Raw genomic sequence first — 57,671 nt, 5'->3', positions numbered from 1 at the left:
TTTGAGCGTTTTTTTTTATATTTTGATAAATATTAAAAATCGCATTGAATAACATATAAAATCTATTTTAGGTAAACAAAAAAATTAAGATGAATAAACATTGATTGCTATTTCTTTATCTCGTTCTTCCATCTCTTTTCATACATGCGAATAATGATCAAGTGTTGTTTGAATATCAGATTGTCCAATACGTTTTGAAACAGCATAAATATTAGCACCTTTGTAAATCAAAACACTGGCATGAGTATGGCGTAAACCATGAATATAAATATGTTCGATCTCCAATGCATCTAGTGTTTTTCGTAATAATTTATTGCCACCTTCATTTGTTACAGCTAATATTAATTTCTTGAATTCATTCATACCTTTCTTATTATAGAAATTTTTTCTCTGATTGTTCATTTGACTGGCCACAAAAATGAACGATATACGTGATTTTGTGAACGCTAAAGACGTTATAGCTAACATTATCCGTGAGATTGCGAACGGTACAGTAACAATTACTAGTACATTACGAGCTGTATTTGTAGGGGCATATCGTAAAGCTGTAGAGCAATTAAGGACTAGGTCTAGTAAATCATCATATGATAGAAGAAACACCAAAAAGAGAACGATCAGTACCGTTTTATAACTGGCTTTATGAACGTAATGATTGTACACAAATAAATAGCAGACCGAACTTAGAAAATTCACTTTGGTAAAGTATCTAATACTAAGAATCAGTATTTATGAAGTAAGGTTTTGGGTTTGTGATATAGTTAATTCCTGCTAAAGAAATTTATCTAAAAGGTGAAAAATGGCTCTGCTCAATGATGTTCCGTTGAAGCAGTCAATCAAATTGTCATGGCTTCGTTAAGCGTAACATGACTGGGGACTTCTGACAGGACAGATAAAAAAAGATAGAGCAGGTCACTCTATCTTTTTTATTTTAATAATATGGTAAATCTTGAATCCTAATCTTGTATTGTTACCAATATTCCATCTTCAAAATACAAATATTTCCCGTAATCTGAATACACCCATTGCTCTGATTGATGACTAGCAGTAATTGTTCGGTTAATGTCGTCGGGTTCTCCCCAATTGGTATCGAGAACTTGCTCTTTTGTCATTCCTATGTAAATACGATTTTTAGCTTCCTCAATTCTCCTAGCTTCTTCTTGCGCTTCCCGTTCTGCTTTATCGTTTGCATATCTTTCAAGATTTTCAGCTTTTTCTTTTTTTATAGATGCTTCAAGTTCTTCTATATCTGTTGAAAATTTTTGATATATAAATGATTTAACATTTTCACTTAAATCTCCATTATCTAAAGTTAAAATTTCGTAACCAAAGGTACCGAACGTTTCCATTTTTTCATAATACCTTTGAACGGCAAGATTATAAAGTTCAATCGTTTTATCTGTTGGTCTGATTTCTAAATCAGGACTTTGAATAAACGACTCTTTATAATAGGAAATTACATCTAAGTAACTTTCTTCATCTATAAGCTTGATCATATTTTTTTCAATATTTTTAGCTTTTTCTTGACGCTTTTGATCTTCAACTGATATTTCTTCTGTTTGCTTTGTTTCAATTGATTCTTCTTTTTCTTCTAACTTTTTTGTAGTTTCTTGATTAGTACAACCAACAAGAGTGAATAAGCATAAAATTAATATTATGAACTTATTGTATTGATTATTTACTTTCACAACATCGACTTGGTTTTCCTGCAATTTTGATTCCTCCAAAAACTAATACTTTGGTCTACTAATTTAGTTTACTACATTTACTACTATGTTAGTATGAAAATTTCAATTTTAATCCATTTTGTAAACCGTAATGTCTTATCACCCACCATACTATTGTAATTAATTTAAAAAGAGATTTATACTTTGAATGAATTTGAAAATATTACAATTGATGCAGCATTAAAACGAGTTCGTAAATATCTAAAACTATTACAAGAAGAATTAGCGCATAGAAGCAGTTTGGATAGAGCATATATCAGTATGCTAGAAAGAAAGAATCTTAATTTGGCAGTACCAGCTTTATTGGAATCTTATATAACATGAAGTCAATATGAATCTATTGACTTCATTGAGGAATCAGAACATATTAGCGAGGAAAATAAATCTATATTACTTAAAATAATGGCGAGAGTTGAGACGGAGGAAACGAAACAATATTTGGATATAATGGAAAAGCTGGTGAAAAAAGGGAGGTATGGAGCGGCGATAAGTTTGTATAAAGAAAAAGAACTGATACAACATAGTGAGGACGGTAATTCTTTATACTATTATGCATTATTAAAACAGAATAATTATGGTTATGAATCATTTGAAGCGAAAGAAGAATTGGCGCAAAATGTAAACCCGAATTATACAGGGAGAATGAGTGCTGAAATAAATGAAGAATTTGAATATAAAGAAGGAGTTGTTGGAATTTCCCACAATATGTGGGGGTATTATTATGAAGAAAATCAAAAAAGTGATATTTATATTGGGATGAGAAAGGAAGAAGTTTTGGAATCTAAATGGGGTAAACCAAAGGATGTTAACCGTACTACAACATCTAATAGTATTAATGAACAATGGGTTTATGATAATTATAAATATTTGTATTTTGAAGATGGAATTTTAACTACGATTCAAGAGTAATGTATAGGCACATCATTAATTTGGTGTGCTTTTTTGTGTTGGTGAAAACTATTAATTAGAAACCTAAAGCTCAAAGCAGAATACATGAATCGTTCAAAGGTACTAGGCAGAGTAAGTGGTTTGTTATTATTGCATAAAACTGAGCTTGCTACAATGAGACAGGTAGCTAAGCAATCATTCAAAAGGTTGCAGAACTAAATCAGGATAGCAGAACATGCGTATAAGTACTGCTATGGTAGCACAGAAGTTTTATGTGGCAGGTCGCGACTGACTACTGTAGGGAGGGTTAAGTTAAGGTTAGCTTTAATATATCATACCTCCTATAATTGAAAAACCTTATAGTATAAAATTGTATAATATACAAATCTTATCACATAGTATAATGATACATCCATTAACCTCCAACTTTAGTTGAATAGTAAAAACCTATTTCAAAACGGTTTTGGCGGAACAGCCGTACAACATATCAATTATCTTTCTAAATAAAGCTGACAGAAGTTTAATATCGTTAGGCTACGTTATCTGATCATGGACAGCGTTTCGTCGCTAAATGAACAGAATTGCACGTGTAATTCAATGAAGGAATTATTCACATATAATTAGAGATGTTCTCACTAAACCATTTGTTACTATCATTCTTCCTTCAGAAAGATTCTTTTGTAAATTAGAATAATTTATATAAAAAACGGAAAGAAATAGGGTAAAAATGTTGGAGTTGATAGGTATGGAATTTGATAAAGAGAATGAAGTTTACTGCTACAGCTGTCGTAAAAAAACTTTATTTACACGTAAAGATACGCATAATAAAAGTGGGGTAGACAGTCATTGTAGTGAATGTTCGGGTATTTGGTTTGAATGGCAAAATCGAGCTGTGGAGAGAGAAATGGAAAAGTGGGTTGAATATAATAAAGGGCTCGCAAATTAGAATAAGGCGTAGTTTTCTTCGTTCAAATAGGTAAAGAATAAATAAAAATATTGCTAATCATATTACTAATAGTTTATATATATTTTAGATAGATAGTAAAGAAGCAAAAGAGTCAGCTTGAAATTGAAAGTACTTCTTGTGAAAACAGCTCATGCCTAAGAAGCATGAGCTGTTTTTTAGTCTTTATTTCTTTGTTGAAATCGTAAAAATGACAAATTTAACTTGAACACTTTATGAACGTTTTGTTAAAATTCATAGCACTTTCAAATAGAATATAACAAAATGATAAGATATTTATTATATTTAGCACTATTTATCTACGTATTTCAAGAAAAAACATACTAACATAATACACCCTTTATCATGTTTATGCATAGTTTGCTTATTAATAAATTCATAGCTATCATACCAGTAGTAACACAATTTTAAAAGTAAGGAGATTAGTAATATGAACATTAAATTCACAAAACTAAGTAAGAGTACAAAGGGGATAAGTGCTGCCATTTTAGCAGCTGGAATCATGGGGGTTACAATGGCACCAAATGCATCGGCCCATGGGTTTGTTGAGAAACCAGCTAGCCGCTCCGCTTTATGTAGCCAAAATTATGGCGCGCTTAACTTGAGTTGTGGAAGCATTATGTATGAGCCACAAAGTCTAGAGGCACCAAAAGGATTCCCACAAGGTGGACCAATTGATGGACAAATTGCATCTGCAGGTGGTAAGTTTGGTGGCATCCTCGATCAGCAAACTGCAAATCGCTGGTTTAAAAATACGATTACTGGTGGACCGAATACCTTTACATGGAAGTACACTGCAGCACATTTAACAAGCAAATGGCACTATTATATTACGAAAAAGGGCTGGGATTCTAATAAGCCATTAACTCGCGCTGATCTTGAGCCAATTGGAACTGTTGAACATAATGGTTCTGCTGCATCAAATAATTTAACGCATACAATTAACGTACCAACGGACCGTAGTGGCTACCACGTTATTTTAGCTGTTTGGGATGTAGCTGATACTACAAATGCTTTCTACAATGTCATTGATGTTAATTTGGTTAATAATGTGGATATAGATAAGGAAGCTCCATCTCAACCAAATGGATTACAAGCAACGAAAGTTACTTCTAACAGCGCTGAACTAAAATGGAATCCTTCTACAGACAATGTAGGTGTAAAAGAATATCAAGTATTCCGTGATGGTAAAGTAGTTGGAAATGTAGCGGGAACTACATTCACAGATAAAAATTTAAAAGCGGAAACAAAATATACATATACAATAAAGGCAGTGGATGCCGCTGGAAATGTTTCTAAAGAAAGTGAATCTACATTTGTAGAGACAATGAAAGCAACTCCAGATACGGAAGCACCAACGCAACCAACTACACTACATACGATGGCAGTAACATCATCAAGTGTAGACTTAATGTGGAGTGCATCAGAGGATAATGTAGCAGTTGACCATTATGTTATCTACCGAGAAACACCAGTAGGGCAAATGACTGCAGTTGGAACATCTAAAACTACATCTTTTATGGACATGAATCTACAAGCTAATACAACTTATAAGTATGCAGTCACTGCTGTTGATGCAGCTGGAAATGAATCTATTAAAAGTTCCGTTTTAACTGTGACTACAAAAGAGCAAGGGGCGTCTTATGAGCAATGGAGTTCATATAAGGCATATACAAAAGGTGATAAAGTAGAGCACCAAGGTAAAGTATATGAAGCGGTTCAAAGCTATCAAGGATATGGAGATCCAAATTGGATTTTTGCATTGTCTTTATGGAAAGAAGTTAAATAAAAAGTAAAGTCCTAATAAAAAGCCTTGCTTATGCAAGGCTTTTTTCAAATTTAGTTAATGACTTTATCAATCCAAATGTCTAAGAAACGAGAGAAGAGAAAACTTATAAAAAGAGGTATAATATAATAGGAAGAAACTCAAGATAGAAAGATGGATTTTAAAATGAATGAACAATTAGTAGATTGGATTACACGTTTTCAAAAGGAAAAAGATATAGAGGCTCTCGCAAACTTAAAAGACTATTGCTACTATATGATTGAACCTTTAATTGAGGAGTTTACAGAGAAATACGGTGAAGATGCTGGGGAATTATTAAGATTAAAATGGGATAAGCGTTTTTATTTTATTTTTACTAAGTATCAATTAAATGTTGGACTGCCTTTAGATTCTTTCGTTAAAAATACGTACCGTTTTTATTTTATGCAAGTTTTAAAGAAGGCTGGCTATTGAACCAAATAGTAGGGAGTGTTTCAAAGTTGAACATGGCTCCATTAAAAAATCCTTGTCTCGTGTTAAAAGCGAGACAAGGATTTTTAGGTTTTATCATGCCCTTAGGCGGAAGATTAACTGCCTGTAAAAGCCTGATTAGTTTAGGCTAATCATCAGTAGGGGATGTAGAAAACGCCTACTGCTGAAAAAGTCCACTTTATTGATACATTAAATCTTCTGCAAGGTGGGTAAATACTTCACCGATGATGGAGTCTTCGTCGTAAACAGAAGAGCCTGTATTTTCCTCAGGTTGCGCAAATGGAACTTGAGCGATGATACTTGTTTGAAGTTCATCTGCCAATTTTTCGGCGCCACCTTGACCGAATAGATAGTTCTTTTCACCATTCGAATTTTCAAAGTAAGCCATGTTTTCAACAACACCAAGAATCGAGTGTTTCGTATGTTGAGCCATCAAACCTGCACGAGAAGCAACATGGGAAGCTGCAAGGTGCGGTGTTGTGACAATAATTTCTTGTGCTTGTGGAATCATTGCCGCCATATCAATGGCAACATCTCCTGTACCAGGTGGTAAATCTATGAGGAGATAGTCTAATTCATCCCAATGTGTATTAACAAGGAAATTGCGAATCCATTTGTTAAGCATTGGACCACGCCACATGACAGGTTGGTTTTCGTTTGTGAAAAAACCCATCGACATGATTTTTACACCATGACTTATTACTGGAATAGCTGTTTGGTCAAGCATCGTTGGTTTTTGATGAATCTTCATCATAGCTGGAATACTAAATCCATATATGTCGGCATCTAAAATACCTACACGTTTACCAAGACGGGCAAGGGCCACTGCTAAGTTAATCGTCACAGTAGACTTACCGACGCCCCCTTTACCACTAGTAATTGCAATAAATTTGACACCAGAATCGGGTAGAAGCATTGTAGGCATACCTTTATCCGTAACTTTTTCTGATTTTAAAGAAGCTGTTAAACTACGACGTTCGTCATCTGTCATAGAACCAAATGTAATGGAGACATTTGTTGCGCCGATCGCTTTCAACGCTTCTTCAACATCTTGTTGGATTTTGGCTTTCAAAGGACATCCTTGAATAGTTAAGATAATATCAAGTGAGATATGCGTACCATTGACTTGAATATTACGTACCATATTCAAGTCAACGATGCTTTTATGAAGCTCTGGGTCATCAACTTTCTGCAAAGTTTTTAAAATGTGCTCGTTCGTTAGCATATAACCATCCTCCTATTTTAGGCCTTTGCCAAGCCCTTTTAAGAAGTGAGCGCCAAAATTTACAGCACGATTAACATCAGGATCGTTTAGCATTTTGAACAGCTTAAAGGCACTAACTTTTTCATCAGATTCAACAGCTTTGTTCGCTTCATCTAAGCCAGAATTTAAGCCTTCAATTAGCTTTGTTGTTGTTTCTGGGTTCAGCTCGGTTAATGCTCCCGCAACACCCATTAAGTTGTTGATGATATTCGTAACAGGCTTACGAGTTAATTGTCCAAGAGCAATATGGGTAACCTCTTCTTTTGCTTCTAGTAGTTTCGTAGCTGCTTCTAGTGCTCCAATATCATTTAGTTCTGCCATGATCGTAAAGACCTGGTTAACCATTTCTTCATTTTCAGAAAGAAGTTGCTTTAAATTGTCTAGCTTTTCTTCCTTTAATTGTTCTTCTGTTTTTTGCGCTTTTTGAATTGTCGTAATTGGTGCTGCCATGAACTCACTCCCTTTCGTTAGTTGTTAAGTGAACGTAGCCAGGACGCTTCCATTTGCGTTCTACCTCAACACCATTTTGTGGATGACGTTTTTTATAGCGCGGGTTTGTTCTAGGAAGTGGAGATTTTCCTTTTTGTTTCAATACTTCTACACGTACTTTTGTTTGTTTGTATGCAGGTGTCGATGTATTGATGTCTCCAGCTGGCCCTGTTAAGAAATTAATCGCCGAATCTTTGCTAACAGAGTTCATAGGTAAGAAAAGTTCATTTCCTTGTACGCGATCTGTTACTAGGGCATTTAATTTTAATGCGCCTTGAGGAGACACTAAACGAAGAAGAGCTCCATCTTCAATGCCACGTTCTTTTGCTAATTCTGGTGAAACTTCAACAAAAATTTCAGGTACTTTCGATTGAATACCTTTTGATTTATTTGTCATATTACCTTCATGGAAGTGTTCAAGCATACGGCCATTGTTAATATGGCAATCATATTGCGCTTCATATTCAACCGGTCTGATCCAATCATTTAAAGCAAAACGAGCTTTTTTGTCAGGGAAGTTAAAACCATCTTCATATAGTAATGGTGTGTCTTTACCATCATGGCTACCCCAACAGAAGCTACCCCAATTTTCTAATACATCATAGTTCGCTTGCGAGAAGAATGGAGCAAGACTAGCCATTTCAGCAAAGATTTCACTTGGGTGACTGTAATTCCAGTCAGCACCTAGGCGACGTGCTACTAATTGAAGGATTTCCCAATCGGCTTTTGATTCACCAAGTGTTGGTAATACTTGATATAGTCGTTGTACACGACGCTCTGTATTAGTAAAAGTACCTTCTTTTTCAAGAGAAGGTGCTGCTGGTAAAATAACATCCGCATATTGTGCTGTACGTGAAAGGAAGCAATCTTGTACAACAAAGAAGTCTAATTGTGAAAGTACTTTATCTACATGGTTAGCATCGCAATCTACAAGTGCCATATCTTCCCCAACTAAATACATTGCTTTCATTTTACCTTCCATGATAGCATCTAACATTGCCATATTCGTACGACCTGGTTCAGGTTTGATATTCACACCATATGCTTCTTCAAATTTCTTACGTGCTTCGTCGTCTACTACTTTTTGATTACCTGGTAATAGATTTGGTAGTGTACCCATATCACAAGCACCTTGAACATTGTTGTGACCACGAAGAGGGTAGGCACCTGCACCTGGACGACGATAGTTACCAGTAGCTAGAAGTAGGTTAGAAATTGCAGCTGATGTATATGAGCCACCTGTATTTTGTGTGACACCCATACCCCAAAGTACACATGTACCGTCAGCATCACGAATCATTTCAGCAACATTTATCAACGTTTCTTTTGAAATGCCCGTTTCTTTTTCTGCATATTCTAATGTGTATGTTTCAAGTACATCTTTAAAATCATCAAAGAAGTGCACGTTCTCTTTAATGAAGGCTTCATCATGCCAACCTTGATCGATCATATATTTTGTAACGGCCATTAACCATACTTGGTCTGTTCCTTGTTTTGGGCGCATGAAAATATCAGAACGCTCAGCCATTTCATGTTTACGAACGTCGGCAACAATTAATTTTTGACCGTGTAACTTATGTGCACGTTTTACACGAGTAGCTAAAACAGGGTGACCTTCTGCAGGGTTAGCCCCAACAATAATAACAAGGCCGGCTTTTGCGATATCTTTGATCGTTCCAGCGTCGCCACCTATACCAACTGTGCGTAGTAGGCCATCTGTAGCTGGAGATTGACAATAGCGTGAGCAGTTATCAACGTCGTTTGTTTCAAATAATTGACGTGCCATTTTTTGAATTAAGTAGTTTTCTTCATTTGTAATTTTTGAAGAAGAAATAAAGCCGACAGAACCAGAACCGTGTTCTTTTTGAATGCCACCTAGTTTAGTAGCAATTAAGTCAAGAGCTTCATCCCATGAAGATTCAACAAATGCATCATTTTTACGAATTAATGGTTTTGTAATTCGTTCTTCAGAGTTGATGAAGTCCCAACCGAATTTTCCTTTTACACAAGTAGAAATTGCATTTACAGGACCGTCAGAAGGTTGCACTTTTAAAATTTTGCGGTCTTTTGTCCAAACTTCGAACGAACAACCTACGCCACAGAAAGTACAAACTGTTTTTGTTTTCTTCGTCCGTTTACTACGCATAGCAGCCTCGACTTCAGAAACAGCGAAGATACCGCTATAACCAGGCTCAACTTCCTTAATTAAATTAATCATCGGATCTAATGTATCTTGCTTAAGCCCAGTCATAAAACCAGCTTCACCAAGCATTGATTTTTCCATTAATGCGTTACATGGACAAACGGTAACACATTGCCCACAGCCTACACATGAAGAATCGTTAATGGCAACGCCTTCATCCCATACTACTTTTGGTCTTTCGGCTTCCCAGTCAAGAGATAATGTTTCGTTAACTTGTAAGTTTTGACAAACCTCTACACATTGTCCACATGCGATACATTGGTTTGGATCGTATCGATAAAATGGGTGCGACATGTCTACTTCGTGAGGTTCAACTTTTGGTTGATAAGGATATTTTTGATGTTCGATTTCCATTAATTCTGCTGTGTTATGTAATGTACAATTACCGTTGTTATTATCACAAACTGTACAATACAGCAGGTGGTTTTCTAATAGACGATCCATCGCTTCCGTTTGTGCAGCTTTCGCTTTATCAGAAGTAAGTTGGATATCCATGCCGTCTATAGCTTTTGTTGAACAAGAGCGAACTAACTGTCCGTTTACTTCAACGATACATGTATCACAAGTTTTGATAGGGTCAACAGATGGTACATGACAAATTTGTGGGTGGGCGATGCCATTTTGATTAATGGTATCAAGTATTGTAGCTCCCTCTGCTACATTATACGATTGGCCATTAATGTTAATTTTAGTCAAGGTGATTTCCTCCTTTTGTTCTTAGAGACTTTTTTGGCAACAGGTTAATACTGGGGATAAACCGAGAATAGGACTGCGAGTTTTTTATGTTGAATGTCTTGTTCATTTAAAAAATGGTCTTGTTATAATGTCATTTCCCGATGTATCCAATTTCTACACTAAGATAGATGAAGAAACATGTATCACGAGTTGTTATTGCTGATATTGCTGAAAAATAAAAAAATCCACCATGAAAAGGCACGTTTAAAACATGCTGATTCGTCATGGTGGATAAAATTCTTAACAGGCCTTGCTAAAAATTCAATCTACTTTTATTTTTTATTCAATATAACTATAGAATATAAATATTAAAACCACCATGCCACAAGTTCAAACCTATTTGTATAAAACCATGACATAAGAATCAAAATACTTTCATTCCATACATAATATCACTTATTATAGCCTTTTCAGCTAAAATGGACAATAATTATAATAAAAATTATTGATTGAGAATAATTATCATTGAATATTTTCTCTTTAATTTTTATTTAAGTTGCTATATTATTAACAAACTATAAGGGTGACCCCCATGAACATAGGATAAAAAGATTAATTACGTTGGGAGAATCGTTAAAATGTCAAAAAAAGTGCATGAATTCAACGACATTATTCGAAAACTACGAAAAGATATATTTGGAAAAGGACCGGAGCGTATTCATACGGTTTTCATCGAGAACATGGCTGTGTCAACTTTATATGGGAATATCACACCGACAGAAAAATTTATTGCGAGTACACCTGAAGGGTTAAAAATGGTCCATGCTGCACGTACTAGGATGATTCAAGATTTGTATACTAAATCACCTCCAGAAGGAATGGAAGAACTGATGGGCACTAAGTTACTCCATTTATTTTCAGATATTAAAATTGAAGAAGATTTTGCTATTTCCGTATTTGTTTTTGAAAATAATATTAGTGAATAAAGGGGATGCCATATGGAGCGAGCGGTAGCTAGAGACATAATACGTGTTGAAGGTAATCAAATCAAAGAAATAAAAGATACTGTTGTTACAGAATATGCTGTGACAGTGAAGATTAATGAGCAAGAATTTGTGACGATGGTTTGCACACCAGAGTATGTAGAAGATATGGTTATTGGCTATTTGGCTTCTGAACGAATTATTCGTAATTACGATGATATTGAAGAAATTTGGCATCAAGAAAAAGAAGGCTTTGTACATGTTAAAACAAAGCGTGTGAATCCTTACTTTCAACAAATTCAAAATAAACGTTACATAACTTCTTGTTGTGGCATGAGCCGTCAAGGTTTTGTTTTTGCTAATGATGCATTAGTAGCAAAAACAATGGAAGGCATTCATGTGCGTATTACAACAGATGATTGTTTTCGTTTAATGCGCGATATGCAAGATTTGGCTGAAATCTTCAAACAAACTGGTGGTGTTCATAATGCAGCACTATGTGATACGAATGGAGTTTTATTAAGCCGAATGGATATTGGGCGCCATAATGCCTTAGATAAAATTTATGGTTATTGCCTAAAAAACAATATTAGCATTCAGGACAAAATTATCGTGTTTAGCGGAAGGATTTCATCAGAAATTTTACTTAAAGTATCGAAAATTGGCTGTGAAATTGTTTTGTCCAAATCTGCTCCTACAGAATTGGCATTGCAATTGGCAGAGCAACTCGGTATTACGACGGTAGGCTTTATTCGCCAAAGTACACTTAATATTTATACACATAAGGAACGTATTCATTTACCTACAAATGAGTTAGAGCCCCCGGACGCAATTACGCCAAGGTGAAATTGATCAAAATGAAAGGAAGAGATTAAAATTACTAATCTACGAGACCAACTACAAAGACCATTAAGAGATTTGAGGATATCAGTAACAGACCGTTGTAATTTTCGTTGTCAATATTGCATGCCTGCAGAAGTATTTGGTCCTGATTATGCTTTTTTACCGTCCGATAAAATATTGAGTTTTGAAGAAATCGAACGATTAGTAAAGATTTTCGTTTCATTAGGTGTGAAAAAAGTGCGCATTACTGGCGGTGAGCCTTTACTACGTCGTGATTTGCCAAAATTAATTGAACGTATACATCGCATAGTTGGAGTAGAGGATATTGCTTTAACGACCAATGGCACATTGTTGAAAAAATATGCAAATGAATTGGCGCGAGCTGGTTTATCACGAGTAGCTATTAGCCTAGATTCTCTAAACGAGGAACGCTTTTTCGAGATGAACGGTCATCGAGGAAAAGTGAAAGCGGTATTAGAAGGTATAGAAAAAGCAGCAGAAGCAGGTTTACAAGTTAAGATCAATATGGTCGTTCAAAAAGGAAAAAATGACCAAGATATCGTTGCGATGGCAGAATATTTTAAAGAGAAACAGCATATTCTTCGCTTTATTGAATATATGGATGTCGGTAATTCAAATGGATGGCGGCTAGATGACGTTCTCTCGAAGAAAGAAATCGTTGACCAAGTCCATCAATTTTCTCCACTGCATCCTGTCGACCCTAATTATAAAGGGGAAGTAGCTACTCGTTATCAATATGAGGATGCCAAAGGTGAAATTGGCGTGATATCATCTGTAACAGATTCTTTCTGCTCAACGTGCTCGCGTGCCCGTATTTCGGCAGAAGGAACATTATATACGTGTTTATTTGCAACAGAGGGAACGAGTTTACGAGAATTATTAAGGTCTGGGGAAGATGATGAAACTATTACCCAATGCATTTCGAATGTGTGGGAAAATAGAAAAGATCGCTATTCCGATGAACGAAATGAACAGACGATGGAAAAACGAAGAAACTCAAAAATTGAAATGTCACACATCGGTGGTTAGACAAAATAGAGTGATATTAGTTGGTACTAGCTTGTTAGTATTAGTGACTTATAGTTAAAGAGCAGAAAAAAAACGGCACAATAATGCCGGGTTTTTATCTTCATTCAGCAGAAAACTACTACCTAGAAGGTGGTGATATGGATGCGTATGAGGTTTTTTTCAGTGGGTGTCCAAGTACCTGCTGAGTGAAGATAAAGCCTCCGGCGGATGTCACGGATTTTCAAAGGAATGAATATAAGGATGTTAGCCTAAAACCTTCGCATCCTGCGAAAACGGCTAACTGACCTGCATCCTGCAGGCCTTAGCACAATTCAAAATCCGGACGCAATTACGCCAAGGCAAAATTGATTTGATGTTTATTTATGCACAAAGTCGCCACTTTTTCCGCCTGTTTTTTGAACAAGGTAAGTTTCTTTAATGACCATAGACTTGTCGACTGCTTTACACATATCATAAAAAGTCAGTGCAGCAATGGATACAGCAGTTAGTGCTTCCATTTCGACACCTGTTTTACCACTACATTTCACTGTAGCTTGAATGTGTAGTTCGTAACCAACCTCTGCTTTTGTATAGTCAAATTGAAGGTCGGTTCCTTGTAACATAATCGGATGGCACATTGGGATAATATCAGCCGTTTTTTTAGCACCTATAATCCCAGCAATTTGTGCCACATGAGTTGGGTCGCCTTTTTTTATGCCTCCTTGTTGGATGGCTTCATAGACCTCATCAGATAACGTGATTGTACTGCGAGCGATCGCTGTACGGTTTGTGCTTGTTTTTTCTGAAATGTCGACCATTTTAGGACGACCTTCTTCGTTCCAGTGTGTAAAATTACTCATTATTAGATTTCCTTTCAAATGTTTGTAGCCAATCTTGTTGTGAATTGATATTGATGAATGTTGAGCTGTCGTCTTCAAAGGGAACATAACACACTTGAAGTTGCTCTAACAAGACTTTCATACTTCGCTTGTTTTGTTGGACTAGTTGATGTGCTTTTGGTAAAGCACTGCGTCGATATAAAGCAGCAAGAGGTTGTAATCTTGAAGCTTGTTTAGGAACAATAGCCTCATAACGGTCATCGATAAATGTTAGCATAGTTTGGACAAATTCTGCATTAATAAAAGGCATATCGCTTGCTATTACGAAAAACCACTCTACTTCTGGGAAGTTTGTCATGATATGATGCAAGGCAAATAGAGGTCCTTGATGAGGCTGTTTTTCAATGCTCCATTGGACATCATCTTCTACAAACTTCGATTGCAAGCTAGCATTTGTAGCAATAATTAAAGGATGTAGTTGATTTTTTTGTAAGGCTATGAGACTTTGCTTATATAAAGGCAGACCAGCAAATAATTCAAACATTTTCGGTTGACCATACCGAGAAGATTGACCGCCAGCTAAGACAACACCAGCTATTTTCATATGCGATTCAACTCACCGACAAAATGTTGCACAGTAGGAAGAATCAGTTTTGTCATGGCAAGTGTTACGGCATTCGTGGAACCCGGTAGCACATAGATAGCCGTTTTATTGCGACTACCTGCTGTTGCACGACTAAACATAGCTTTTGGGCCGATTTCTTCATAGCTTAATGTTCGAAATAACTCACCAAATCCCATCATTTCTTTTTCGAAAAGAGGGAGAATCGTATCATAAGTTTGGTCTCTAGGTGTAAACCCTGTTCCACCTGTTACGATAATGGTATTAATGGTAGAATCAGCGCACCATTTTTGTACATGGTTTGAGATTTCAAGTGGTTCATCTTTTGATATTTGATAGTCTACTAATTCAAATGAAGCTTCTTGAAGCAATGATTGAATACGCTGACCACCATGATCATCCGCCTTCGTGCGTGTGTCACTTACTGTTAAAATGGCAGCTCGTATAGAAAGTTGACTATGTGTAGGATGCAAGATAAAAGGCCTCCTTTTAAAGAGTTGATATTGTTTTTGCTGAAAAACATTGCTTTTATTATAAAGCTATAAATGAAAAGGTCAAACTAAAATTCATAGAAAGAAAGGCAAAAACGTTTATGCATAATAGATATTCTAGACAACAATTATTCAGCCCAATCGGAGAACAAGGGCAGCTATTACTAAAACAAAAGCATGTCTTAATGATAGGGGTTGGTGCTTTAGGCAGTGCTAGCGCAGAGGCTCTAGTAAGGGCCGGTATCGGAAAATTGACGATTATTGATCGTGACTATGTAGAGTGGAGTAATCTACAAAGACAACAACTATATACTGAGCAAGATGCACAAGAAAAAGTCCCTAAAGTCATCGCTGCAAAACAACGACTACAAAGCATTAACTCTGAGGTAGAAATCAACGAATATATAGTTGATGCGTGTACAGAGCAATTAGTTTCACTGCTTGAAGATGTAGATATGATGGTAGATGCAACGGATAATTTTGATATTCGCTTTATGATGAACGATCTTGCACAAAAATATCAAATTCCTTGGGTTTATGGTTCTTGTATTGGCAGTTATGGCGCTACTTATACGATTGTGCCAGGTACAACACCTTGTTTACATTGTTTGCTAGCAGCGATACCCAATACGGGGATGACATGCGATACAGTAGGAATAATCAGTCCGACTGTTCAAATCGTAGCAGCCTATCAAGTAGCTGAGGTTTTAAAGTATTTAGTAGGTAATGAAGAAGCATTACGAAAAAGTTATTTAACTTTTGATGTTTGGCAAAATCAACACTATGAAATAAACGTTGAAAAAATTCGTAATCATGATTGTCCATCCTGTGGAAAAAATCCGACGTATCCGTATTTGTCATATGAAAATCAAACAAAATTAAATGTATTATGTGGTCGGGATGCTATTCAAATACGTCCACCTAAACCGATTCACTATAATTTGGATCAGCTCGCTGTCCAACTTCGTCCTTATGGTGATATTCAACAAAATCCCTATTTATTATCTTGCCAAGCAGAAGATTATCGACTAGTGATTTTTCAAGATGGACGAGTTGTTATTCACGGTGTAAAAGATATACAAAAGGCTAAAACCATTTATTATCGTTTATTCGGATAAAGGAGTGTTCTAAAATGTTAGAAAAAAGAAAACCAATTGCTGTTGCGGAAGCTGTTCAACGGGTCATGCAGTTTGCATTCCTAGAAAAAGTAGAAACCGTATCACTACAGCAAGCACATGGACGTTTTTTAGCAGAAGATATTGCAGCTGACCAAGATGTACCATCATTTGATCGCTCACCATATGATGGTTATGCTATTCGCTCGGTCGATAGTCAGGAAGCATGTTCAGAAAATCCAGTAACCTTCAAAGTAGTAGGGGAAATTGGGGCGGGCTATGTATTTGAGGGAGCAGTGGGTGATCGAGAAGCGGTGCGCATTATGACAGGAGCTCCTATCCCACGCGGTTGCGATGCAGTCGTTATGCTAGAATTAACACGCACCTTTGAAGAAGACGGTCAACGTTATATGTCAATTAAACGCTCTTATGAAGCAGGAACAAATATTTCCTATAAAGGTGAGGACGTTCAAAAAGGCGCAATTCTTATTGAAAAAGGACAATACATCAATCCGGGTGTTGTCGCATTACTTGCTACTTTTGGTTATGATCAAGTACCCGTTTTTCAAAAACCAATTGTAGGCGTTATTGCAACAGGAAGTGAATTACTAGAACCAAGTGATGCTTTACAGCCAGGGAAAATTCGTAATAGTAATGCCTATATGATAATGGCTCAAATTGAACGTGCTGGGGCAACCGTCAAATATTTTGGTAAATTGAGCGATGAGTTAAATTTATGTATACAAGCTGTAGAAAAAGCTCTTCAGGAAGTAGATATATTGATTACAACAGGAGGAGTATCAGTAGGCGATTACGATTACTTACCTGCCATTTATGAAGCCATTGACGCACAGGTACTGTTTAATAAAGTGGCAATGCGACCAGGTAGTGTAACAACTGTTGCGGCTCGAAATGGTCAATTATTATTTGGACTTTCAGGTAATCCATCAGCTTGCTATGTTGGGTTTGAACTATTTACCCGACCTATTATTCGAACAGCATTCGGTAATAAGCAACCACATCTACGTAGAGAGCAGGCTGTTTTAGGTGCGGACTTTAAAAAACCGAATCCGTTTACTCGTTTTGTACGTGCTAATGCCTCGTACGAAAACGGTCAATTAATTGCAGTTCCTTCTGGTTTTGATAAATCTAGTGCGGTTTCTTCTTTAGCGGAAGCTAATGCCTTTATTGTATTACCAGGTGGATCACGTGGATACGAAAAAGGAATGCAAGTTGTTGTCTTAATGTTAGAAGATTTGCAGGGAAGTGAGTGGCCATGGGACAACATCGAAAAATCCTACAAATCATAGGCTATCAAAATAGTGGCAAGACGACGTTAATGGAACAGCTCATTACACAAGCTACCATAGATGGTTTTCGGGTAGGAACAATCAAGCACCATGGACATGGTGGTATCCCTATGATCGAAAGTTCAAAAGATAGTGTTCGTCATGAGAAAGCGGGTGCAAGTGTCACAGCAGTTGAGGGAGAAGGTACTTTGCGCATGAGTATTCACCAAAGTAACTGGCAGCTTGCTGATATACTAGCTATTTATGAAACATTTAAGATGGATATCATTTTTATTGAAGGCTATAAAAATGAAGACTTTCCGAAGGTTGTTCTTTTGCGCCAGGCGGAAGATGAATCTTTGCTACAAAAAGTAAGTAATATCATCTGTGTTCTTTATTGGCCAACCTATCCACTAAATAAACCACTAGATTACCCAACTTTTTCAATTCATGAGAAGGAACAATATATAAAATTTTTAATGCAAGAAATGAGGCAGAAATCATGACTACATCGTTGTTTGAAATTATTGATAAACCAATTGATATTGAAGAAGTTAGACAAAAAGTATCAGATCGAAATGCTGGTGCGATCACTGTTTTCATCGGAACAGTACGTGAAATGACAAAAGGAAAGAAAACACTACATTTGGAATATCAAGCTTATCCAGCTATGGCTATTAAAATGTTTGAACAAATATCTAAAGAAATACAAGAGCGATGGTCAGAAGCAAAAGTAGCCATTACACATCGTGTTGGTCATTTAGAAATCTCGGATATTGCCGTAGTAATCGCGGTTTCATCACCACATCGTAAAATAGCCTATGAAGCAAATGAATATGCTATTGATCGTATAAAACAAATTGTGCCTATTTGGAAAAAAGAGTATTGGGAAGATGGGACCGAATGGATTGGTGATCAATTAGAAAATGTCCCTTATCCAAAAGGAAATCCATCAATCAGTGAGGAGGAATCTTGTGATTAACATATTATTATTTGCTCACTTACAAGAAAGTATAGGCGAGTCAAAATTATGTGTAGACCTGTCAGATAGAACAATTGGACAAATTAAAGAATGGATGGAAATACAATATCCACAGGTTTCTTTACAACATGTTATGACAGCGGTAAATGAGGAATTTGCAACAGATGCAACGGTCGTAAAAAAAGGGGATACAGTCGCGTTCATTCCACCCATTAGTGGAGGGTAAAAAGAAAAGATGTAGTTGGTCCAGTTTAGTGAACCGACTACATCTTTTATTATTTTGATCCAGAAAAAGCTCGTCGTAGGGGAAGATACTCTACTGGTTAAAGTTTTACTTTATGCCTTTATGAGATGAACGCTCAGAAGCATAAGGAAGGAAATACCTATCATACAAATCACCCATGACCAAGCGAGTGACATGTTACCTGAACCAATAGCCATGTAAATAGCAAGTGGCGTCGTTTGCGTTTTGCCTGGGAGGTTACCAGCAAACATTAAGGTTGCACCGAATTCACCTAAAGCTCGTGTAAAACTTAAAATTCCACCAGAGACAATTGATTTTAATGCAAGAGGAATAGAAATAAAGAAAAAGACTTGCCATTCTTTTGCACCATCAACACGTGCAGCGTTCTCGATGTCCTCATCAACAGATTCAAAGCCGGTTTTTGCTGATTGATACATTAAAGGAAATGCAACGACAGTAGAGGCTATGACTGCCGCCCACCATGTGAACATAACGGGTTGGTTAAAAAGCCATGTAATAAAGTTACCTAGTACACTTTTCTTACCAAAAATAATAATTAGAAGAAACCCTATTACAGTAGGGGGCAATACTAGTGGTAAAAGTAACACTGTTTCTAGAAATAATTTTCCTTTGAACTTACGTTTTGCCATCCATTTACCAAATAGAATACCAGTTACTATCACAATTATTCCTGACACAAGAGCTATTTCGATAGAAAGTTTTAGAGGTGACCAGAAATCAGTACTCATCTATTAATGAGTCCCTTGAAACCCATATTTTTTAAATACTTTCATCGCTTCATCACTTTGTAAATAGTGATAAAAATCTTCCGCTTCTTTTGCATGCTTACTATCTTTGATAACACCTACAGGATAAATAATAGGTGTATGCATATCTTCTTTGGCTGTAGCAACGACATCGACTTTTTCTGATACAAGAGCATCTGTTTTATAAACTAGGCCTGCATCGACATTTTCAGTTTCTGTATATGTAAGAACTTGTCGTACGTCTTTTGTATACACTACTTTTGATTCTACATGTTCCAAAAGCTTCATGTTTTTCAATATTTCTATACCGTACTTGCCAGCAGGAACCGTTTCAGGTGTACCAATGGCAATCTTATCAGCTTTCGTTACGTCTTCAAATGATTGAATCTGTTTTTCATTTTTCTTAGGAACAATCAATACTAATTCGTTCGCTAAAAGATCTGTTCCTTGTTTTTTATCGATTAAATCTTCTTGAACTAGCTCATCAAACTTATCTTCTGCTGCTGAAAAGAAAAGATCAACAGGAGCACCTTCTGAAATTTGTTGTTGTAATGCACCAGAGCCACCAAAGTTAAATGTGATTTTAATAGTATCGTGTTCATTTTCATATGCTTTTTGAAGCTCTTCTAATGATTCTTGTAAACTAGCTGCTGCGGAAATCGTTAACTCAACGGGCTCTTTTGTTTTGTTGCTGCTTTCTTGGCTACTGCAGCCTGCTAAAATGCTGACTAGTAGTAACAATGAAGCTATCAAACTATAATACTTTTTCACTTTGATTATACTCCTTTTATAACTCGTTATAACAAGACATAACTAATTATAATTAGTTATGTCTAAAAAAGAAATACCAAATCGTTAGAAACATTCAAGATGTTAAATATATTATAATTACGTTACTATTGTAATCAATAGAAGCATAAGGGGAGATTTTTTACATGCCACATGAACATTCCTATACGATTGAAGAGGTTGCTCAATTATTAAAGGTTTCAAAATTAACGATCTACGATTTAGTGAAAAAGGGAGATTTACCTGTTTTTCGTGTAGGTCGACAAATGCGCGTAGATAGAACCGATTTACAATTATATATACAAAAGAGCAAGTCAGGAGCAACTACTACCGCATCTACTACCTCGACTATTCCTTCTACAAACAAAAAAGTTATTATTAGCGGACAAGACTTAGCTTTAGACTTATTAGGAAAATATATAGAGAAAAAACAATCGAATAAAGTATTGCGCTCTCATGAAGGTAGCTTTAATGGTGTTATGGGGCTGTATAATGGGGAAAGTGATATTGCTAGTTTACATTTGTACGATGGTGATACAGGGGATTATAACACACCGTATTTGAAAAAGATTTTTGTAAGCCACTCTTATATTCTTATCAATCTGATTTCACGCCAAGCAGGCTTTTATGTGAAAAAAGGAAATCCAATGCAAATTCAATCAATGGATGATTTTAAGACTAAAACACTAAAATTGATGAATCGTGAAAAAGGTTCAGGTGCTCGTACTTTCCTAGATGAGCAATTACGCATTCATCACATATCTCCATCCTCAATTGAAGGGTATAATGAAGAAGAAATGAGCCATATAGATGTAGCTTCTGCTGTCGCAAATGGAAATGCAGACATTGGAATAGGCATTGAAAAAATATCAAAACTTATAGATGTTGACTTTATACCACTTGTTAGAGAACGATATGATATTGTCCTATTAAAAACTCCCGAAAATCAACTGCTGCTTGAAACGGTAAAAGAGATTTTAAATTCACCAGATTTCCAAGCGGAAGTAGTCGCATTAGGAGATTATGACGTCAGTCAAATGGGACAAGTTATATATGAAACACTTTAATAATGCATGGTGTGAAAAAAACTTACCAAAAAGGCAAGTTTTTTTACATTAATCGGGGAAATTATAATAATACTTCAGTTTCAACATCAAAAAATAGTAGGTGTTGAGGCTGGAGAGAAAGAATTTCTCCGATGTTAAAGCTATGTTGGCCACTCCATTTAATTGTCCATGTTTGATCTGCCAATCGTACAATGATATGCGTTTCATGTCCTAGCTGTTCAATATTTACTATAGGAAGATGCAAAACGTCTCCTTTTTGGAGATGCTCTGGCCGAACGCAGACTGATAATGGTGTATGTTGAGGTAAACGTGCATAAACATTGCTTGGAAGCTTCATTTTAAATTGATTTTCAATAATGAGCGTAGAATCTTCTAGAACTGCACTTGCCATGTTTATAGCTGGAGAGCCTATAAAGCTTGCGACAAATAAATTTTTTGGTTGATTATACAATTCTAGAGGTGTGCCAATTTGCTGAATACATCCATTATGTAAAACCATTATTCGATCCCCCATGGTCATCGCTTCTGTCTGATCGTGGGTTACATAAATAGTTGTTAAGTCCAATTTTTTTTGTAGTTGTTTGATTTCTGTCCGCATTTGTGTTCGTAATTGTGCATCTAAATTGGATAAAGGCTCATCCATCAGGCACAGCGGGGATTGGCTTACGATAGCACGTGCAAGAGCAACACGTTGACGTTGACCTCCGGATAAAGCTTTTGGTTTTCGATGTAAATAATCTGTCAGCTTTAGCAATTCAACACTTTCTTGCAAACGTTTCTGCTGCTCTTGTTTATGAACGCCTTTTCTTTTCAAACCAAATAAAATATTTTGTTCCACTGTTAGATGTGGGTATAGTGCGTAATTTTGGAAAACCATTGATAGATTTCGTTCTTGAGGGGAAGCCATATCTAATGTGTCCCCATTTATTTGTATTGTGCCACTCGTCATTTTATCTAAGCCAGCAATAAGGCGCAGAAGTGTACTTTTACCTGAACCAGATGGACCTACTAATACAAAGAATTCACCTTTTTCAATCGTAATATTAATATCTTTTAATACAGGTGGTTGGGCATTATATGCTTTTTCGACATGCGTTAGCTTAATAAAACTCATTTGTTAAACCTCATTTCAAATGATAACTAAAACAAAAGTCATTGTAACATATTCTTGTGGCACACATTATGATAGAGAAATTAACGCAGGACAAAATCTTAAAAAAGAAGCTGAGTAGTTCAAAGAGGATTCAGCATTCATTAATCTAAGTGATTCAACGCTTGCGCTGAACATCTTTAAAGGTATTGAGTGGTTATTTCGATTTCAATTAACGAGGTTTGTTGATCTAAAATCGTTACTGTACCTCGTTAGTTGAACTGATTTTAGTAATGGAGTAAGTTGGTTTGTGAATAGATTTTAAAAAAATTTAGCTTTTGCACTAGACAAATATGATTTTTTTATATATAGTATAATTAATAAAATCGTTTTCAAGAGAACAATAAATTCACATATTACAAAGAGTAATCGTGTTTTATTTGATGCTTTTTGTAATATGTGAATTTTCTTTTGGTAATATGATTTTAATTAATACAATTAATGGAGGTCATTCAAATGACACAAGGTACAGTAAAATGGTTTAACTCAGAAAAAGGTTTCGGTTTCATCGAAGTAGAAGGTGGAAATGACGTATTCGCTCACTTCTCAGCTATCCAAGGTGACGGCTTCAAAACTCTTGAAGAAGGTCAAAAAGTTGAATTTTCAGTAGAAGAAGGTCAACGTGGACCTCAAGCTACAAACATCGTAAAACTTTAATTTTAATGATGTAACCATAAAAAGGCATCCTTTCAATAGGATGCCTTTTTTTTATGCATAAAAGGAAGTGATAGAAAGTGGAAAAAAGTGGGTTAGCACTACCTGTTTTTATTCCATCTCAAAATTCAACTCATCAAACATTAATTTAATTTCTTTCCCATTAACAGAAAAAAGAAAGCGAAAAAATAGTAATGAAATTTAACTTAAAATGGAACTTAATTCCTGTTTAATCGTATACAAAGTAATAGGATGTATAAAATTTAGGGGGGAGAGTTTATATGCGTAGTAAAAATTTAATTATTATGATAGTGGCATTTATTGTAGAAGTTTTAATTACGTATTTTATTGCTTCATTTTTCTCCGTAAGGTTTATTGAGATAATGTTTTTCACTGGTATAGCCTTTGCTGGTAGCACTTTTTACTTTTCGAGTAGTGGTGGAGCTATGACTAGGTTATTTGCATCTCAAGTTAGTGGGCAAACAGGCATAATTCAGAAAAGGGAACAGTTTACTTATCAACTAGGTCCGATATTTATTACGTCAGTTATATTCTTTTTAATTGGTTTAGTATTCTTTCTCTTATTAGTTTGGGGAATAATTCCTCCGGTGGAAGCTTGAAATACTTATAAAATTGCTGTAGACAAAGTAATGTGTGGCTTTGTCTACAGCAATTTTAATGATTAATCGCTTAGCATTGCTTTTAATGTCCGTTTTTGCCAGCCTAGCCTGAAGTATGCGTATTGTAATACAAAATGCACACAGAAGGCAGCAGGGTAAGCTAACCAAACACCATTTAGCTCGAATGTAGTGTAGTGCGATAAAACAAACGCCAATGGCACCTCGACTACCCAAATCGCGATAACTAGGAAAATTGTAGGCCATAAGACAACACCTGTAGCTCGCATTGTAGCCGAAACTGTTTGTGTATGGCCAAAAATTAAATAGCTCCAAAATGCAATATATAGATAATTCTTTGCGATTAGTACCGTATTCTGTTGATCAATAAAGAAAGATAAAATTGGCTCCGCAAATAAATACATAATTAAAATAATCGTACCACCTAAAATATAGTTAATAAGCACACCTAGTTGACGAATTTTTTTAATCATTTCTGTGGAGTTAGCCCCTAAAGCTTGCGCCACAAATACAGATGTCGCAATCGCGATACTCATCGCAGGCACCTGTGCATAGCTAGCCACCTGATTGACAACACCGTAAGCGGCAGTAGCATCGGAGCCGTAAACATTAACGAAACCTATTACAGCAATTTCTGCTACAGAGATCGCAACCATACTAATGCTTGCTGGAATGGCTAACTTTAATAATGAAGCTAAAATATCCTTCTTTAATTTAAAGTGCTGTAATACCGATTTGTCTAAGCGCAAAATATGCTTTGTTCTATGCAAGTAGGCAAATAATAATAACATCGTTACTAGATTGGATAAAACAGAGGCATAAGCAGCGCCGTTTAAGCCAAATTCAGGCAGACCAAGCCAGCCAAAAACTAATGGTGGTAGGAATGCAATATTTAAAATAACGCTTATAACTAAAAATAGAAAAGGTGTTTTAGAGTCACCTACACCACGCATAAAGGTAGTGTACACCATATACCAAAACATAATCGGTAGGGTGAAAAATAAAATTTGAGCATAACTAATACTCATATCTAAAATGTTTGCAGGTGTTTGCATAAAACGTAAAATCCATTCAATGAAAAAGCCACCAAAAATTGCGACGACAATGGATATAATCGTCGTGAAGGCTAGTGTTACCCCAACAACTTCCTTCATCTTCTCATGATTGCCAGCCCCATATGTTTGCCCTACTAAAATCGAGCTACCAGAGCCAATTCCAATAGCAAATGCCATTAAAAAGAAGAAGAATGGGAAAAATGCTGAAATCGCCGCTAGCGCATCAACTCCTAAATTACGCCCAACTATAAACATGCCAAAGACTTGCCCTAAAGATTGCAGCACATTCGCTAGCATTACAGGTATTAGAAAGTTAAAAAAAGCTTTCTGTAGCTTTTTATCATCATGTAAAATTTGTTGGTCCATTTTTTTGCCCTCTTAGGTTTGAATAACCCATTTCCTTTAAAATATGTGATGGCGTGCGCAGGCTTTTGCCAATTAGCCCACCATCCGTACTTAAAACTGGATTAGAGATCGACTTCCACTGTCATTGCATCCCCTATAAGCCAATAACAGGGCTTTCTTCATCATAAAAATGTTCGTAGCAATAAGCTTCCTTATACTTGCCTTAAATGTATAGTTATTTACATCAATTTCAACCCCTTGGAAATATTTAAATTTAGTTTAGTAAATGTACCACCAGAAAAAAATGAAGTCAATAATAGTTGGGTATTTTTTCATGCTATGACATAATGAGGCGATGAAGGTCTTTAAAGGGCTCGTTGCGGTTATAGAGTAGAGCGAATTTAGGGAATTGATTAATGTGGTAAATTATTTATATAATGGTAAAAGTAAGTAATGATTGATACTCGAATTAAAATGGGTATCCTTTAAAAAAATTAATGAAGGAGGTCAATAGAATGATGATCCCATCTACAAATAATAATTACATAAATACAATAAAAAAAGATGAACTAAATGGACTATCTCCAAATTTATTTTTAGATAAACATAAACAGAGTAAAGCGAAATATGAAATTAAAAAAGAAAATGGTTATATTCGTCATTATGTCACAAAATTAGATGGTGAAAGAATAATGATTAAAGAAGTCAAATTACCAAAGGGACAAGACACAGATAAAAGCGCAGGCGAGATGCCCGATGTTTTAATAGAAAACTTATTAAAACAATTTACAAAAATAGTAGATCATCAAAAATCTACTGAATTATTTAAAACAGGATTAGCTGGTCAAAAAGCCAAAGAAAAGTTAATAGTATCCTATCAAAATTCAATCTAGGTATGCTTGAAGAAAAATAATATTTAAAGGGTAATTTAGGTGATCATTTATGCAATTTAAAAAGCGTTTAGGTTTATATTTCTCCGTTTTGTTAATCGTATTACTTGTTGGAATTGTTTTGAAAGATGTATTCCTAAAAGAAGAAGCAACAGTTAACCCGTTGGTAGAAAATGGGGATGGAACGAAACAGCTTGCTTTTGATGCAAAGTTAACACGATTAGACGAATCAACAACAACGTTTAAAGAATACGAGGGAAAGGTCTTAATCGTTAACTTTTGGGCATCTTGGTGTGGACCTTGTCAAGAAGAGGCTTCTGAATTTAGGGATTTTTATAACAATAAATCTGAAAATGTTGAGCTGTTAGCGATTAATACAACTTCTGTTGATAGTAGTGAAAATGCTATGGAATTTCAAGAGTCATACAATTTAAATTTCCCTATATTTCTTGATTTAGATGGTACACTTCAAAAATCATTTGGAGTAGTGGCATATCCAACAACTTTTATTTTTGATTCTAAAGGTATATTAAAGAACAAGATAAAGGGATCGATGAATCAACAACAATTAAATGATTATATTGATAAACTCTACTAATCTGTAAAAATAATCAGTTCCTTTACGGTGGGATCATTTATATGTTGGCGTCATTTTTAAGGAAATTATTAACGCAAGTAAGAGGGGGATTATTATGTATCAGACATTAAATGGTTTTTTTAAGTCTTGGGAGTTTGAAGCCGATTGTACGCAGAAGTTATTGAATAATTTAACTGATGAATCACTAAAGCAGGAAATAACGTCTGAAAATTGGACTTTAGGACGTATTGCTTGGCATACGGTCACTGCAATTCGCATTATTACTTCGAATACAGGTTTAACATTTGATGCTCCAACTAAAGATTATCCTGTTCCTACTTCAGCACGATTTATTGCAGATAGCTATTCTCAAGCTAATAATGCGTTTGTGCAAGCGGTAAAAACAAATTGGACTGATCAAACCCTTCACGAGCATATCCAATTTTTCGGTCAAGATATGCAAATTGGTATACTTTTAATGTTCTTGATTCAACATCAGAATCACCATCGTGGACAAATGACGGTTCTTATGCGACAGGCGGGGTTAACTGTCCCTGGCATCTATGGTCCGGCTAAAGAGGAATGGGCAAATTTCGGTATGGATGCTCCGGAAATGTAAAATGAAATAAATGAGGATGAGGATATTGTGAAAATAGCCGTTATATCAGATATTCACGGAAATAAAGATGCATTAAAAGCAGTGTTAGAAGATGTGAAAAATAGAAATATCGATTGCGTTTATAATTTAGGTGACACTCTTTATGGACCGTTATTCCCGCTAGAGACATTTGAAATGATAAAGCGTATAGATATGAAAAGTATAAGTGGGAATTGTGATCGGATATTATTGCAATCTTCATCTGAAAATCCAACCGTTCAATATGTACTAGACATGCTTACTGAGGAACATAAATGCTGGTTAACTAGCCTTCCATTTTCAATTCAGACAGATGACTTTTACTTCTGTCATGCATCACCTGAAAATGATGAGCTGTATATGTTGAATGAAATTACGCCAAATGGTGTTACATTAAAACAAACAGAAGAAATAATGAATTTAGTAAAAGATATACCTCAACATATTATTTTTTGTGGTCACTCCCACTTACCAACGATTGTTTATTTACCTAATAACAAAATTATTATAAATCCAGGCAGTGTCGGTTTGCCTGCTTATGAAGAGATTGAACCGTTCCATTATAAGATTGAATCAAGCACACCATTTGCGAATTATACAGTTGTAGAAAAAAGGAATGGTGAATGGATAATTGAGCAGGTAAGCATCCCTTATGATACTATGGACGTTATTAAACAAAGTGAAGCCCAAAATAGATCTGATTGGGCAAGAGCATTGCAATATGGAAGAGTATAAGGTGGTTTTTTAGTAATTTAAAGAGTAAAAGGACTTGTTGATAAATCATAAAAACAAGTCCTTTATTTTATCATCTTAAATATTGTCGTGAGCTTTGTCTTTTATTGAAATTACCTTTAGTAGGTCCTTCTTCTGGATAAATAAAATAACTAAGGCTTGTACTGTCATTGCTAATACAAGCAGAATGAAGTGGGAATTGTGATACAAAAGCATTGAAAGAAAATAGAATATTGGCGCAGACGATAAGTACGAAATATATTGATTTTTAGTTACTACATAAATAATAGTTGAAATACAAGTTGTCACCAAAAGAAATTCAAGTAAAATCCCGATTGAAGAACTATCTATATAATATTGTAAATCGTTAACATAGGACATTTTAAAAAGACCCCCCTATTTTAAATTTAACTAAATTGTAACACATTAACAAATTTGGTGCGTAGCGAAAGCTACAAAGCGCCAAGTCGGAACGGAAATCAATCACATGTTATTGTGATGCGCAAAAAAAGAGACCCCCCTAAACTAGGAGAGGCTCATACATGTAATTATAGTTCTTCTTGGAAATAAATCTTATAAAACTTTCGATTTGTCGATTCATCGTAGCCTACTTCAATTAGTTCATCTACTTGCTCGATATCCTGTACGTTTACCTGGATTTCAATATTGGAGTCGAGTTTAATTTTACGTTTATATTTCTTCTCAGCCTTTTCAAGTGCGCTCTCAGAAATAACAGTTTCATAAGGTTTTACCGAATTGATAATAATGTCTTTTTGTGTTGGCTCCGCATTTTCAAACACTGTTTCAATATAATTATTTACTTGAAATTCTTCTTCATTTCTAAAATAATCAAGCGTTTTATTTAAGAGACCTAGCTTTTCAGTATTTGTAAAGCTTTCTTCTTTTAAAATATATTTTTTGCATTCTGTTAAGGCTAAATTCGTTTTATAATAATGTTCATCTGCAGCTTTAATCTTTAAAAAACGTTCTTGCCAATAGATAATATCTTCTTTCCTTTTCGTTTTCATAAAGACAGCAGGTGCCTGTTCCGGCCCCATATCTACGATGATGGTCATATTGTTGACTTTCTTTACATTGATGCCATCAATACCATTTATAACCATTTTGTTTTGGTCGTTTTTTACATCTAAAAACATTTCTTTTTCATCAATTTTAACGATGGAGATTATTTTTTTAGCTTCTGTAGACAGAAAACAATTGTCAAATAATCCAATAAACAATTCGCCACTTTTAATGTTAGGGTGCTGAGATACACTATGTAAGTGTTTAGCAATGTTTATTGATTGTTCAAGGAAACTATTCTCTTGCTCAAAAATTGCTCTCACATATGTGTAAACCTCATTTAACCCAATATCTGTTTCGTGAAAAAATTCAAATTGCTGCTCCAAATCAATTTTGCTAAACGCCAGCTGTGTAAAAGCTGCCTCTAGCATAACCTCTGGTTGTGATAATGATTCTTCACCTAACACGAGTGTATCGTCAATAAAATGTATAATATATTGTGCTAACTTACTTTCACTTACTTCTAGCATGTTTTCCACCTTCTAAAATAGCATTGTAGATAATATACCATATCATATATAGGACAATATTTTAATGTAATTTATTAGTAGTTTGTAATTAATAGTGTTCACCATATAAGAGAAATCTTTTGCACAACAATGGCAAAAGATTTTTTGTTTTTTACGCAAAAGGAATTTTCAATATAAATGCAACCTTATTCATATCTTGCGAAGAATGTTGAATGAAATAAGTTTAAAATGCCGTTGCTTAGATAATGATGGAACTATATAAATAGTGATAGTTGTAATCCGCTTTATTATCAGCTTAAGAGGGTGATAAATATGTGGGAAAAGATCTTAGCCTACATTCCAGAATGGAAAGTATTTATGCAAGGTTTTATTGTATTTTTCATTCCTTATATTATTTTCAAATTGTTTAATGGGATAGTATCTAAACAAGAGATGAATGACGATGACATGGTGAAAATGACAGATCAAACTACACAAAAAAATGAGTTGGAATATCAAAAAGAGTCGTCTTCCAAAGAGTCATATGATTATTATACGGGCGATTTCAACTTAGATGTTGAACTTGTTAGGAAAGAGATTGGTCATAACTGGGATGTGCATTTTAGGGAGTTTCACATAGGGAACACAGACATACGTGCAGCGATTATTTTTCTTGATGGACTGTCAGATAAAGAGCTGATTGATAAACATATTTTGACATCTTTAATGGGGGATTTTTCACAAAAAGATGAGCAGGAGTCTTTATATGAAAAAGGAGACTTTTTACAGAAGTTTATTAAAAATGAAGTTCTTTCCGTGAGTGACCTCACAGAAGAGTATGATGTAAAGCAATCTGTAGGCAAAATATTAGCAGGCTCGACCGCCTTGATAATTGATGGAATGCCAAATGTATTAATGCTCGGGACAGTCAAAGAAAAATCGCGCAATATTGAAGAACCGGTTTCGGAAGCATTGGTTCGAGGCCCGAGGTTAGGCTTTACAGAAACGTTAAGTGATAATACGGCTCTATTGAGACAGCATGGTGAAAATAGTGATTTATCAATTATCAATTTTCAAGTAGGTAAACGTTCAAAAAAAGAATTGGTTATCGCCTATGTCAAAGAGATTGCAGACCCGAACTTGGTCGAAGAGGTTAAGAAAAGAATTCAAACAATTAATATTGATGATGTTGCGGAATCGGGCTATGTAGAGCAACTAATCGAAGATAATTATCTCAGCCCTTTTACACAAGTCCAGAATACGGAACGTCCAGACCGTGTTTTTGCTGCCTTGATGGAAGGAAGAGTGGCAATTTTATTAGATGGGACACCTTTTGCATTAATCGTGCCAGTGACATTTAGTATGTTATTGCAATCACCAGAAGACTATTATGAACGATGGTTGCCAAGTACACTCATTCGACTATTACGTTATTTAGCTGCAGCTATTACGCTTTTTGCACCATCCATCTATATATCGTTTGTCTCGTTTCATCAGGGCTTAATTCCAACTAAGCTAGCATTGTCTATGATGGGAACGAGGGAAGGTGTTCCGTTTCCTGCAATAATTGAGGCACTAATTATGGAAGTAGCTATTGAAATTTTACGAGAAGCTGGGCTTCGTTTGCCTAAGCCTATTGGTCCTACAATGGGAATAGTCGGAGGGCTTGTTATTGGGGAAGCTGCGGTACAAGCAGGGATTGTTAGCCCCATTATGGTAATTGTTGTTGCGTTAACAGCTATTTCTTCCTTTGCTATTCCGCAATATAATGCGGGAATTTCGTTGCGCATGCTTCGTTTCGTAGCAATGATTTTTGCTGCTTTATTTGGTTTATATGGGGTTATCCTGTTTTTCTTACTTCTTTGCAGCCATTTGGTGAAGTTGAAGAGTTTTGGCATCCCTTTTGTTAGTCCGACGGTTCTTTATAGAGCAAGTGATTGGAAAGACTTTATGGTTCGTATGCCACTGATGATGATGAAACGTCGTCCAAAGATGTTGCATACAAAAGATTCTAGCCGTCAAGATTAGTCACTAGGAAAGGAAATAAACTGGCATGATGATTAATTCACAAGACAAAATTACGGCTTCACAAGCAGTTGTTGTCCTCGTTAATTATATTTTGGCTACAGGAATACTTACCTTGCCAAGAACATCTGTTGAAAAGGTCAAATCACCGGATGTGTGGATTAGTGTTTTTTTAGGAGGGATTATTGCGATAATTGCAGCTGTGATTATCGTGAAATTAAGCCAAAAATATCCTGATAAAACCTTCTATCAATATAGCCAAGATATTGTAGGGAAATGGGCAGGTTGGTTTTTAAGTTTACTTATTATAGTCTATTTTTTTACAATTTCGGCATTTGAAGTCAGAATAATGGCTGAAGTAACCTCAATCTTTTTGCTCGAAGGTACTCCAACTTGGGCAATCATTTTGCCCTTTTTGTGGATAGGCCTTTATTTGATTAGTAGTGGAATTAACGCGATTGCTCGACTATTTGAAATCATCTTTCCTATTACGTTTGTCCTCTTTTTATTGGTCGCTTTAATGAGCATGGGCATATTTGAAATAGATAATTTACGTCCGGTATTAGGATTGGGAGTCATGCCAGTATTAAAAGGAGTAAAGACAGCGACCCTTGCATTTTTAGGTCCTGAAATTATGCTGTTGCTTGTCGCATTAATGAAGCAGTCAGAGAAGACGAAAGCAGTAAAAGTCGTCCTTGTAGGCTTAACGATTCCTTTAATCTTTTATGTCATAACAGTTGTAATGGTAATAGGAGCTTTATCAATCGATGGAGTTGTTACGAGAACATGGCCTACATTAGAACTTATGCGAAGTTTTGAAATTCCAGGATTAATCTTTGAACGATTTGAGTCTTTTTTACTCGTGATTTGGATCATGCAAATATTCGCCACCTTTACTATTACCTATTTTGCCGCAGCTTTAGGATTAGCTCAACTCTTTAAAAAGAACATACAGCCCTTTATATTCGGGTTGTTACCGATTATTTATATTATTTCTATGACGCCTAAAAATATCAATGACCTCTTTAAGTTCGGTGATATGATTGGGAATGCTGCATTATACTTATTTGGTGTTTTTCCAGTAATCTTACTTTTTATTTCGAAGTTGAAGGGTAGAAAAACATGAAACTAAACAATATGAAGGGACGATTTCGTCTAGGTTTGCTGTTATCTCTTCTACTTCTTACAGGCTGCTGGAGCAGTAAAGAAATTGAAGACTTAGGTCTTATTGTAGGTACTTCGCTAGATTTAGAAACAGATAGTAGTTCTAGGGAGGTATTGGAGGAACAAGAAGCTAATAACTCTAATAAAGAGCTCATTACAATTACCAATCAATTCGTTACCTCAGAGACAACTGGTTCTGGTGCAAAAGAAGGTAAAAAGGAACAAAAAGCTTACAAAAATGTTTCTGAAACTGGAGAGGCTGTTCTTCCCACTTTACGTAGTATGATAGAAAAAAACGACAAACGTGCTTTTGCAGAACATTCAAAGGTCATTGTCATAGGAGAGAATTTTGCCAGTACATTCAATCTAACACAAACAATGGATTTTTTTCTTAGAGAAATAGAAATGAGACCAAGTGGGCTTCTTCTCATCGCTAAAAATCGTGCAAGTAATATACTTGAATCGATCGAACCAACTACAATTCCAGCGTTTCAACTTGTTGAGATGATGAAAGGGCATAAAAGGACGACAAAGATACTACCACCGATGACGCTTGCAAAGCTACAAGGAAAATTAAATTCTAGAGCGAGTTTTTTGTTGCAAAGTGTAACTTCAGAAAATGGAGAAATGAAATTTGCTGGTGCAGCTGTGATAGAAGGTAAAACTAAAAAACTTCGGGGTTTTCTTACGGGAAAAGAATTAGAGGGTATTACGTGGATAACAGGAGAGGGCAAAGGTGGTTTAGTACCAAGTTATTATGAAGGGACAGATCAGCCGATTATATACGAGATACTGTCAATGAAAAGTAAAATTATACCCCATGTTGATGGAGACAATATCTCATTTAATGTAAAAATCGAATCTGAAGGGCGAATTGCTGAGCATTGGGTTCTATCTGAGAAAACATTTGATAATAAGTTTTTGAAAAAAGCAGAAAGAGCTACTGAAAAAGAGGTAGAGCGTCTTGTGAAAAATGTTTTAGAGAAGATACAAAAAGAGTATCAAACGGACGTATCAGGGTTTGGAACAAGACTGAGAATAGAGTACCCAAAAGTATGGAAAAAGCTAAAAAAAGATTGGGATCAAACATTTAACGAAGTACCGATTCAGTGTGAGGTAAAAATAACGATAAAAGACTATGGGACGTCAGGGGAATAAAACTGATTTCGTTTTATGAAGGATAATAAATGTACATGGTAGTGAAGTTTTATACAATGCTAGGAAATATAAAAGGGATTAAGTTCGGTATACTACCACTTAATCCCTAAAAAACTGTAGATAAAGAATAAAAGCAGGTAATCTCCTAAAATTGACATCGGTAATTGTTGGAGTATACTGGAATTAAACGGAAAATGTGCAAGTGAAAACAACTGTAGATGAGGTCGTTTTGTGTGGAATACAGTATTAAACCAGTAGCTGTAGTGAGCAATAGTCGAAAAATGATTGAAGATGACAATTGGGGTGACGTCATCTCAACTGTTGAATTGACAAAAGATATACATGCATCGTCCTTAAAAGGGATTGATGATTTTTCTCATTTAGAAATAATTTTTTATTTTGATAAAGTTGCAGATGAGAAAATTCAATTTGAAGCGAGACATCCAAGAAATAATAAGGATTATCCGGAAGTCGGTATTTTCGCTCAGAGAGGTAAAAATAGACCTAATAAAATAGGTGTAACGGTTGTAGAATTATTGGAATTAAAGGATAGAACATTAATCGTTAGCGGCCTTGATGCTATTGATGGAACACCAATTATTGATATTAAACCTGTCATGAAAGAGTTTTTACCGAAAAGTGAATTAAAGCAGCCAAGTTGGGCAACTGATTTAATGAAGAATTATTGGGACTAGTATATGTACACAAAAGAAATGAAGATTTTTTAATTTCAATCAATTGAAGGAGTAAACAATATGTTTTTAAATCTACATATTGAAACCGAGAGACTAATCATTCGTCCATATGCTTTAACGGATTTGGATGAATTGTATGCAGTCGTTTCTGAGCCTGATTTTTATCAATTTATCCCAGAGGATGTACCTAGTCGAGGTGATGTTCAGCGGATAATAGAGTGGTCCATTCAATGCAACAAAAAAAATACGCTTTCCAAAATACATAAATTGAATCTAGCCATAGTAGATAGAGAAAGACAAACGTTAATTGGCTACTGTGGCCTTGGTCCAGATGATGTAAAAGAAACTGAGGTCGAAATATATTATGGTATTTCGAAAGCTTATAGAGGGCAAGGAATTGCGTATGAGGCTGCACAAGCTTTACTAAATTATGCGTTTAATAAGATTGGTTTACTTAAGGTTATTGCAGTCGTTCACCCTGAAAACGCGGCTTCTTTACGAATTGTGGCTAAATTAGGAATGAACTATGAATATACGTATATAAATCTTAATCCGGAGTTGAAGGATTTTGAAGGATTACTTCATTACGCTATAGAGGCTAAAGCATGTCAATGAAGTAATTAAATTTGTAAAGCGTATATGTTTAGTTGATAAAAGAAATCCTTAAGCGTGACCATTTGAGTAGGTTTTAAGGATGTGGCCGAATTGGTCACTTAATGGTCGTTTAAAATGTAAAGAACAGAGTACAAATAGAATGGTTTAATAAACTTTACAACGAAGGGGAGAGGGAAATCCCCTTCATTTATTTTATAAAATAATGCCTTGCTGATAAAGTAAGCTAATAGCATGGGAACGATTTTTAGCCTTCAGTTTCTAAATGCAAGTTTTACATATTGATTGTTAATTCTCTTAAATCCATAATGACAGCGATTTTGTTCGTAATATGTTTTAAATCGTAATGGCCTTCTTTAATAGATTTTAAGCTACTAAATTTGCAAAAATGATCTAATTGAAGTAGTACCCAAAGTAAAAGGAACCTGCGTTAAAGTATCAGATTCCTTTTTTTGTATTTTTTACTGTGCAACAGTTTGTGCGTTATCGATAATTTCTTTTGGAATATCGATTGTTTTTAGGCTATTGAAATCAGTGTATGTTACAACTGACTTACTTTTCGAAGATAATTCTTCATCGGCCACTTTTATTTTCAAATCCATATCCACTTCTATTTTATTTGTATCAAAAGTTTCTTTATCAATATATAGCACGTAGTTCATTTTATTAATCATTAAGTTATCAAGAGGATTTTCTTGAAGGTTAATACCTTTCATCGATTTTTTTATTTGAGAATCGATAAGTTCTTTAAATTTATTGTCCTTTGCATTTAAAGTTAAGACATATGCATCATCTGTTTGCTCGAATTTGAAATCACTTACATACTTTTTAAGTTGTTCTAATGTTTCCTTCGCGTTTGAAGATGATGTAGTTTCCTTTAAAATCGAATCGAAATTATCGTCTGGTAACTTTAACCATTTGCCAGTCGTTTCGTCTTTTACGAAAATACCTTGATCCTGCTCCATGTATATTTCAACTGACGCTTCTTCGCTTGGCGTATCTGGGGATGTTGTTGTAAGTGAGAAGTGTGTACCAAGTGGTTCGTAAACTAAATCTACCGCTATTTTGGTATCACTAGTAAATTCCTTTGCTTTTTCACCTGACCCCATTTTTGCCTCTTGAGTAACATCCATTTTTGCACTCGAACTTTTAATGTCTGCTAGACGCTTCATTGTTTTGTCAAATACTTGCTCTAAAGTAAGGTCACTGGTTTTAGTAGTACCTTTCGTTGGGGTAGCGCTACTGTTACAAGCTGCTAGTGTCAGTGCCAATGCTCCAACACTCAAAACTTTAAAAATTTTGTTCATTACTTTCATCTCCTATTCTTGGGGAAAACATTATCTACTAGTATACATAACTATTATAGGAAAAATTTCTTTTTTTACTAAAAAATACTAGTCTGATAGTAAAATAATAGTAAATGCCCAACCCATAACTTTATTTATAAGCCTCCATGCTTATGATAAGTCTCAAGAAAAGTAGTTCATGAATATTAAGAGACGATCAATAAATTTATTGTTGGCATTGTAAAATATCGCAATGGTATAGCTCATCATCATAACGCATGGTTGATTTCCGTTCTGGCTGGGCGCTTTCCTCCGGACATCGGGCAAGAAACGTTTTATTTGTGAAAATCAGTGCAATGTAGCGGCAATAATAGATGTTTTTTGCGCGAAGTGTAGCGACAACAAGAAGATGTTGGTCATGAGAGCATTAGCACAGGACCTGATGCTCTAAACCTTCGTTCGCTGCAGGGTCTTATCTGTGTGATGCTGATCCCGAAGGAGTCGCTCAATCTTCACTTCAATCAACATGTCATGTGTTTTAAGAAATGACATCCACGAATTTGGTGATAAGCCAATGGGGTAAGGTAATAAACTATCACTAGTGGATTAGTTTTTGGAGGATTCTAATGATTTTACGTTGTAGTAAGGGAGCATTACAGCTGGTAGCTTTTATAAGACAGAAATAAGTATGTACAGGGAGAGTGTTGTTCGATATTAGAAGGGGTGGTATTTTTAAATAGGGCTGGTCTTCCAGTGTTGAAAAATATATTTACAAAAAGAAAGAGCCGAGAAAATGACACCATTTTCTCGGCTCTGTTTATCAATTATAGCCCCAGATCATTGCGAATAATGTACCAATGATTGTGACAACACCTACGAATACTGAATATAAAATCGTTGTATATAACGTTTTCTTGTCTTCAGATTCACCGATGTGCATGAATAATACTAATTGTACAGTTGCTTGTGCAAGAGCAGTTACTAGTAAAACACCAAATGCCATGTTATAAGACATATCGAATTTAATAACAGCTAAAGCTACAAGTGTTAGTAATAGTGAGAAGCCGAAGCCCATCACGTGTTGTTTTGGGAATAAATCCTTCATCAGCTAATCAGTCCTTTCAAGTAGACGAAGCTGAAGATGAAAATCCAAACAACGTCTAGGAAGTGCCAGTACAGTGAGAAGATAAACGCTTTGTTAGCTGTTTGTGGGTTTAAACCACGGCTAGCTACTTGGATTAAAATTGCAACGCCCCAGAAGAAACCGAATGTTACGTGGAGACCGTGCGTACCAAGTAAAGTCATTAATGCCGATAAGAATGCGCTTGTTTGAATAGTCGCACCTTCTTCAACATATGTGACAAATTCATCAATCTCAATGCCTAAGAAGCCAAGACCTAATAGAAGTGTGATGATGAAAAATGCCATCATCGCTTTTTTATTGCCAATACGCATTGCATGAACACCAAGACCAATTGTGAAACTACTTGTTAATAATAAGAATGTTTCCCATAAGACTGGTGTTAATTCGAAAATCTCAGCGCCATTTGGGCCACTACCTGTACGTGTTTGAAGTGTGAAATACACTGTAAATAGTGTGGCGAATAATACGATTTCGGCACCAAGGAAAATCCAGAAACCGAAAATTTTCAGGCGATTTTCTTCTGTACTATATTCTAATGGAAGTGAAGAATCGATTTTCATATTATTTATCACCTCTCAAGCTTTTTTCAGTTGCCATAACTTCTTCAACTGAAATGTATCGACCATGATCCTTTTCGAATGAACGATGAATCATAAAGCCAAATACACCAATCATACTAATGATTGCTGGAACCCATAGATTGAATACAGCGAAGAATGCTGCAAGGAAGAAGAATCCGCTCATCCAGAATGGTGTGCCAGTGTTGTTAGGCATGTGAATTTTTTCAATTTTACCGGCTGTAATATCGCGACCTTCTTTTTTCGCGAACCAGTATTCATCTAAACGTGTAACAGTTGGAACTACTGCAAAGTTATATTCTGGAACTGGAGAATGAGTAGCCCATTCTAACGTACGACCATCCCAAACATCTGCTTTTTCATTACGTGGCATATGTTTCCAGCTGTAGTAAATGTTATATACGATTAACGCAAAGCCGACAGCAAGACCAATACCACCGATGAACGATAGCATGTTCAATGGACCGTAGCCAGTTGACTCAGAGTAAGTGTACATACGACGAGCGTAACCATCTAAACCTAAAATGAATAGAGGGAAGAATGTTACGTTAAAGCATACTGCGATAAACCAGAAAGCAGCTTTACCTAGTTTTTCATTTAAACGGAAACCGAACATTTTTGGCCACCAGTAGTGGTAACCTGCAAGTACACCGAATACTGTACCTGGAATTAATACATAGTGGAAGTGGGCAACTAAGAACATCGTATTATGATATTGATAGTCAGCACTTGCCATTGCAAGCATTACCCCTGTAACCCCACCAATTGTGAAGATAGGAATAAAGCCAAGAGCATAAAGCATAGGAGTTGTAAATTGAATTTTACCGTGTCTCATTGTGAGCAACCAGTTAAATATTTTAACCCCTGTCGGAACAGCGATTGCCATTGTTGTAATAGAGAATACGCTGTTTACCATTACACCGTGACCCATTGTATAGAAGTGGTGGGCCCATACTAAGAATGATAGTAACGAAATAACGACCATACTCATAACCATTGATTTATAGCCGTATAAGTTTTTACGTGCAAATGTCGCAATGATTTCAGAGAAGATACCGAAAGCAGGTAGGATAACGATATAAACCTCAGGATGTCCCCAAACCCAGAATAGGTTGGCCCAAAGCATATCCATACCACCATTTTGCATTGCAAAGAATTGTGTACCGAATTGACGGTCAAGCATCATTAATGCAAGTGCTACAGTTAATACTGGGAATGCAAATACGATAATAATGTTTGTAATTAAAATTGACCAAGTGAACATTGGCATTTTCATTAATGTCATACCAGGTGCACGCATTTTAATGATTGTTGCGATGAAGTTAACACCAGTCATTAACGTACCAATCCCTGATAATTGTAAAGCTAAAGAATAGTAGTTGTTCCCAACAGTTGGACTAAATTCTGTCCCAGCTAATGGGAAGTAAGCTGTCCAACCAGCATCAGGTGAACCACCAATGATAAATGATAGGTTTAATAAACCACAACCAGCTGCAAATAACCAGAAGCTGACTGCATTCAGACGTGGGAAGGCAACGTCACGTGCACCAATTTGCAGTGGGATAACAATGTTCATTAAACCAATTACGAATGGCATAGCCATGAATAAAATCATTAATAAACCGTGTGTTGTGAAAATCTCATTATAGTGTTGTGCATCAAGAAGTCCATTATCAGGAACTGCCGTTTGTGCACGCATTAATAGTGCATCGATACCGCCGCGCATTAGCATCAAAAGTGCTGTAGCGATATACATAATACCGATTTTTTTATGGTCAACAGTTGATAGCCAGTTTTTGTAGAAATAGCCCCATTTTTTGAAATATGTAAGGCCAGCTACGATAACCACTGCTCCAACTACGATACTAATAGCTGCCGCTAAAATCATCGGTTCTTGCATAGGATGGAATACTTCTTCCATGCTCATTGGATGCGCTCCTTTCAGGTGTGAAAATAAAATTAATGTGAATGTGTTTCTTCAGAATTTTTCTCTGAATCAGAATGATTCCCATGATCCATTTTAGAGTGATCCATTTCTTTTTCGGACATGTCCATATCACTATGATCCATGCCGCCCATTTTCATGTGTTCACTGTGTTCCATTGGAGCAGGTCTAAATTCTAAGTGTGTAGATGAATAGCTTGAACGACCAACGTGTTCTGCTTTTAATAGTTCATCAAATTTTTCTTCTGTTAATGGTTTTTCGTTTGCTTTTACTTTAGAAACCCAATCGTCGAAGTCTGCTTGTGTCATAGATTGCGCTTCAAATTCCATTTCAGCAAAACCGCGACCGTTAAAGTTAGAGTTACGGCCCATGAATGAACCAACCTCATCTGCAGCAAGGTGAATAGTTGTTAACATGTCACTCATCGCGTATTTTTGACCAGCTAATTGTGGAATCCAGAAACTTGTGATTGGTCCGAAAGAGTAAAGTTTGAACTCGATTGGACGGTCAGTTGGAATATTTACATAGTTTACAGTTTCAACACCTTGCTCTGGATAGCTAAAATGCCATTTCCAGTTAGAAGATGATGCGTAAATAACAAGTGGCTCTTTATTGTCATAACCTTCTGGTGTTGTCTCGACAGTACTTGTTGTTCTTACAGTAACAACTGCCAAGAATGCCACTATGATAATAGGGATAACTGTCCATATTATTTCAAGTAGATGACTACCCTCTTCGTGAGGAGGCTCATAATCGGCAGATGCTTTTGAAGCACGATATTTAGTTAGCATAAATGCTAAAAGCACATACACGACTAGTAATATAAAGGCCATTGTAATAATGGATAAAATAATTGTGTCTGATAATGTTTTGGCATTTGGCCCTTTAGGATCAAAAACTGTTAGGGGTTCACAGCCAGCAAGAATTGCTAGCGCACTAAATGCAACAAACATTAAGCTTAACTTTTTCTTCATGTTTGACTCCTTTCTATAAAACGGCTATTCATAAATTTCATATGTTTATATATAGATTCGAATTTATAAATAGTGGGTAATACGGTCACCTCTTTTAATTGTTGTACCAATCAAATAATCAGAAATACTTACAATGGCATGGTTCACTATGAAACATTGAATGTAGTATTTGATTGGTCTAATGCAAGCGTTCGCAAAGTCATTAATCTGTGTAATCGATTTTTAAACAATGTGTCATAATCGATCGACACAAATGTCGTTGTTTGCATATAGGATTATACGCCCCGTTTGAAAGAAAAAAAATTATTTTTTTATATTTTTAATAGTAAACTGGGGATAAATATGAACATTCTTTGAACGAAAATCGTTATTTCAATATTAGTATTTTTGTGTTTAATATAATAAACACTGTTTAAACGTTGAAAACACTGAGTTTCTTATCCTTAACTAAGTAAATAGTTTTTTTTGTGAAAATGTCATTTCACATTTTAGACTTCATTTTGTAATAAAATCGCTGTTAAATTAGGTTGTTGAATGCTTTATTGTTGCGTTTTAAAAAAATATGAGTAAACAAAAAGTAGAGATGTGGATATATCAGGATAAACTTTCAATGTAAGGGATGATTGGAAAGGAGTATTTCGGAAACGAATATAAATTATGTTAATATAATTATGTACTTCCATTTATTGGGTTTTTGATATTTTACTTAAAAAGTAAAAAATGCAAACTAAGGAGATTCTTAGTTTGCTAAATTTGGTATGGGAACGAAATTAAATGTATGAAGCAGAAAGAAAGTGAAATTCGCTTAAGTTCGTCTAATTACGCCAGACATTTTATGCGCCTAGTTTTAGCCATTTTGCGACTTGGCCATATATAGTATTTTGAAGTTTTGGGGCTAGGTTATGCATCTTTAAAGCAAAATACAATGTTTTCATTAAATTTAATGTACATGTACGTCCACTGAAAAAGGCTTCGTTATAACCTTGAGTCATTAAATGCAGTTCAAATTTATCAAATACTTGTTCGGCAAATTCTATTAATGCTTCCTCAGAGTAGTCACGAGCTAGTAACGCTTCAATAATAGTAACTAAGCGTTCCTCCTCGTCGTTGACAAAAACAGTATCTTTCCAAGTAACAAGTTTCAAAGCATGCAAGATTAAAGGCGCATGTTGTAAATCAAATTTGGGGTGTTTAATTGTCATAGCCGCTAAATCTGCACCATGTGCAATGCTATGCGCCCAACCTTTATCTTGAACATGTCCTCTCGTATCTTTTTCCAATAATAAATAGCGACCGATCTTTTTAAAGAAAATTTGTAAACGCTCATCACTTAAAATTAGTAGTTCAGCATCTTTTACGAGAATACCTGCAACAAGTAAAGCAGAAAACGAGCGAGTGAAGACACTATCTGTCATTTCTTCACCTATGTTTAAAAATAAATAATCATCGCCTATTACAGTATCAAATAAGTATTGTAGCTGTTCATTGCTCAGTAAATTGTCGCTAAGTAGATCAATAAAAGTTCGATAAATTAATTTGTCTCGTAATTCAGCATCTGGTGAACCAATGTGAGTTAACATTTCTTGTAACAACCATTCGCCATTTTGTATCATAAATTCTTGTCGTTCTGAAGATGTCATGGTTGAGAATGATTGTAATGTATTTTTAATATCCATATGTAATTCCCCCGAGGTTAAGTTAATTCTCTATAAGAGCATTCTTTTCGAAGTGTTAGTTGAACATAGTAAAAATGCTTATATGGAGCTAGGTCTTTTTATTATAACGCTTCAACGATGAATTTGTTGATTTGTAAAGTTTTCTAGTGATATAGAAGTATATTGGCAATGGGAATTCCAGAAACAACAAAAAGTTGATATGATAGACAAGCAACAAAAAGGGAAAGACTTATTCAAGGAGCACATAAAAAAGACATACCTATTTAAGTATGTCTCATCTTAGTCATGATATAAGGGCTGACTTTATACCGAGCGGCCATTCAGTATAAGTATTTTGGTTGGTTTTTAATTCAACAAGAATATTTGCATTTTTAATGGTTTCGATTAGCCATTCGCTATAATGATGATTCGGTTCGGCGTGCTGTAAGATTCGTTGCATATCTTTTTGGTCGATACTTAGAAGTTTATAGTCGCATTCAATGTGTACACTTTGGGGAATAATAAAAAGTGACTCATGTTGGTGCCCGATTGAAATGGAGCCAGGAATGTAACCTTGGATACTTATAATATGTGTATTTGCTTCTTGCGTGTATAAATCAATCTTTGTCCGTGTGAGTATTTCAAATTCGATCGGGTAATCCTTCTGATAAGGATTGTCCGCTGTAGAAAACGAAACAACTTTAATTGGTAGTGCCTCAAACATAGGAGAGATGCTACTACCGAATTCACTAACTGTATCTATTAATTGCATGTATTCCACTCCTTGTGAAGAACTTTTGCCATCAATTATGCTACGGCATAATTGCGTCAGGAATCAGCTTTGTGCATTCCAGCAGATGTTTTTTGTGCGAAAGCGAAGCGTCAGCAACAGATGTTTTTTATGCGAAAGCGAAGCGTCAGCAGCACATGTTTTTGTCTGTAGTTTGCTGAAAGCTGAATGCCTGTAAATAGTAATAAATGAAAGATATTATTAATTATAATACAATTTATTACAAAATATGTAATGCTAAAGCAATGATTTTTTTTAAATAAGCAGGGAGTAAATTTATATTGTCATCGTTGAATGTTAAAAATGATATATGTTAAAACGTATACTGTCTAATAAGATTGAATTGGAGTAAATGAGGGGAGCATTACAGATGAGACCCTGGTGGGAATCAATAGAGGAACGCACAAAGTTCAGTAATAACGCTTTTGTGACTAACCCCCAGTAGCTTATCGCAACTCTTCGTAAAGCCCTCGGTCAGATTCGTAAATCAACTCCATGATAGTGTGATGATTCATATAGAAACTAATAAGTAAAATAGTCGTAAAGAGGTGAGAAAAATGACAAAGCGAAAACGACATGTTATAAAACATGACAATATTGTTGTTTTTCCTGGTGCTGTTCAGACATTAATACGTGAAGGACATATGTATGCGGAAAATTATCAATATGAAGAGGCAGTGGCCAGCTTTGAAAAAGCATTTTTATATGAAGATGGAGACGAAATGGCATTAAGTGCTTACGCGTATGCTTTATATGAATTAAAAGCATACGATAAGGTTAAAAATGTTTGTGAGCAATTATTTGCTATGGGTACGACTTTATATGTGGAAGTAATGGAGCTGTATGTTACTGTATGTATGCAATTAAAGGAATACCACCAAGTAGAGTCGTTAATTTCGACATTAATAGAAGAAAATGTACTTCCGGAAGATCAGCTTGAGAAATTTGAACGCTTAAGAAGCTTGAATCAAGATGTTGCAATGAATCTCCAAAAAAAAGAAGATGCAAAACGATTGTTAGAAGAGCAAGAATATGAACTTTCGGAATTTAGTACCTTAACGGCAAATGAACAATCTATTCGACTGCATCGTTTAATGGAGACGAATGTAAGGCAATTAAAGACAGCATTGAAAGATATTATTGAATCTCCTACAATCCATCCATTTGTTCAGAGTTTAGCATTAATTCTATTAGTGGAACAAGAAGTGTCAATTGAGATTACGGTCTCAAAATTTAATGGAACAAAGATTATTAACCCTATCAATTTAGTCTTGCCAAATCAGTTGCCTCAGTATAGGGAAGTAAAAAAAATAATCGAAAATAAATTAGAGCAAGACCCATCGACGTTGGAAATGGTACAATACTTAATGGCGAAGCATGCCATTGTGACATATCCGTTTGAATGGCACCAGTATGAAGCTGATGATATTGCCTATAGTTATATTGACTTTGTACAATCTATGCTCGGAAAAGTACAAGAAATGAACTATGAAATCATTGACTTTTTACAAATGTTAGAAAAAATGACGGAACTACATGAAGTATGAAATAAGTTGAAACTATACGCATCTATGTTATACTAAAATGGTTGTCAAAATCGTAGTTACGAATGAATTGTCTAACAATAAACTTGATTATTTATTTGGAGGTATTTATACATGTCAGCAAAATGGGAAAAACAAGAAGGTAATATCGGTACTCTTACAATTGAAGTACCTGCTGTAGAAGTAGACGCAGCAATGGACCAAGCGTTCAAAAAAGTTGTAAAACAAATTAACGTACCAGGTTTCCGTAAAGGAAAAATGCCTCGTAATATGTTTGAACAACGCTTTGGTATCGAATCTTTATACCAAGATGCATTAGAAATCATCGTTCCTGAATCTTATTCAAAAGCTATCGATGAAGCTGGTATTATGCCAGTAGATTACCCAGAAATTTCTGGTACAGAAAACTTCGCACATGGTAAAGATTTCACATTTACTGCTCAAGTAACAGTGAAACCAGAGCCAAAACTTGGTGAGTACAAAGGTTTAGAAGTTACGAAACTTCCAGTAGAAGTTACTGATGAAGAAGTAGAAACACAAATTCAAGAACAATTAGCTCGTAAAGCAGAGCTAGAAATTAAAGAAGACGAAGCAATCGTAGAAGGCGATACAGCTGTTATCGACTTTGAAGGTTTCGTAGGTGAAGAAGCGTTTGAAGGTGGCAAAGGTGAAGACTACCCACTAGAAATTGGTTCAGGTTCATTCATCCCTGGCTTCGAAGAGCAAATTGTAGGTATTAAAACTGGCGAATCTAAAGATGTAGTTGTAACTTTCCCAGAAGAATACCATGCAGCTGAATTAGCTGGTAAAGAAGCTACTTTCAAAGTAACAGTAAAAGAAGTTAAAACAAAAGTTCTTCCAGAACTAAACGATGAATTCGCTAAAGAATTAGACCCAGAAGTTGAGGGTGTTGAAGCTTTACGCGCTAAAATCAAAGAGCAAACTGCAGAACAAAAACTAGCTGAATCAAATGCAGCACTTCGTGACGAATTAGTTGAAAAAGCAGCTGGAAATGCTGATTTTGAAGTACCTGCTGGTATGATTAACTCTGAAACTGATCGTATGTTACAAGAATTTGGTCAACGTTTACAAATGCAAGGTATGAACTTAGACCTTTACTATCAATTCTCAGGTCAATCAGAAGAAGATTTACGCGGACAAATGAAAGAAGAAGCAGAAAGCCGTGTACGTGTATCTTTAACTCTTGAAGCAATTGCAGAAGCTGAAAAAGTTGAAGCTACTGAAGCTGATATCGAAGCAGAATTAGAAAAAATGACTGCTCAATTTAACATGACAAAAGAGCAAATTACTGGTGCTTTAGGTGGCACAGCAGTTCTTGAAAACGACATTAAAATTCAAAAAACAGTTGAATTTTTAGTAGAAAACGCTAAAATTACTGAATAGGATTTTTTGTAACTGGATAGAAAAATGAAAACAAGGTACGGCATTATACCGTGCCTTGTTTTATCACATATTGTGTGTTTAGGTGTAGCTTGATTCCACGTTAGGTTTAGTTTTACGACTACTTTCACCGCAAAAGCATCCTCCAAAAGGAAGTGCTTTTTTGAAGAGGGGATAGGCAAAGCCTTTACATTTCTCTAATACATAGTGTTGTTTGACTTATCACACGATGCTAAAATTTGACTTTATTCAGCAGAGATAGGGTTTAATTGATTGATGTCTCAATTCTTCCAAATGAGGAACAACGAAATACATCCTCTTCTGAATGAAGTTAAGCCTCTGGCGAATGTAATAGATTTTAAAAAAATTGTAACTTATACTACCGAGTATAAACGTGAAGTCACGAGTCAATACCAACTGAAGAAGGTCAGGTAGATTGGCTAAACGTAAGGTCTCTGGTCGCTAGAGCTTTCTGAAGAATCAGTCACTTACACTCGTGTGGTAATAAAAGGTATGATTGGTATAATTCGGACTCGCCCTAAGTGGTGGATAGCATTTGTTAAACTACACGCTATGATGGTGAGCTGGAATTTATTAAGTTAATGAAATGGAAACTTTGTGGCAATATTCATGTTTTTTGTACAATGAGTGTCAAAAATCTTGAACCATAAACGCCGTGGTGTAAATGGATGCAGACAATTTATTTGATAATGATTCAATAATCTTGTAAGATTGTTGCTTGAATAGGGGTGAAACATATTGTTCAAATTTAATGATGAAAAAGGCAATTTAAAATGCTCATTCTGTGGGAAACCACAAGAACAGGTACGTAAACTAGTTGCGGGTCCTGGTGTTTATATTTGTGATGAATGTATCGAACTTTGTTCAGAAATCGTTGTAGAGGAACTGGGCGTTGAAGAAGAAATTGAATTCCAAGATATTCCAAAACCAAAAGAAATCTTAACGATTTTAGATGAGTATGTAATAGGTCAAGAACGTGCTAAAAAAGCTTTAGCAGTTGCGGTTTACAATCACTACAAACGCATTAATACAAATAGTAAAATTGATGATGTAGAATTAGCGAAGTCGAACATTGTGTTAATCGGCCCAACTGGTAGCGGTAAAACTTTATTGGCCCAAACATTGGCGCGTATATTAAACGTTCCTTTTGCTATTGCAGACGCTACTTCACTAACTGAAGCTGGCTATGTTGGTGAGGACGTTGAGAATATCTTATTAAAATTAATTCAATCAGCAGATTACGATATTGAGCGTGCTGAAAAAGGGATCATCTATATTGATGAAATCGATAAAGTTGCACGTAAATCTGAAAATCCATCCATTACACGTGATGTATCTGGTGAAGGTGTACAACAAGCACTTCTTAAAATCTTAGAAGGTACAGTTGCGAGTGTCCCACCACAAGGTGGCCGTAAGCATCCTCATCAGGAGTTCTTACAAATCGATACTACGAACATCTTATTTATTGTGGGTGGAGCGTTTGATGGAATAGAATCCATTATTAAACGTCGTCAGGGTGAAAAAGTAATTGGCTTCGGTTCAGATCCTAACAAAATTGATGCGGATGAAGGCTCAATTATGGCAAAGCTGATTCCAGAGGATTTATTGAAATTTGGCTTAATTCCAGAGTTCATCGGTCGATTACCGGTACTTGCAAGCCTAGAGCAATTAAACGAGGCTGCGCTTGTACAAATTTTAACAGAGCCTAAAAATGCACTAGCTAAGCAATATCAAAAAATGCTTGAATTAGATGGTGTTGAGCTTGAGTTTGATGAAGGTGCCCTTTCTGAAATTGCAAAAGAAGCAATTGAGCGAAAAACAGGTGCACGCGGTCTTCGTTCAATTATTGAGTCAACAATGCTTGATGTAATGTACGAACTACCTTCACGTGAAGACGTGAAAAAATGTATCATTACGGCAAAAACAATTACGGATAAAGAAAAACCGAAATTGCTTCTTGAAGATGGCACTGAACTCGATGAAGGTAGCGACACAAAAACTTCAGCATAACGAACAGACGTGGCTGTCTATTGTTATGAGATAAAGAGTAATTTAGCTGACTTCGATTGTGTAATATTCGCACATTCGACAGTCAGCTTTTTATTCATTCATACATAAAGCCAACTGTAATTAAATGAAATTTTTGGCTCAATTGATTAACTAGTGTGAATCAGCTTTTTAGACACATACTAGTAGCGTGGGAGTGAATAAGAAAATTTTGACGGAGGTGAATACCCGCATGGTGACAATACAAAAAACAACAAATGTACCATTATTGCCTTTACGTGGACTTTTAGTATACCCGTCGATGGTGTTACATATTGATGTGGGTAGAAATCGTTCTGTAGCGGCGCTAGAACAAGCGATGTTAGAGGACCAACTGATATTATTAGTAACACAAAAAGAAATGCATGATGAACAGCCTGATGAGCAAGATCTCTACACAGTTGGTACGATGGCATATGTTAAACAGATGCTTAAATTACCAAATGGAACTCTGCGTGTTTTAGTGGAAGGTGTAGCACGTGCAACATGGTCTAACTATCGGGCGTTAGAAAAATATACGGTTGTTGACATCGATGATAAGGAAGAAACAATCGATAAGGATATTGAAACACAGGCTTTAATGCGGACGCTGTTAACGTATTTTGAAAGATACGCGAAAGCCTCCAATAAGATTACTTCCGAAACCATCAGTACTGTGGCAGACATTGAAGAGCCAGGTCGTTTAGCGGACATCATCGCTTCACACTTGCCATTCAAGATTGCAGATAAACAAGAAGTATTAGAAATGCTCAGTGTAAAAAAACGTTTAGACCATTTAATTATCCGTTTGCATGATGAACAAGAAGTACTTGATCTAGAGAAGAAAATTAATACAAAAGTTAAGCAATCGATGGAGCGTACTCAAAAAGAATATTATTTACGTGAACAAATGAAAGCTATTCAAACTGAGCTAGGGGACCGTGAAGGGAAAACTGGCGAGGTCGCTGAATTACGTAAACGTATTGACGCAACAGGAATGCCTGAATCCACGAAAGAAGTAGTGCTTAAAGAGTTGGATCGCTACGAGAAGCTACCGGCAGCTAGTGCAGAGAGTGGCGTAATTCGAAACTATATTGATTGGATTGTAGCACTACCATGGACAAATGCGACAGAAGATCGCATGAATATCGCACATGCAGAAGATATTTTAAATCGTGATCATGATGGATTAGAAAAAGTAAAAGAACGTATATTAGAATATTTAGCTGTACGTCAATTGAAAGCATCATTACGTGGACCTATTTTGTGTTTGGCTGGCCCTCCGGGTGTAGGTAAGACGTCATTAGCACGATCTATTGCAGAAAGCTTGGATCGTAAATTTATACGTATTTCATTAGGTGGGGTACGAGACGAATCAGAAATTCGTGGGCATCGTCGTACGTATGTTGGTGCAATGCCAGGGCGTATTATCCAAGGGATGAAAAAGGCAGGGACAATTAATCCTGTGTTCCTTTTAGATGAAATTGATAAAATGTCTAATGACTTCAGGGGAGATCCAGCAGCAGCAATGCTTGAAGTTTTAGATCCGGCTCAAAATAATACATTTAGTGATCATTACATCGAAGAACCTTATGATTTATCAAATGTATTATTTATAGCAACTGCTAATGATTTAAGTACAATTCCTGGACCGTTACTAGATCGTATGGAAGTGATTTCAATTGCTGGTTATACTGAAATTGAAAAAGAGCAAATTACGAAAAATCATTTAATACCAAAACAGTTAAAAGAGCACGGCTTGAAAAAAACGCAAGTTATTATGAAAGACGAAGCAGTAGTGGATATCATCCGTTACTATACTCGTGAAGCGGGCGTTCGCGGACTAGAGCGTCAAGTCGCAACCCTATGTCGTAAAATCGCTAAGATCATTGTTTCTGGTGAGAAAAAACGAGTAACAGTAAGCTCGAAATCGTTAGAGGAATTACTCGGTAAACATCGTTTCCGATATGGACAAGCCGAGGAAGAAAATCAAATCGGTGTAGCTACTGGACTTGCTTATACAACTGTGGGTGGTGATACATTGCAAATTGAGGTATCATTAACACCTGGTAAAGGAAAATTGCAGCTAACTGGGAAGCTAGGCGATGTCATGAAGGAATCAGCTCAAACCGCCTTATCGTATGTCCGCTCAAAAATGGAAGAGCTAAAAGTGGATGCGGAATATTTTGAAACACATGATATTCATATTCACGTTCCTGAAGGAGCAGTGCCGAAAGATGGTCCTTCCGCAGGTATTACAATGGCAACCGCAATTGTTTCTGCGATTTTACACCGTCCAATACGCCGTGAGGTCGGCATGACAGGTGAAATTACTTTACGTGGGCGTGTACTCCCAATTGGGGGCTTAAAGGAAAAGACACTCAGTGCGCATCGAGCAGGCTTAACGACAATTATTTGTCCAAAAGATAATGAGCGAGATATTGAGGATATTCCTGAAAGTGTACGCGAACAACTAACATTTAAACTAGTGTCATCGGCTGATGAAGTATTAGCCATTGCACTGGACGGAGGTATTTAAGAAAATGAAAGTCCATAACGTCGAAATGGTCATAAGTGCTGTAAGACCAGACCAATATCCAGAAGATGGACTGCCAGAATTTGCACTAGCCGGTCGTTCAAATGTGGGGAAATCCTCATTTATTAACCGAATGATCGGTCGTAAAGCTTTAGCACGTATTTCTTCTAAGCCCGGAAAAACACAAACGCTTAATTTTTACAAAATTGAAGAGCAATTGTTTTTCGTAGATGTTCCGGGTTATGGTTATGCAAAGGTTTCAAAGACTGAGCGTGAAGCATGGGGAAAAATGATTGAGCGTTACTTAACTGGGCGTCAGGAATTAAAGGCAGTCGTTCAAATTATTGACTTACGTCATCCACCTACAGCTGATGATCGCATGATGTATGATTTTTTGAAGCATTACAATATTCCTTGTATTGTCATTGCAACAAAAGCAGATAAAATTCCAAAAGGTAAATGGGATAAGCACAAAAAAATCGTGAAAGAAACGCTAGACATGGATAAAAATGATCCTATTATTGTCTTTTCTTCAGAAACAGGACTTGGTTTTGAAGAAGCTTGGCGTACTATCGAAAATAAAATGTAATAAGAAAACATCTATTGCGTCTATTATTTAGGACGGTAGATGTTTTTTTTATTAAAATGGATGGAATTGCTTGATGAATGAAATAACTGACCGATAAATTAAATAGGAGGTGGACTTAATGGATATCGCAGCTTTATCAATGGCAATGAATCAAGCAACATTAATGCAAAATGTATCTCTAGCTGTAACGAAACAGGCTATGGAGATGCAACAGCAAAATTCAGAACAATTAGTTGAAATGTTAGATGCTCCACATCCAACAGCTGGACATACAATTGACGTTCAAGTTTGATGAAGGAAGGTAGCTTGTAATTGGAAGCTACCTCTATCTTTGTGTCTAACGGTAGATTAAAAAAGGAATTAAAAGTACTAAAATGTATCTTTTTAGATAGTAAAAACTACCAATAGTACGATATACTATTTAATAATAATTAATAACATTTTTTTAGGAGGTGGGATTGTTGAAGAAAATTCCATACATACTAATGATTTTGTTACTAGCGGTTCTCGGGTTCTCATCAAATCAAACAGCACATGCTACCCAAATGGTGACTGGAACTTTTGTAGATGTAACATTTTCAGAATATGAAAATTCAAATGGAGTAATAGAAAAAAAGCTTAGTAAAATTACTTTGCAAAATGATAGCGGTCGTCAAGTTACATACAATATAAATAATAATGCCCGCCTGTATATTAATAAGACAGAGACAACAATCGAAGGCTTTAAGATGGGGATGAAAGTAGAAGCGGACATTTCCCTTCGAAGTGTTGTTGAGCTTCGAGGTACTTCTGATTCTACAAAGGAAACAGAATCTCCAACAGTTGCACACAATACGAAAACACTTGCCGGGGTAGTGACAAGTATCGATCCAAATGGACTATTTATTATGTTGAAGTCGGATTTTGGAAAAGAAACGACTTACTATATAAATAAAGATACAAGCTACCAAAAAAACTCCTCTGCAGCCGATATTAGCGCATTATATGTAGGGGATCGTGTTAAGCTAAGCCTTAAAAATCAAAATGCATCCATTGTCACAAAAATCGAAATTAGTGATACAGGTACATTAGTTGAAAACCTATATAAAGGTGAAATACAAACGGTTAATGCCAATGCAAATAAATTAACTGTAAAAAACCAACATGCTTTTATAAATTGGCAGTTTGGTTCTGATACAACAAAGGCTTTATCAACGATGAATTTTTCATCGAAAGTTCCAGTATATGTTGGAAACACAAAAATTAATAAAGATCAGTTGAAAAATTACATTGGTAGTGAAGCATATTATGCAACAGTTAAACAATTTGGCAAAGAAGTGATTGAAAAGATTGTTGTATTGAAAAACAACGAGCGAACTTACTACGAGCCTATGCTTTCTGTAGATTCTAAATATCAACTATTTAAACTTAAATCTGCAGGTACAATATACTTCCACGATGGAACGATATTAATTCGAAATGGTCGTTTAATCGAACCTACAGGCCTATTAGCTTATGGTACAGCCTTTGTTATTTCGGATGGTGCTGCACGTGATCATTATGCCCAAGTTGTGCAAATAACAAGTGATAGTTTTATGTCACCAAACTTAGCAGGTCATGAGTTATATTATGGACGTTTATCACAAGCAGATGGCTATTTAATCGAAATTGATGATGCAATGAAGATCGAGTCAAATGTCTTCAAGAAAAAAACAGATCGTACTGTACTATCTGTTAGTAATTCAACAAAGGCAATAGTAGATGACGGTAACAAAACATACAGTGTTGTTCCTGATATTGAACTTCATTTATATGAAGGTCAATATGGATACTTCTATGTGAAGGATGGACATGTACAGGCCCTTCATATTCTGAATAAGGCGAAACCTGTTGCACCATTAATGTTAACAGGTAAACTACAGTCAGTTAAATCGAAATTCCCAGCTGTAATCAATGTGAAGAGCGTTAGTCAATGGCAAAATGGTCGTTGGTATGAAGCTGGTGAAATGATTGATATGAATATTGACCAAGCAACAATTATTAAAGCTGGTAAAGTTATTCAAGCATCTGATTTAAAACCTTCTGATCGTTTAGTAGTATTATCAGATCGTTTTATCAAAGCTCATTTAATATTAGTCGATTAATATCTGTGAGTTTTCTGCTAGTATATTTACGACGAAGGTATTCAGCCTTAAGCGAATTTTTTAGCACTTGCTAATGATGAAAGACTTTGTCGCGCTAGGAGTAGAAGGCGAGCAAATTTAACCTTGAATTTTTTAGGTGTGTTGATTAGGTTCATCACCAAAAGTCGTGGAGACTTCTTATCATTTTGCTTACATCAACACACCTGATTATTTTATTATCTTAAATAATTGACAGCTCCAGATGCGGATATGCATGGAATTGAAAGAGAGGAACAGAAAAAGAATGCGAAAACATTTATATAAAATAATGTTAGTAGTTCTTGCTGTATTGATTGTTGGGGCTACTATCCCAGAAAATGCATCAGCGTCTTCATTAGAAACAACGGGTGCTGTAAAAAATGAATATACATATGAGGAAGCTGTTTTCATTACAGGAACACCTATTATATTTAAAGGCACTAGTAAAGACATTAAAATTACGCAAAAAGAATCTAAAGGAAAATTAACTGAAACATATAGTTTAAAGCTAACAGCAAGTAACGGTGCTACATTGACACGAAATATTGCCTATGAATCAGATGTAGTAGATTATGCTACGATTGGGCAAAAAACATCCAATGGTGTTGTGAAAAAGTATACAGAGAAAATTGTTGCTGGGAAAATTACCTATACATTAGTTGATTACCAATTTTCACAAGGGACTGTAACGGACAATCGTGTAGCCTCTGATTATTTCTCAGGTAATGTGATTTCGAGAAAAACGTATTCCTATCAAACTGGAACTGGAAAAAATGCAGTCCAAAATACTGTGACAATTGATACGGATAGTCGTCATGCTGGCTATGAAAACTTCTGGGGAGCAACAGAAACACAAATTACCGAAGCTGTTTATAATTATAGCGATGGTAAGACAAGCCATGTGAAGAATCGTTTATCTACAAGTAAATCACGTGTACTAAACTATGAAGAAAATCTAGGGACTTTAGGGAGCTTTGATGGTGGGTATGCGGTAGTAAGTGAAAAGGATGTTATTTCTGAATATACGTATGATTTAGCCTCTGGACAAAAAGGGACTCTTGACTTAGATACAGAATACATGCCGACAATTGAACGTTTAATCATTCCTAAGTTCCGTGACTTATCAAATCATTATGCGAAACAAGCTATTGAAAAATTATATTCTTTAGGTATTTACACTGATGCAAGTAACTTCTTCTCACCAAATACCCCTATGAAGCGTATTGACTTTTCAACGGCGATTGGTAAGGCAGTTGACTTACGTGTTATGGCAGAACCGAAAACGAAAAAATCCAAAACTACTACAAGTATTTTTAAAGATATTAAACGTACAGTAAAAGATTATGCTTATATTGAGTCTGCGGTTAATAAAGGAATTATTAAAGGTGTATCACCAGAGTATTTCAAGCCTGATCATCCGATTACTCGAGCACAAGCCGCTACGATTTATGTGCGTGCTTTAGGGCTTGAGAATAAGGCGCCAGATCCTGGCTATTTAACAAAGTTTAAGGATGATGCTCAAATTCCGGTTTACGCAAGAGACGGTATTTACATTGTCAATGAGTTAGGCTTAATGACTGGTGACCCTACAGGTCGATTTAATCCAAATCAGCCATTAACGCGTGCAGAAGCATCAGTAGTATTAGAACGTTTTTTAAATTATTTGGAAAGTGACTTAAAACAAAACTATCGAGATGACATATTGTTCTTTAATTAAAGAAAGGACTGAGCAATAAATGACGTATGCTAAAAAAGCATTTCTATCCCTGCTATGTATCGTGCTAGTCCTGATGACAGCAACTCCAGCTGTGACTCAGGCTGCTACGACAATTAGGGATGTACCAACTACTAATAGTAAATACAAAGCTATTTCATGGGCAGTCGATAATGATTTATTCACATTGGATAGCGCTAATAATTTTTCACCTAACGCACAGCTAACTGAGCAAGAGCTTGTTGTCTTGTTTGCAAAGCTAGATCGAAACTATGCATTATCATATAACGACAGTGTAGCTTATAACTTCTATAGTGATTTTTATTTACCGTTTAATGGTACCTATACAACAGCCAATCGTTCAAAAGCTGTTACACGTGGACAATTTGCACGTATATATGCTGCATTTAGAGGTTTAGATTTAGATGAGCCTCAGGCGGTTCAATATTTATACACGAACGATATTTCAACAGGAAATACTGGTAAAAAGACATTTGCTGATTTCCAACCTTCTACAAAGCTAACTCGAGGAGATAGTGCTGAATTATTATACCGCAGTGTACAAAACGGCAACTTTGCTGTACTAGGATTAAAACGTACGGCTGCAGGACGTGATAATGACAAAATTACATTACCTCCAGGCTTCATGGGCTCAAGCAATACGGAATTTGAAGAGCCAAAGGATAATAATAACGATTTTACTGGACCGGAATATGTTAATAATGCTCTACAAAGTATTGATGTTGAAAAACCAGATTTAATCGCAAATGACCAAGATTCAACGCTCATTACAGTATCTTTAAAAGCTTGTAATGGTGATCCAATACCTGATGATAAATCTTATACATTCCGTGTAACTTCATCATATGGTGCTAAAATCGTTGACACATCAGGTGAAGCTGTTCGAAATGTACAATCAGATGGCTCTACTGTCTCTGCGATTGTTATAGCACCAAAATTAACAAAATCTGTCCGTGATACAATTTCATTTGAGCTTATTAATAACACGGATCCTGGTATGAAATGTCTTGTAGGCGAAAAACTGAATGCACATGTCCGTTACTCACCTCAGCCGGAAATGCGCATTGATTATCAAGTGTATGATCCAGCGAATACGGATGATGAAAATGGAAATGTAACACCTCCATATGTACCGTATGAAAAATTACCAGAGTTCTTTAAAGAAAATATTGTGAACGTCCATTGGATTGATAGAGAAGAAAAGCTATTTAGTATTGGACAACAAACAAATGTAACAAATGCTCTAGGAAATGTTGAAAATATTTATTTACAATATGGTGGCAATGATAAAAAATACCCTGCATTAGGCTATGAAAATGCCATTTTACAATTTGAAAACTATAATATTTCCGTTTGGTTGTTCGAAGAGATTATTGAAAAACGTTTGAAGGATTCAATTAATGATACGATTGAAATTATGTATATGATTTCAGATGATGGGCGTCCAATTTATCGTATTCAAGGGATTGATGATGCGATTGCCTCACAGGTTGAGAATATTAACCCTGTCGGTGCTATTATTCAACTTATGGGCTATATGCCAGATGAAAAAAAACTAACACTCGAGCACTATGATAGTGTCATGAAAATTTATGCTATTTTCACAAGCTTGAGTAACTATGATCGAACAGTATTATTAAAATACCAAGGTGGTAAATTACTAGGTCAAGTAGAAGCCTATAAAAAACGAGTGGAAGCATTAAAGGAAAGCGAAGAAGCGGCATCAAGACCATCTGGTAAAGATCGTTACACTAAAGTAATGGTTACTTTAGTGAGACCAGGTGGAGAAATTATTACTGACTATCAAGGAACAGTAAAAATTAAATTTGATGGTGTTGAGAAAACAGCTTCATTTGTTACAAATACTTCGGATTACTTAAATAATACTGGAAGCCCAGGGACAGCCGTTGCGTACTTTG

The 57,671-nt window shown here is 35.7% G+C and carries 56 protein-coding genes (1 of these 56 only partly in view); 35 read left to right on the top strand and 21 right to left on the bottom strand.

All coding sequences use genetic code 11. The features are described from left to right. Positions 1 to 138: 138 nt before the first annotated feature. On the bottom strand, positions 139 to 402 hold the full coding sequence (locus ACQKN4_RS16410; RefSeq protein WP_427484215.1) for a tyrosine-type recombinase/integrase: 264 nt from the start codon (positions 400 to 402) through the stop codon (positions 139 to 141). Positions 403 to 418: 16 nt separating this feature from the next. Here ACQKN4_RS16410 and ACQKN4_RS16405 point away from each other — a divergent pair, with 16 nt between their 5' ends. Beyond that, positions 419 to 631, top strand: coding sequence for a hypothetical protein (locus ACQKN4_RS16405; RefSeq protein ID WP_427484214.1), 213 nt, complete (start codon positions 419 to 421; stop codon positions 629 to 631). A 322-nt stretch (positions 632 to 953) separates the two neighbouring features. Here the strand turns inward: ACQKN4_RS16405 and ACQKN4_RS16400 are convergent, their stop codons facing one another. After that, positions 954 to 1,709 carry a hypothetical protein gene (locus ACQKN4_RS16400; RefSeq protein WP_427484213.1) on the bottom strand — a complete coding sequence of 252 codons (756 nt, stop codon included), beginning with the start codon at positions 1,707 to 1,709 and terminating at the stop codon, positions 954 to 956. A gap of 159 nt (positions 1,710 to 1,868) precedes the next feature. Here ACQKN4_RS16400 and ACQKN4_RS16395 point away from each other — a divergent pair, with 159 nt between their 5' ends. The 5 genes from ACQKN4_RS16395 to ACQKN4_RS16375 all read left to right on the top strand — a co-directional run bounded on the left by ACQKN4_RS16395 (position 1,869) and on the right by ACQKN4_RS16375 (position 5,815). Further along, on the top strand, positions 1,869 to 2,048 hold the full coding sequence (locus tag ACQKN4_RS16395) for a helix-turn-helix domain-containing protein (protein WP_427484212.1): 180 nt from the start codon (positions 1,869 to 1,871) through the stop codon (positions 2,046 to 2,048). 114 nt (positions 2,049 to 2,162) lie between these two features. Continuing rightward, a complete protein-coding gene (locus ACQKN4_RS16390) occupies positions 2,163 to 2,633 on the top strand; it encodes a hypothetical protein (protein ID WP_427484211.1) in 471 nt (156 codons plus the stop codon). Positions 2,634 to 3,357: 724 nt separating this feature from the next. Beyond that, a complete protein-coding gene (locus ACQKN4_RS16385) occupies positions 3,358 to 3,558 on the top strand; it encodes a hypothetical protein (protein ID WP_079563071.1) in 201 nt (66 codons plus the stop codon). Between the two features lie 448 nt (positions 3,559 to 4,006). Then, positions 4,007 to 5,365: a lytic polysaccharide monooxygenase gene (locus ACQKN4_RS16380; RefSeq protein ID WP_079563072.1), complete on the top strand. Its 1,359-nt coding sequence runs from the start codon at positions 4,007 to 4,009 to the stop codon at positions 5,363 to 5,365. A 162-nt stretch (positions 5,366 to 5,527) separates the two neighbouring features. Beyond that, a complete protein-coding gene (locus tag ACQKN4_RS16375; protein ID WP_049667586.1) occupies positions 5,528 to 5,815 on the top strand; it encodes a hypothetical protein in 288 nt (95 codons plus the stop codon). 196 nt (positions 5,816 to 6,011) lie between these two features. Here the strand turns inward: ACQKN4_RS16375 and ACQKN4_RS16370 are convergent, their stop codons facing one another. Genes ACQKN4_RS16370 through fdhF form a run of 3 tightly spaced genes read right to left on the bottom strand, consistent with a single transcriptional unit; the run spans position 6,012 to position 10,485 of the window. Further along, entirely contained in the window at positions 6,012 to 7,058 is a 1,047-nt protein-coding gene (locus ACQKN4_RS16370; RefSeq protein ID WP_079563073.1) for an Mrp/NBP35 family ATP-binding protein, read from the bottom strand. Between the two features lie 12 nt (positions 7,059 to 7,070). Further along, a complete protein-coding gene (locus ACQKN4_RS16365) occupies positions 7,071 to 7,547 on the bottom strand; it encodes a DUF1641 domain-containing protein (RefSeq protein ID WP_079563074.1) in 477 nt (158 codons plus the stop codon). Between the two features lie 4 nt (positions 7,548 to 7,551). After that, positions 7,552 to 10,485 (bottom strand): formate dehydrogenase subunit alpha, encoded by a 2,934-nt coding sequence (fdhF, locus tag ACQKN4_RS16360; protein ID WP_427484210.1) that lies wholly within the window; start codon positions 10,483 to 10,485, stop codon positions 7,552 to 7,554. 617 nt (positions 10,486 to 11,102) lie between these two features. Between fdhF and ACQKN4_RS16355 the strand changes: the two genes are divergently transcribed. The 3 genes from ACQKN4_RS16355 to moaA are packed head-to-tail and all read left to right on the top strand — an operon-like array spanning position 11,103 to position 13,340. Then, positions 11,103 to 11,450 carry a DUF2294 domain-containing protein gene (locus tag ACQKN4_RS16355; protein WP_079563076.1) on the top strand — a complete coding sequence of 116 codons (348 nt, stop codon included), beginning with the start codon at positions 11,103 to 11,105 and terminating at the stop codon, positions 11,448 to 11,450. Between the two features lie 12 nt (positions 11,451 to 11,462). Next, positions 11,463 to 12,293 carry a formate dehydrogenase accessory sulfurtransferase FdhD gene (fdhD, locus tag ACQKN4_RS16350; RefSeq protein WP_079563077.1) on the top strand — a complete coding sequence of 277 codons (831 nt, stop codon included), beginning with the start codon at positions 11,463 to 11,465 and terminating at the stop codon, positions 12,291 to 12,293. Positions 12,294 to 12,323: 30 nt separating this feature from the next. Further along, positions 12,324 to 13,340, top strand: coding sequence for a GTP 3',8-cyclase MoaA (moaA, locus tag ACQKN4_RS16345; RefSeq protein ID WP_079563078.1), 1,017 nt, complete (start codon positions 12,324 to 12,326; stop codon positions 13,338 to 13,340). Between the two features lie 356 nt (positions 13,341 to 13,696). Here the strand turns inward: moaA and moaC are convergent, their stop codons facing one another. The 3 genes from moaC to ACQKN4_RS16330 are packed head-to-tail and all read right to left on the bottom strand — an operon-like array spanning position 13,697 to position 15,253. Next, positions 13,697 to 14,179, bottom strand: a complete 483-nt coding sequence (gene moaC, locus ACQKN4_RS16340; protein ID WP_079563079.1) for a cyclic pyranopterin monophosphate synthase MoaC — start codon at positions 14,177 to 14,179, stop codon at positions 13,697 to 13,699. Next, complete coding sequence (mobA, locus tag ACQKN4_RS16335) at positions 14,172 to 14,762, bottom strand: molybdenum cofactor guanylyltransferase (protein ID WP_427484209.1); 591 nt, start codon at positions 14,760 to 14,762, stop codon at positions 14,172 to 14,174. The genes moaC and mobA overlap by 8 nt, the downstream gene beginning before the upstream one ends. Further along, positions 14,759 to 15,253 (bottom strand): MogA/MoaB family molybdenum cofactor biosynthesis protein, encoded by a 495-nt coding sequence (locus tag ACQKN4_RS16330; protein ID WP_079563081.1) that lies wholly within the window; start codon positions 15,251 to 15,253, stop codon positions 14,759 to 14,761. The genes mobA and ACQKN4_RS16330 overlap by 4 nt, the downstream gene beginning before the upstream one ends. Before the next feature lie 119 nt (positions 15,254 to 15,372). Here ACQKN4_RS16330 and ACQKN4_RS16325 point away from each other — a divergent pair, with 119 nt between their 5' ends. The 5 genes from ACQKN4_RS16325 to moaD are packed head-to-tail and all read left to right on the top strand — an operon-like array spanning position 15,373 to position 18,883. Then, entirely contained in the window at positions 15,373 to 16,389 is a 1,017-nt protein-coding gene (locus ACQKN4_RS16325; RefSeq protein ID WP_079563082.1) for a thiazole biosynthesis adenylyltransferase ThiF, read from the top strand. Between the two features lie 14 nt (positions 16,390 to 16,403). Continuing rightward, on the top strand, positions 16,404 to 17,696 hold the full coding sequence (locus ACQKN4_RS16320; protein ID WP_427484208.1) for a molybdopterin molybdotransferase MoeA: 1,293 nt from the start codon (positions 16,404 to 16,406) through the stop codon (positions 17,694 to 17,696). After that, the gene (gene mobB / locus ACQKN4_RS16315; protein WP_240518350.1) at positions 17,657 to 18,181 is read left to right on the top strand and encodes a molybdopterin-guanine dinucleotide biosynthesis protein B; all 525 of its coding nucleotides are present in this window, start codon (positions 17,657 to 17,659) and stop codon (positions 18,179 to 18,181) included. The genes ACQKN4_RS16320 and mobB overlap by 40 nt, the downstream gene beginning before the upstream one ends. Further along, positions 18,178 to 18,657 (top strand): molybdenum cofactor biosynthesis protein MoaE, encoded by a 480-nt coding sequence (locus ACQKN4_RS16310; RefSeq protein WP_427484207.1) that lies wholly within the window; start codon positions 18,178 to 18,180, stop codon positions 18,655 to 18,657. Before mobB ends, ACQKN4_RS16310 begins: the two co-directional genes overlap by 4 nt. Then, a complete protein-coding gene (moaD, locus tag ACQKN4_RS16305) occupies positions 18,650 to 18,883 on the top strand; it encodes a molybdopterin converting factor subunit 1 (RefSeq protein WP_079563086.1) in 234 nt (77 codons plus the stop codon). The genes ACQKN4_RS16310 and moaD overlap by 8 nt, the downstream gene beginning before the upstream one ends. A gap of 110 nt (positions 18,884 to 18,993) precedes the next feature. Here moaD and modB read toward each other — a convergent pair whose 3' ends face one another. Both modB and modA read right to left on the bottom strand, forming a co-directional pair. Next, positions 18,994 to 19,650, bottom strand: coding sequence for a molybdate ABC transporter permease subunit (modB, locus tag ACQKN4_RS16300; protein ID WP_427484206.1), 657 nt, complete (start codon positions 19,648 to 19,650; stop codon positions 18,994 to 18,996). 3 nt (positions 19,651 to 19,653) lie between these two features. Continuing rightward, complete coding sequence (gene modA / locus ACQKN4_RS16295) at positions 19,654 to 20,439, bottom strand: molybdate ABC transporter substrate-binding protein (protein ID WP_427484205.1); 786 nt, start codon at positions 20,437 to 20,439, stop codon at positions 19,654 to 19,656. A 164-nt stretch (positions 20,440 to 20,603) separates the two neighbouring features. On the opposite strand from modA, the gene ACQKN4_RS16290 reads away from it, so the two are divergent. Beyond that, positions 20,604 to 21,524, top strand: a complete 921-nt coding sequence (locus ACQKN4_RS16290; protein ID WP_427484204.1) for a substrate-binding domain-containing protein — start codon at positions 20,604 to 20,606, stop codon at positions 21,522 to 21,524. 61 nt (positions 21,525 to 21,585) lie between these two features. Here ACQKN4_RS16290 and ACQKN4_RS16285 read toward each other — a convergent pair whose 3' ends face one another. After that, positions 21,586 to 22,638, bottom strand: coding sequence for an ABC transporter ATP-binding protein (locus ACQKN4_RS16285; protein WP_427484203.1), 1,053 nt, complete (start codon positions 22,636 to 22,638; stop codon positions 21,586 to 21,588). A 492-nt stretch (positions 22,639 to 23,130) separates the two neighbouring features. On the opposite strand from ACQKN4_RS16285, the gene ACQKN4_RS16280 reads away from it, so the two are divergent. Both ACQKN4_RS16280 and ACQKN4_RS16275 read left to right on the top strand, forming a co-directional pair. Then, on the top strand, positions 23,131 to 23,331 hold the full coding sequence (locus ACQKN4_RS16280; RefSeq protein WP_053484870.1) for a cold-shock protein: 201 nt from the start codon (positions 23,131 to 23,133) through the stop codon (positions 23,329 to 23,331). A 278-nt stretch (positions 23,332 to 23,609) separates the two neighbouring features. After that, positions 23,610 to 23,948, top strand: a complete 339-nt coding sequence (locus ACQKN4_RS16275; RefSeq protein WP_427484202.1) for a hypothetical protein — start codon at positions 23,610 to 23,612, stop codon at positions 23,946 to 23,948. Positions 23,949 to 24,010: 62 nt separating this feature from the next. Here the strand turns inward: ACQKN4_RS16275 and ACQKN4_RS16270 are convergent, their stop codons facing one another. After that, positions 24,011 to 25,387 (bottom strand): MATE family efflux transporter, encoded by a 1,377-nt coding sequence (locus ACQKN4_RS16270; protein ID WP_427484201.1) that lies wholly within the window; start codon positions 25,385 to 25,387, stop codon positions 24,011 to 24,013. A gap of 494 nt (positions 25,388 to 25,881) precedes the next feature. On the opposite strand from ACQKN4_RS16270, the gene ACQKN4_RS16265 reads away from it, so the two are divergent. The 4 genes from ACQKN4_RS16265 to ACQKN4_RS16250 all read left to right on the top strand — a co-directional run bounded on the left by ACQKN4_RS16265 (position 25,882) and on the right by ACQKN4_RS16250 (position 28,205). Further along, the gene (locus ACQKN4_RS16265) at positions 25,882 to 26,259 is read left to right on the top strand and encodes a hypothetical protein (RefSeq protein WP_079563093.1); all 378 of its coding nucleotides are present in this window, start codon (positions 25,882 to 25,884) and stop codon (positions 26,257 to 26,259) included. Positions 26,260 to 26,308: 49 nt separating this feature from the next. Continuing rightward, entirely contained in the window at positions 26,309 to 26,854 is a 546-nt protein-coding gene (locus tag ACQKN4_RS16260; RefSeq protein WP_427484200.1) for a TlpA family protein disulfide reductase, read from the top strand. A 94-nt stretch (positions 26,855 to 26,948) separates the two neighbouring features. Further along, on the top strand, positions 26,949 to 27,452 hold the full coding sequence (locus ACQKN4_RS16255; RefSeq protein WP_427484199.1) for a DinB family protein: 504 nt from the start codon (positions 26,949 to 26,951) through the stop codon (positions 27,450 to 27,452). Between the two features lie 27 nt (positions 27,453 to 27,479). After that, the gene (locus ACQKN4_RS16250) at positions 27,480 to 28,205 is read left to right on the top strand and encodes a metallophosphoesterase family protein (RefSeq protein ID WP_427484198.1); all 726 of its coding nucleotides are present in this window, start codon (positions 27,480 to 27,482) and stop codon (positions 28,203 to 28,205) included. Positions 28,206 to 28,280: 75 nt separating this feature from the next. Here ACQKN4_RS16250 and ACQKN4_RS16245 read toward each other — a convergent pair whose 3' ends face one another. Beyond that, positions 28,281 to 28,583, bottom strand: coding sequence for a hypothetical protein (locus ACQKN4_RS16245; RefSeq protein WP_427484197.1), 303 nt, complete (start codon positions 28,581 to 28,583; stop codon positions 28,281 to 28,283). A gap of 167 nt (positions 28,584 to 28,750) precedes the next feature. Then, positions 28,751 to 29,755, bottom strand: coding sequence for a hypothetical protein (locus ACQKN4_RS16240; RefSeq protein WP_427484196.1), 1,005 nt, complete (start codon positions 29,753 to 29,755; stop codon positions 28,751 to 28,753). A gap of 312 nt (positions 29,756 to 30,067) precedes the next feature. Here ACQKN4_RS16240 and ACQKN4_RS16235 point away from each other — a divergent pair, with 312 nt between their 5' ends. The 5 genes from ACQKN4_RS16235 (at position 30,068) to ACQKN4_RS16215 (ending at position 35,391) form a co-directional block, all read left to right on the top strand. Beyond that, on the top strand, positions 30,068 to 31,762 hold the full coding sequence (locus tag ACQKN4_RS16235; protein WP_427484195.1) for a spore germination protein: 1,695 nt from the start codon (positions 30,068 to 30,070) through the stop codon (positions 31,760 to 31,762). Between the two features lie 25 nt (positions 31,763 to 31,787). Next, positions 31,788 to 32,885, top strand: coding sequence for a spore germination protein (locus ACQKN4_RS16230; RefSeq protein WP_427484194.1), 1,098 nt, complete (start codon positions 31,788 to 31,790; stop codon positions 32,883 to 32,885). 11 nt (positions 32,886 to 32,896) lie between these two features. After that, positions 32,897 to 34,081 carry a Ger(x)C family spore germination protein gene (locus ACQKN4_RS16225; RefSeq protein WP_427484193.1) on the top strand — a complete coding sequence of 395 codons (1,185 nt, stop codon included), beginning with the start codon at positions 32,897 to 32,899 and terminating at the stop codon, positions 34,079 to 34,081. 233 nt (positions 34,082 to 34,314) lie between these two features. Beyond that, complete coding sequence (tsaA, locus tag ACQKN4_RS16220; protein ID WP_079563102.1) at positions 34,315 to 34,776, top strand: tRNA (N6-threonylcarbamoyladenosine(37)-N6)-methyltransferase TrmO; 462 nt, start codon at positions 34,315 to 34,317, stop codon at positions 34,774 to 34,776. A gap of 60 nt (positions 34,777 to 34,836) precedes the next feature. After that, positions 34,837 to 35,391, top strand: a complete 555-nt coding sequence (locus tag ACQKN4_RS16215; protein ID WP_079563103.1) for a GNAT family N-acetyltransferase — start codon at positions 34,837 to 34,839, stop codon at positions 35,389 to 35,391. A 458-nt stretch (positions 35,392 to 35,849) separates the two neighbouring features. Here the strand turns inward: ACQKN4_RS16215 and ACQKN4_RS16210 are convergent, their stop codons facing one another. The 7 genes from ACQKN4_RS16210 to ACQKN4_RS16180 form a co-directional block, all read right to left on the bottom strand. Further along, a complete protein-coding gene (locus ACQKN4_RS16210; protein WP_079563104.1) occupies positions 35,850 to 36,695 on the bottom strand; it encodes a DUF6612 family protein in 846 nt (281 codons plus the stop codon). A gap of 799 nt (positions 36,696 to 37,494) precedes the next feature. Next, positions 37,495 to 37,779, bottom strand: coding sequence for a cytochrome aa3 quinol oxidase subunit IV (gene qoxD, locus ACQKN4_RS16205; RefSeq protein ID WP_079563105.1), 285 nt, complete (start codon positions 37,777 to 37,779; stop codon positions 37,495 to 37,497). After that, the gene (gene qoxC / locus ACQKN4_RS16200) at positions 37,779 to 38,378 is read right to left on the bottom strand and encodes a cytochrome aa3 quinol oxidase subunit III (RefSeq protein ID WP_079563106.1); all 600 of its coding nucleotides are present in this window, start codon (positions 38,376 to 38,378) and stop codon (positions 37,779 to 37,781) included. Before qoxC ends, qoxD begins: the two co-directional genes overlap by 1 nt. Before the next feature lies 1 nt (position 38,379). Beyond that, on the bottom strand, positions 38,380 to 40,323 hold the full coding sequence (gene qoxB / locus ACQKN4_RS16195; protein ID WP_079563107.1) for a cytochrome aa3 quinol oxidase subunit I: 1,944 nt from the start codon (positions 40,321 to 40,323) through the stop codon (positions 38,380 to 38,382). A gap of 32 nt (positions 40,324 to 40,355) precedes the next feature. Next, positions 40,356 to 41,315 carry a cytochrome aa3 quinol oxidase subunit II gene (gene qoxA, locus ACQKN4_RS16190; RefSeq protein ID WP_079563108.1) on the bottom strand — a complete coding sequence of 320 codons (960 nt, stop codon included), beginning with the start codon at positions 41,313 to 41,315 and terminating at the stop codon, positions 40,356 to 40,358. An 833-nt stretch (positions 41,316 to 42,148) separates the two neighbouring features. After that, positions 42,149 to 42,991: a DUF2785 domain-containing protein gene (locus tag ACQKN4_RS16185; protein ID WP_427484192.1), complete on the bottom strand. Its 843-nt coding sequence runs from the start codon at positions 42,989 to 42,991 to the stop codon at positions 42,149 to 42,151. Positions 42,992 to 43,274: 283 nt separating this feature from the next. Then, positions 43,275 to 43,742: a hypothetical protein gene (locus ACQKN4_RS16180; protein WP_427484191.1), complete on the bottom strand. Its 468-nt coding sequence runs from the start codon at positions 43,740 to 43,742 to the stop codon at positions 43,275 to 43,277. A 575-nt stretch (positions 43,743 to 44,317) separates the two neighbouring features. Between ACQKN4_RS16180 and ACQKN4_RS16175 the strand changes: the two genes are divergently transcribed. From ACQKN4_RS16175 to ACQKN4_RS16135, 9 genes are all read left to right on the top strand, one after another. Then, positions 44,318 to 45,307, top strand: coding sequence for a hypothetical protein (locus ACQKN4_RS16175; protein WP_427484190.1), 990 nt, complete (start codon positions 44,318 to 44,320; stop codon positions 45,305 to 45,307). 111 nt (positions 45,308 to 45,418) lie between these two features. Then, on the top strand, positions 45,419 to 46,708 hold the full coding sequence (gene tig, locus ACQKN4_RS16170; RefSeq protein WP_427484189.1) for a trigger factor: 1,290 nt from the start codon (positions 45,419 to 45,421) through the stop codon (positions 46,706 to 46,708). Positions 46,709 to 47,464: 756 nt separating this feature from the next. Then, a complete protein-coding gene (gene clpX, locus ACQKN4_RS16165) occupies positions 47,465 to 48,736 on the top strand; it encodes an ATP-dependent protease ATP-binding subunit ClpX (RefSeq protein WP_337989199.1) in 1,272 nt (423 codons plus the stop codon). A 229-nt stretch (positions 48,737 to 48,965) separates the two neighbouring features. Beyond that, positions 48,966 to 51,290 carry an endopeptidase La gene (gene lon / locus ACQKN4_RS16160; RefSeq protein ID WP_079563114.1) on the top strand — a complete coding sequence of 775 codons (2,325 nt, stop codon included), beginning with the start codon at positions 48,966 to 48,968 and terminating at the stop codon, positions 51,288 to 51,290. A gap of 4 nt (positions 51,291 to 51,294) precedes the next feature. Continuing rightward, the gene (gene yihA, locus ACQKN4_RS16155) at positions 51,295 to 51,876 is read left to right on the top strand and encodes a ribosome biogenesis GTP-binding protein YihA/YsxC (RefSeq protein WP_079563115.1); all 582 of its coding nucleotides are present in this window, start codon (positions 51,295 to 51,297) and stop codon (positions 51,874 to 51,876) included. Between the two features lie 118 nt (positions 51,877 to 51,994). Next, a complete protein-coding gene (locus ACQKN4_RS16150) occupies positions 51,995 to 52,168 on the top strand; it encodes a YjfB family protein (protein WP_079563116.1) in 174 nt (57 codons plus the stop codon). A gap of 169 nt (positions 52,169 to 52,337) precedes the next feature. Continuing rightward, entirely contained in the window at positions 52,338 to 53,999 is a 1,662-nt protein-coding gene (locus tag ACQKN4_RS16145) for a hypothetical protein (RefSeq protein ID WP_427484188.1), read from the top strand. 283 nt (positions 54,000 to 54,282) lie between these two features. Then, positions 54,283 to 55,734, top strand: a complete 1,452-nt coding sequence (locus ACQKN4_RS16140; protein ID WP_427484187.1) for an S-layer homology domain-containing protein — start codon at positions 54,283 to 54,285, stop codon at positions 55,732 to 55,734. A 19-nt stretch (positions 55,735 to 55,753) separates the two neighbouring features. Then, a protein-coding gene (locus ACQKN4_RS16135; RefSeq protein WP_427484186.1) for a VWA domain-containing protein crosses the window boundary here: on the top strand, positions 55,754 to 57,671 show its 5' portion. Its footprint extends 986 nt past the window's final position; the window shows 1,918 of its 2,904 coding nt (coding positions 1-1,918); its start codon is at positions 55,754 to 55,756; the stop codon falls past the right edge of the window.

Source organism: Lysinibacillus sp. NPDC093692 (assembly GCF_050280125.1).
Lineage (GTDB): Bacteria > Bacillota > Bacilli > Bacillales_A > Planococcaceae > Lysinibacillus.
This window is presented reverse-complemented; position numbering and strand designations above follow the sequence as displayed.

What these genes read in the sequence shown, in the direction of transcription:
- ACQKN4_RS16410 (WP_427484215.1), bottom strand. Translation starts at nt 402, where the DNA reads ATGAACAATCAGAGAAAAAATTTCTATAATAAGAAAGGTATGAATGAA.
- ACQKN4_RS16405 (WP_427484214.1), top strand. Translation starts at nt 419, where the DNA reads ATGAACGATATACGTGATTTTGTGAACGCTAAAGACGTTATAGCTAAC.
- ACQKN4_RS16385 (WP_079563071.1), top strand. Translation starts at nt 3,358, where the DNA reads ATGGAATTTGATAAAGAGAATGAAGTTTACTGCTACAGCTGTCGTAAA.
- ACQKN4_RS16380 (WP_079563072.1), top strand. Translation starts at nt 4,007, where the DNA reads ATGAACATTAAATTCACAAAACTAAGTAAGAGTACAAAGGGGATAAGT.
- ACQKN4_RS16375 (WP_049667586.1), top strand. Translation starts at nt 5,528, where the DNA reads ATGAATGAACAATTAGTAGATTGGATTACACGTTTTCAAAAGGAAAAA.
- ACQKN4_RS16370 (WP_079563073.1), bottom strand. Translation starts at nt 7,058, where the DNA reads ATGCTAACGAACGAGCACATTTTAAAAACTTTGCAGAAAGTTGATGAC.
- ACQKN4_RS16365 (WP_079563074.1), bottom strand. Translation starts at nt 7,547, where the DNA reads ATGGCAGCACCAATTACGACAATTCAAAAAGCGCAAAAAACAGAAGAA.
- ACQKN4_RS16355 (WP_079563076.1), top strand. Translation starts at nt 11,103, where the DNA reads ATGTCAAAAAAAGTGCATGAATTCAACGACATTATTCGAAAACTACGA.
- fdhD (WP_079563077.1), top strand. Translation starts at nt 11,463, where the DNA reads ATGGAGCGAGCGGTAGCTAGAGACATAATACGTGTTGAAGGTAATCAA.
- moaC (WP_079563079.1), bottom strand. Translation starts at nt 14,179, where the DNA reads ATGAGTAATTTTACACACTGGAACGAAGAAGGTCGTCCTAAAATGGTC.
- mobA (WP_427484209.1), bottom strand. Translation starts at nt 14,762, where the DNA reads ATGAAAATAGCTGGTGTTGTCTTAGCTGGCGGTCAATCTTCTCGGTAT.
- ACQKN4_RS16325 (WP_079563082.1), top strand. Translation starts at nt 15,373, where the DNA reads ATGCATAATAGATATTCTAGACAACAATTATTCAGCCCAATCGGAGAA.
- ACQKN4_RS16320 (WP_427484208.1), top strand. Translation starts at nt 16,404, where the DNA reads ATGTTAGAAAAAAGAAAACCAATTGCTGTTGCGGAAGCTGTTCAACGG.
- ACQKN4_RS16310 (WP_427484207.1), top strand. Translation starts at nt 18,178, where the DNA reads ATGACTACATCGTTGTTTGAAATTATTGATAAACCAATTGATATTGAA.
- modB (WP_427484206.1), bottom strand. Translation starts at nt 19,650, where the DNA reads ATGAGTACTGATTTCTGGTCACCTCTAAAACTTTCTATCGAAATAGCT.
- ACQKN4_RS16290 (WP_427484204.1), top strand. Translation starts at nt 20,604, where the DNA reads ATGCCACATGAACATTCCTATACGATTGAAGAGGTTGCTCAATTATTA.
- ACQKN4_RS16285 (WP_427484203.1), bottom strand. Translation starts at nt 22,638, where the DNA reads ATGAGTTTTATTAAGCTAACGCATGTCGAAAAAGCATATAATGCCCAA.
- ACQKN4_RS16280 (WP_053484870.1), top strand. Translation starts at nt 23,131, where the DNA reads ATGACACAAGGTACAGTAAAATGGTTTAACTCAGAAAAAGGTTTCGGT.
- ACQKN4_RS16275 (WP_427484202.1), top strand. Translation starts at nt 23,610, where the DNA reads ATGCGTAGTAAAAATTTAATTATTATGATAGTGGCATTTATTGTAGAA.
- ACQKN4_RS16270 (WP_427484201.1), bottom strand. Translation starts at nt 25,387, where the DNA reads ATGGACCAACAAATTTTACATGATGATAAAAAGCTACAGAAAGCTTTT.
- ACQKN4_RS16265 (WP_079563093.1), top strand. Translation starts at nt 25,882, where the DNA reads ATGATGATCCCATCTACAAATAATAATTACATAAATACAATAAAAAAA.
- ACQKN4_RS16260 (WP_427484200.1), top strand. Translation starts at nt 26,309, where the DNA reads ATGCAATTTAAAAAGCGTTTAGGTTTATATTTCTCCGTTTTGTTAATC.
- ACQKN4_RS16255 (WP_427484199.1), top strand. Translation starts at nt 26,949, where the DNA reads ATGTATCAGACATTAAATGGTTTTTTTAAGTCTTGGGAGTTTGAAGCC.
- ACQKN4_RS16245 (WP_427484197.1), bottom strand. Translation starts at nt 28,583, where the DNA reads ATGTCCTATGTTAACGATTTACAATATTATATAGATAGTTCTTCAATC.
- ACQKN4_RS16240 (WP_427484196.1), bottom strand. Translation starts at nt 29,755, where the DNA reads ATGCTAGAAGTAAGTGAAAGTAAGTTAGCACAATATATTATACATTTT.
- ACQKN4_RS16235 (WP_427484195.1), top strand. Translation starts at nt 30,068, where the DNA reads ATGTGGGAAAAGATCTTAGCCTACATTCCAGAATGGAAAGTATTTATG.
- ACQKN4_RS16230 (WP_427484194.1), top strand. Translation starts at nt 31,788, where the DNA reads ATGATGATTAATTCACAAGACAAAATTACGGCTTCACAAGCAGTTGTT.
- ACQKN4_RS16225 (WP_427484193.1), top strand. Translation starts at nt 32,897, where the DNA reads ATGAAGGGACGATTTCGTCTAGGTTTGCTGTTATCTCTTCTACTTCTT.
- ACQKN4_RS16215 (WP_079563103.1), top strand. Translation starts at nt 34,837, where the DNA reads ATGTTTTTAAATCTACATATTGAAACCGAGAGACTAATCATTCGTCCA.
- ACQKN4_RS16210 (WP_079563104.1), bottom strand. Translation starts at nt 36,695, where the DNA reads ATGAACAAAATTTTTAAAGTTTTGAGTGTTGGAGCATTGGCACTGACA.
- qoxD (WP_079563105.1), bottom strand. Translation starts at nt 37,779, where the DNA reads ATGAAGGATTTATTCCCAAAACAACACGTGATGGGCTTCGGCTTCTCA.
- qoxC (WP_079563106.1), bottom strand. Translation starts at nt 38,378, where the DNA reads ATGAAAATCGATTCTTCACTTCCATTAGAATATAGTACAGAAGAAAAT.
- qoxB (WP_079563107.1), bottom strand. Translation starts at nt 40,323, where the DNA reads ATGAGCATGGAAGAAGTATTCCATCCTATGCAAGAACCGATGATTTTA.
- qoxA (WP_079563108.1), bottom strand. Translation starts at nt 41,315, where the DNA reads ATGAAGAAAAAGTTAAGCTTAATGTTTGTTGCATTTAGTGCGCTAGCA.
- ACQKN4_RS16185 (WP_427484192.1), bottom strand. Translation starts at nt 42,991, where the DNA reads ATGGATATTAAAAATACATTACAATCATTCTCAACCATGACATCTTCA.
- ACQKN4_RS16180 (WP_427484191.1), bottom strand. Translation starts at nt 43,742, where the DNA reads ATGCAATTAATAGATACAGTTAGTGAATTCGGTAGTAGCATCTCTCCT.
- ACQKN4_RS16175 (WP_427484190.1), top strand. Translation starts at nt 44,318, where the DNA reads ATGACAAAGCGAAAACGACATGTTATAAAACATGACAATATTGTTGTT.
- tig (WP_427484189.1), top strand. Translation starts at nt 45,419, where the DNA reads ATGTCAGCAAAATGGGAAAAACAAGAAGGTAATATCGGTACTCTTACA.
- lon (WP_079563114.1), top strand. Translation starts at nt 48,966, where the DNA reads ATGGTGACAATACAAAAAACAACAAATGTACCATTATTGCCTTTACGT.
- yihA (WP_079563115.1), top strand. Translation starts at nt 51,295, where the DNA reads ATGAAAGTCCATAACGTCGAAATGGTCATAAGTGCTGTAAGACCAGAC.
- ACQKN4_RS16150 (WP_079563116.1), top strand. Translation starts at nt 51,995, where the DNA reads ATGGATATCGCAGCTTTATCAATGGCAATGAATCAAGCAACATTAATG.
- ACQKN4_RS16140 (WP_427484187.1), top strand. Translation starts at nt 54,283, where the DNA reads ATGCGAAAACATTTATATAAAATAATGTTAGTAGTTCTTGCTGTATTG.